Here is a 57106-nt window from a genome sequence, read left to right on the forward strand (position 1 = left end):
TCTCGATGACCCACATCTCCGGCCCCGGGTGCACCGGCGCCCAGGACTTCCCCGTGATCCCGATCTCCGGCCGGATCGGCCGGTCGCCCGCGACCCACGGCGCCGACTACGTCCAGACGTTCAAGCACGAGAACGAGAAGGCCGCCCCCGGCTTCTACAGCTCGGTCCTGGACACCGGCGTCAAGACCGAGCTGTCGGCGAGCACGCGCGGCGGGGTGGCCCGCTTCGGCTTCCCGGCCGGCAAGCCGGGCACGCTCCTGCTGAACACCAGCGGCTCGGTCAACGGCGTGGACGACGGTGAGACCAGGATCAGCGGCAACACCGTCACCGGCTGGGTGCAGACCGGCGGCTTCTGCGGCCCGCCGATGCGGTACAAGGTGTACTTCCACGCCACGTTCGACCAGCCGATTCTCGGCTACGGCACCTGGAAGGACGGCACCGTCACGCCGGGAGGCGCGGCCGTGCGGAACGCCTCGGAGGCGAAGGTCGCCAACGCCGAAGTGGTCACCCCCGGCGACATCTCGGTGAACGGGCCCGGCTCGGGCGCGTACCTGGAGTTCGATCCCGCCAGGCCGGTCCAGATGCGGGTCGGTCTGTCCTACGTGAGCCTGGCCGGCGCGAAGAACAACCTGGCGGCCGAGATCGGCCAGGACGACGTGAACCAGGTCGCCGCGAAGGCACGGGCCGCCTGGAACACCAGGCTGGGGCAGGTGCGGATCGGCGGCGGCACCGACGAGCAGCGGCGCACCTTCTACAGCAACCTCTACCACGCGCTGCTCCAGCCCTACGTCTTCGAGGACGTGGACGGCACCTACACCGGCATGAACGGCCAGACCTACAAGGTCGCGCCCGGAAAGCACCACTACGCGACGTTCTCCGGCTGGGACATCTACCGCACCGAGGTCCAGCTCCTCGCCCTGCTCGCCCCGGACGTGGCCAGTGACATCGCCCAGTCCATGTACGACAACGCCCAGTCGGTCGGCAACGTCTGGGACCGCTGGTCACACCAGAACGCGATCACCGGCGTCATGGTCGGCGACCCGTTCCACTCGATCCTGTCCAGCGTGTACGCCTTCGGCGCCCGCGCCTTCGACGCCCCGAAGGCCCTGGACGCGATGGCCGCGTCGGCCCGCCGGGTGGGCCCCAAGGACATCGGCCACCCGCAGCTCGGCTACGACCAGCGCCCCGGCAACGCCGACTTCATGGCCAAGGGCTACGTCCCGATGGACCCCTCGACCACACTTGAGTACGGCATCGCCGACTTCGGCATCGCCCAGCTGGCCGCCCGCCTGGGCGACACCGCGCTGGCGGGCGAGTTCATGAAGCGCGCCCAGGCCTGGCAGACCACCTTCAACCCGGCCAACACCTGGATCCAGCCGAAGATGGCCGACGGCGCGTTCCGGTCGCCGTTCGACCCGGCCACGATGAACTCCTACATCGAGGGCAACGGCGCGCAGTACCACTGGCTGGTGCCGCACAACGTCCGCGGCCTGTTCGACTCGATGGGAGGCAACGCGGCGGCGGCCGCCCGCCTGGACGACTTCTTCAAAGTCCTCAACGCGGGCCCGAACCAGCCGTACGCCTACCTCGGCAACGAGCCGTCAGCCGCCACACCGTGGTTGTACGCGTGGGCCGGCCGGCCGTACAAGACCCAGGATCTGGTCCGGCGGATCCAGAAGGAGCTGTTCTCCTCGGCCCCCGACGGCCTGGTCGGCAACGACGACCTCGGCGCGATGGGCTCCTGGTACGTCTGGTCCGCGATCGGCCTGTTCCCGGCGATCCCCGGCCGCGCCGAACTCCTGGTCAACACGCCGCTGTTCGACACGATCACGATCAAGCGCCCGGCCGGCGACCTGGTCGTCAACGCGCCGGGTTCCGCCAACCGCTACGTGAAGACCCTGAAGGTCAACGGCGTGGCCACCACGAAGGCGTGGCTGCCCGAGACGATCGCGCAGCGCGGCGGCAGGCTCGACTTCACCACCTCGACCGTCCCGAACACCACGTTCGGCTCGGCCCCCGCCGACGCGCCGCCCGCCTTCAACGAGGGCGCCAAGCCGGTGCTGCTGGGCCTGAACCCGGGCAGCGGCCCGGTCGAACCCGGCAGGACGTTCGAGACCACGATCACGGCACGCGCGACCGGCCAGACCGGCGCGTCGGTGCGCTGGGAGGCCAAACCCCCGCCGGGCATCTCGGTCACCCCGATCAGCGGCACCCTCACCCCGGCCGCCGGCGCCGCCGCCTCGCGGCGGATCACGGTGACCGTGCCCGCCGGCACCCCGCTCGGCACGATCAGCATCCCGATCATCGGCTCCGGCCAGGTCGGCGCCGGCATCCGGCTGAACGTGGCCAGGCCGGGCACCCCCGCCTGGCACCACAACAACGCCAGCATCGGCGACGACACCAAACCCGGCAGCGCCAACGTGGACGGCGCGAACTTCAGCTACTCCACCCAGGCGCTCGGCGCGGCCGGCCTCACCCCCGGCGCGACGGTCGACTGGAACGGCTTCACGTTCACCTGGCCGAACCGCAGCCCCGGCGAGTGGGACGACATCCTGCCCGGCGTCAAACCCCTGGACGTCACGGCCCCCACCGGCGCCACCAAGATCGCCTTCCTCGGCGCCGGCACCGGCGGCTACCCCGAGGTGGACGCGACCATCACCTACACCGACGGCACCACGACCATCGCCAGCCTGGGCATGAGCGACTGGCTGCTCGACTTCGGCGGCGGCTCCCCCCAGTACGGCAACGAGATCATCGCCTCCAGCCCCTACCGGCTGTACGGCGGCTCGTGGGCCATGCAGCCCATCCCGGCGAACGTGTTCGCGGCCCAGCCGATCACACTGAACCCGGCGAAGAAGCTGAAGAGCATCACATTCGGCCCCTCCGACGACGGAGCCTTGCACATCTTTACGTGGGCGTTCGCGTAACCCGGGGGGACGACCCCCCGAACCCCCCGATGCGAGGGGGCCTTCGCCCCCTCGCGCTCCCCCTGGCCGCGTACGCGTCCCGGCGTCGCTGCGCTCCGGGTCGCTTCGCTCCTTGCGAAGGGCTCCGCCCCTCGCGCTCCCTGGCAAGGCCTCGCTCCGCTCGGATCGAGCTCGCTTCGCTCGGGGGGACTGCGCGCTTCGCCCAGGACCATGTACATCTTTGTGGTTGTTGCTGGTGGAACGGCTCCGGGTCCTCGTAAGCATGTGCGCGTCGCCTACAAGGACCCGGTCGGCGGACCGGGGTTTCTTCATTCCCGGAGGTACACGTTCCGAAGGAACACCCCATCTGGTGATAGGCGGCATCAGGTCCATCCGGCTCCCGCCGGCTGGACGATCCAGCCGATTCAGTCCAGCGGGAGGCCGGTGGTCAGGGTTCCTTCTCCGCGCGTGTGTGGACCTGAACGGTCAGGGAGTGCGAACCGGGTTGATGCCCGCGGGGGTGTCCGCGCCGACAGGTGTGGAAGTAGTCGGGCGGTCGCTGCGGCAGCGCTGCTTCTCCGAGGAGGTCATCGGGCCGGTGCGCTGGTAGATGCGGTCGGACAGTTCGGTGGCCGGGTGGTCGATGACGGTGTAGAGACGCCATTCGTTGTGCGGGTCGGCCGGGGGGGTGGTGACGAACCAGCCCTCCGTGCGCCGCCGGCCGGTTTGGGTCTCGATCCAGGAGACCTCGATGCCGCCAAGAAGATCGTCGGCCGCAAACGCCACATCGCCACCGACACCTTCGGCCTGCTCCTGGCTGTGATCTCGATGGTGAGTGGCGCCTCTCCGCCTACCCGAGTTCACCGAGACGGAGGGCGTCCCTTATCTCGCTGAGCTTCGCGGTTGTCGCCGGGGTCCGTTCCTTCGCCTGTTCGCCGAGACGGAGGGCGTCCTCAATCTCGCTGAGCTTCGCGGAGGACAGGACGCCCGCCCGCTCGATCAGGTCGTCCTGGGACACGGTGGTCAGCCACGTGCAGGGGGTGAAGCCCGGGCGTGGGAACGCGAACCGCAGCACGCCTTCAAAGGGCAGTCCTTCCATGGCACCTACGTGCACTTCGACGCCCAGACCGCTGATGTCGACGCCAGCAGGAGTGACGACCTGCATCGCCCGGATCCTGGACGCGTCGTCTGCCGCCAGCAGTACGACCAGCCGCCGCTCGTCGAACTCCACCCACCAGACTTCGCCACGTTGCACATGTCCTCCTGACTCAGGACGGCAGGCGGAACTGCGCGACCCTGACGCGTTGTGGAGACGGGTGCGGCAACCGTTGATCATCGTGAGTTTGTGTGGACTGACGAAGAGACGGTGGCCGCAGGTCACAGGATAGAACCCGCCCGTTGGCGGGACGCGTTCGAGGCCTGATGGGCCGGATCGCGGGGCGCTTCGCCCGGGTCGAACCCCGGCGCAGGGCGGCGCGGTTGGTGCTCGGTCTATTGGCCGACCTGCCGCGCAAGAACTGCTGGACCATCGCCGAGTGGGCTGGCGAGACCACTCCGGACGGCATGCAGCACCTGTTGGGCAGGGCCAAGTGGAATGCCGATCAGGTCCGCGACGACGTGTGCGGCTACGTGGTGGAGCACCTGCACGATGACCGGGCGGTGCTGGTCGTCGACGAGACCGGCGATGTGAGAAGGGCACTGGCACGGTCGGCGTCCAACGCCAATACACCGCGGTACAGCCGGCCGGATCGAGAGCTCCCAAGTCGCCGTCTACCTGGTTTACGCAGGCAAGCCCGGCCACGCCGCAGTGGACCGGGAACTCCACGTTCCGCGCTCCTGGACCTCCGACCCCGACCGCTGCCGCGCCGCGGGCCTTGCCGAGGAAACCACCTTCGCCACCAAGCCGGAGCTGGCCACTCGTATGGTCGCCCGGTTCCTGGACGCCGGCCACCAGGCCGCATGGGTCACCGGAGCATCCCGGCCCGACGCGATCAGATCGCTCGCCGCCTGCCGGGCTGCGGACTCGTCCGGGAAGCCTCCATGGCGGACCCTACGGCGGTGCCCGGACACATCCGTCACCTGAATCGCGAACGTGGTCTGGTTCGGCGAGCCGCCCACATCGCCCGCCCAGCCGCTTACCTGTCGCCTTGTCGGCGCACCCACACCGCTTGTACGTCATGCGGCGATCCTCGTTGCGCATCACCATCGCCCCATCTACCCGACGGACGAATGGGGCAAGCGCAGCATCTACGGCCATCAAAGGATCGATGGATTCCGCGAGGCCGGCGAGGAATCCGAAAGGTGGTACCGAGCCGCGAACCGGGCGTGGGTGCGCCAAACCGCACGTCACCTCCGGCGCAGTCCGGGACTTCAGAGCCACTATCAGATCCGGATCGTTTCGCTAGAAGGGGTGCCACACTTCGCGTATGAGCCCCGACGAGTCACACAGCCTGATTCCGGACATGCGGCTGGGTGAGCTGCTGCTGGAACTGCGCGACCGGCTCGAAGCGGTGCTGTCCACCCGCGACCGGGTGCACGCGTTGCTGAACGCCGTCGTCCTGGTCGGCAGCGACCTGGATCTGGAGACCGTGCTGCACCGCATCGTGGAGACCGCCACCACGTTGGTCGACGCGGCCTATGGCGCGCTCGGCGTGGTCGGTGAGGGGGACACACTCATCCAGTTCATCCCCGTCGGACTGAGCCAGTCGGAGATCGCCGCCATCGAGCACTGGCCACACGGCCTGGGCCTGCTCGGCCTGCTGATCAAGCGGCCGCAGACGTTGCGCCTGGCCCGCATCTCCGACCATCCCGAGTCGCACGGTTTCCCGCCGGGCCACCCGCCCATGGGCTCGTTCCTGGGCGTCCCGGTCAAGGTGCGCGAGGAGGTGTTCGGCAACCTCTACCTCACCGAGAAGCGCGGCGGCGCGGAATTCGACGAGGAGGACGAGGCGATCGTCATCGCCCTGGCCACCGCCGCAGGCGTCGCGATCGCCAACGCCCGCCTGTACGAGGAGAGCCGTAGCCGGGAGACCTGGTTGCAGGCCTCCGCCGCGGTGACCACGAGCCTGCTGTCCGGGCGGGACGTCCAGCAGGTCCTCACCGAGGTCGCCCACCGGGCCCGCCAGATGGCCGGCGCCGACATCACCGCCATCCTCCTGCCGGCCCCCGACGGCGACCTCCTCCAGGTGACGATCGCCGACGGCCCTGGCGCGCAACGCCTGGTCGGCACCTTGACGCCGATCGACACGTCGCTGGCGGGCGGCGCCTACCGCAGTGGCGAGCCGTCCATGGTCACCGATCTGGCGGCCGGCGCCCTGCACAAGGTGATGGCCGATCATCTGACCATGGGCCCGGAGGCGGCCGTCCCGCTGGGCGCCCCCGGATCGGTACGGGGCGTGTTGTCGGTGTTCAAGCGCATCGGCCGAACTCCCTTCAGCCGGGCCGAACTGCTCATGCTGCACGCCTTCGCCGGGCAGGCCGCCCTGGCCCTGGAACTGGCTGAGGCCCGCACGGACGCCGAGCGGCTGGGCCTGCTGGAAGACCGCGACCGCATCGCCAAGGACCTGCACGACGTCGTCATCCAACGCCTGTTCGCCGTCGCCATGACGCTGATGAGCGTCCGACCGGCGGTGGACGGCGAGAAGGCCACCGCGCGGCTAGGGCACGCGATCGACGAACTCGACCAGACCATCCGCCAGATCCGTTCCACCATCTTCGGCCTGCAGACCCCGCCCACCGACGCCGACCCCGGCCTGCGCGCACGGGTCACGGCCCTGACACAGGAGGCGCGCGGCCACCTCGGCTTCATGCCCGGCCTGCTGATGGAGGGCCAGCTGGACAACACGGTCCCCGAACCGGTCGCCGAGCAGCTCCTCGCCGTCCTGCGGGAGGCGCTGTCCAACCTTCTGAGGCACGCCCGGGCCTCCGCGGCCGGAGTGCTGGTGGAGGTGCGCGACGGCCAGGTCACGCTCGTCGTCACCGACAACGGCATCGGCATGCCCCGCGACGGCCATCGAAGCGGTCTGCGCAACATGCGCGAACGAGCGGAGCAACGGGGTGGCTCCTTCACCGCGCAGTCCCCTGCCGAGGGCGGGACCCGATTGTCGTGGACGGTCCCGCTCACCTGAGAACTCAGAGCGCCGGGACGGAGGTGCGCCGCCCGGAGAGCCAGTCGGTGGTCATCACGATGAAGTGCCCGATACCGCCGGGCGTCCAGACCTTCAGCGGCAGCCGGCCGAGCCGCGTGATCTCCCTCGGCTCGGCGGCGGCGCGGGCGCGGCCGATCGCCGAGACCGACCAGCCGGTGCTCAGCGCCGCGTCGAAGTCGTCCGCCTCGAAGGCCACCACGTTGTCCCGCGTCGCGGCGGCGAGCCGGGAGCCGGGGGCCGTCCGCATGACGATGTCCTCGCCGTCGAGGCAGAAGGTCACGGGCTGCACCGCCGGCAGCGCCTGATCGGTGAAGACGACCCGCCCGATCGCCGAATGAGCCAGCAGGAACAGGCACTGTTCCCGCGAGAGCACCTGCATCCCCGCCGAATCGAATCGCATACCGCTCAGCCTGGTACTCATGAGATGCCCTTCTCAGAGCCAAAGGTCACCTCTAGTCGGCCGTTCTCCCTGAATGAGCGCCCACATCACCGTCGCGGCCAGCGAGTTCTGGACAGGAGGCGGGGCAGGTCGCACAGCAGGGGGGTGAGCACAGCGGCCGCGACCGCGATGAGCCAGCCGATCGGTGGGAGCGGGGCCAGGACGAGCAGGGCGCCCAGGGCGGGCACCAGGGTCACCAGCGTCTGGAGCGCGGCCGCGCTGATCACCGCGATCAGGACGGCCCGGCCGTGCCACCAGCCGCGTTCGAACGTCCAGCGGCGGGAGCGGGCGACGTAGGCGAGGGTCAGGCGGGCGAAGACCAGGGCCAGCACCGCCTGCGTACGGACCTGCTCCTCGCTCCAGCCGAGACGTCTGGCGATCTCGACGGCTACGAAGACCAGGGCGCCGACGACCAGCGCGCGCCCGGCGATCCGGATCAGGACGGGGCGGGCCAGCAGGCCGTCACGGCGAGGAGGCCGGGCCAGCGGGTCGCCGGCCGGGCGGTCGACGCCGAGGGCGATGGCGGGGATGCCGTCCAGGACCAGGTTGATCCACAGCAGGTGGACGGGGAGCAACGGGATGATCAGGTCGGGCCAGACCAGCAGGCCGACCAGGACCAGGAAGATCTCGGCCAGGTTGCCGGCGAGCAGGTAGCCGATCATCGAGTGGACGTTGTGGCGTAACCGGCGTCCTTCGCGGACGCCGATGACGATGGTGCCGAGTTCGCCGTTGGTGACCACGACGGCGGCGGCTTCGCGGGCCACGTCGGTGCCCTCGTCGCCGGCCATGGCGACGCCGACGTCGGCGTGCCGGAGCGCCGGGGCGTCGTTGACGCCGTCCCCTGTCATCGTGACGATCTCGCCGTGCTCGCGCAGGGCGCGGACCAGGTCCAGCTTGGTGGCGGGGTCCACCCGGGCGATCACGCCCGCCTCGACGAGCCGGGCGGCGCGGTCGGGCCCGGTCAGGGCGGAGCCGGTGACGACGGGGTCGGCGTGGATGCCGACCTGTTCGGCGACGGCGCGAGCGGTGTCGGCGTGGTCGCCGGTGACCATGACCACGCGGATGCCGGCCGCCCGGCAGTCGGCCACGGCCTGCCCGGCCGAGGGGCGGATCTCGTCGCGCAATCCCAGGAGCCCGACCGGGCGCAGGCCGCCCGCGTCCAGATCGGTGGTGCCGTCCTGGGCGACCGCGAGCACGCGCAGGCCGCGTCCGGTGAGATCGGGCACGGCCCGGACCAGCCGTTCCGTGTCGGGACCGGGGGCGCAGCGGGCGAGCACCACTTCAGGGGCGCCCTTCACGGTCAGCAGCGGCCCGTCGGTGACGACGGCCATGGAGCGGGTCTCGGCGTCGAACGGCCTGGTCGCCAGCCGGGTCTCGGCGGGCGGCAACCGTACACCGCGCTCGTTCGCGGCGGTCGCCAGGGCGACGTCGACTCCGTCGCCCAGCCCGTCGCGGGCGTCGTTGCAACGCAGGACGGCCGCCCACAGACCGTCCTCGTCCACGCTGACGTGGTCGACGACGGTGAGCCTGCCGGTGGTGAGCGTCCCGGTCTTGTCGGTGGCGATCACGGTCGTGGCGCCGAGCGCCTCGATCGCCGACAACCGGCGGACGATGAGGCCCAGGGCCGCCATGCGTTGGGACCCCAGCGCCAGGGCGGTGGTGACCGCGGCGGCCAGGCTCTCCGGCACTGCCGCGATGGCCAGCGCGACGCCGGCCAGGATGATGTCGAGCAGGGCGGCCTCGCCGCGGACGACCCGGGTCAGGCCGAGGGCGACCATCACCACTCCGGCGATGATCGCCACGAGGCCGATGCGGCGCGAGACCTGGGCGAGTTCGATCTCCAGCGGGCCTTTGGTCCGGCCCTCCAGCGCCGAGGCGATACGGCCCATCTCGGTCTGGGCCCCGGTCCGTTCGACCCGTGCGGTGCCCGAGCCGCGGACGACCAGAGTGCCGGAGAACAGGTCGCCGGTGCGGTCGCCGAGATGGACGTCGCCTCCGTGGGCGCCGTCGCGGGACTTGGCGGCCGATCGGGACTCGCCGGTGAGCGTCGCCTCGTCCACCCCGAGGGAGGCCGAGTCGATCACGGCGGCGTCGGCGGGCACCCGGTCGCCGGCGGCGACTTCGATCAGGTCGCCGGGCACGACCTGGGTGGCCGGGACGCGCTGGGTGACGCCCGCCCGGTGGACCTTGGCCATGGGCGCGGTGAGCGTGCGCAGTGCGCGGACGGCCTGGTCGGCTTTGGCCTCCTGGCTGACTCCGATGATCACGTTGACCAGCAGAATGGCCACGATCGCGGCGCCCTCGGGGATCTCCCTCAGGACGAGCAGGGTGACCAGCCCCGCGAGCAGCAGCATGATCGAGAAGGGGTCGGCCAGTTGCCGTAACGCGCGGCCGAGCAGCGTCGGCGGACGGGGTTGGGGAAGCTCGTTGGGCCCGTGCTCGGCCAGGGCCCGTGCGGCCTGCTCGTCGGTGAGGCCGGATGGTGCGTCCACGAGGGTCATCAGCGCGCCCAGGTCCAGTCGCGGATCTCGGGGTCGTCCTCGCCGTACCGGCGGGTGTGGGCGCGGGCGCGCAGCCGGGCGTCCTGCATCCGCAGACGCAGGTGCGCCTGCTGGAGGCCCAGGCCGGGGACGCGGTCGATGACGTCCATGACCAGGTGGTAGCGGTCGATGTCGTTGAGCATGGTCATGTCGAAGGGCGTGGTGGTGGTGCCCTCCTCCTTGTAGCCGCGTACGTGCAGGTGGGCGTGGCCGTTGCGGCGGTAGGTGAGGCGGTGGATCAGCGACGGATAGCCGTGGAAGTTGAAGATCACCGGCTTGTCAGCGGTGAACAGGGCGTCGTATCCGGCGTCGTCCAGGCCATGCGGGTGCTCGGCGGCCGGCTGCAGGCGCATCAGGTCGACGACGTTCACGACGCGGACCCTCAGGTCGGGCAGCTCCTCGCGCAGGATCGCGGCGGCGGCCAGCACCTCAAGGGTCGGCACGTCGCCCGCGCATGCCAGGACCACGTCGGGCTCGGCGCCTTCGTCGTTGCTCGCCCAGGGCAGGATGCCGACTCCGCGGGTGCAGTGGACGACGGCCTCCTCCATGGTGAACAGGTCCAGAACGGGTTGCTTGCCGGCGACGATGACGTTGACGTAGTCGCGGGAGCGAAGGCAGTGGTCGGCGACCGACAGCAGCGTGTTGGCGTCCGGGGGGAGGTAGACGCGGACGATCTCGGGCTTCTTGTTGAGCACCACGTCCAGGAAGCCCGGGTCCTGGTGGCTGAAGCCGTTGTTGTCCTGTCGCCACACGTGGGAGGACAGCAGGTAGTTGAGGGAGGCGATCGGGCGCCGCCACGGGATGTGGCGGGAGGCGTCCAGCCACTTGGCGTGCTGGTTGAACATGGCGTCCACGATGTGGATGAACGCCTCGTAGCAGTTGAAGAGGCCGTGCCGTCCGGTCAGCAGGTAGCCCTCCAGCCAGCCCTGGCACAGGTGCTCGCTCAGCACCTCCATGACCCGTCCACCGGCGGCCAGATGCTCGTCCGTCGGCAGGACGGAGGCGTTCCACGCGCGGCCGGTGACCTCGAAGACGGCGTTCAGCCGGTTGGAGGCGGTCTCGTCGGGCCCCATGAGGCGGAAGTTGTCCGGGTTGGCGGCGATGACGTCGCGCAGGTAGGTCCCCAGGACGCGGGTGGGTTCCGTCCACTGGGCGGCCGGCGCCTCGACGTCCACGGCGTTGTCGCGGAAGTCGGGCAGTACCAGCGGACGCAGGAGTTCGCCTCCGTTGGCGTAGGGGCTGGCGCTCATCCGGTGATCGCCGCGCGGCACGGTCTCCAGGATCTCGGCGACCGGGCGGCCGGCGCCGTCGAAGAGCTCCTCGGGCCGGTAGGAGCGCATCCACTCCTCCAGCATCGCCAGGTGGGCCGGGTTGTCGCGGACCCCGGTGAGCGGTACCTGGTGGGCGCGCCAGGTGCCTTCGACGGGCAGGCCGTCGACCTCGCGGGGCCCGGTCCAGCCCTTGGGCGTGCGCAGGATGAGCATCGGCAGGCGGTCGGCTCCGCCGTTCCGGTAGTCGGCGATCTCGTCGAAGATGGCGTCGAGGGTCTCGGCCATCAGCGCGTGCGTGATCACGGGATCGTCCCCGGCCACAATGTGCGGGCGGTAGCCGTACCCCTCCATGAGCTTCACGAGGTCGTCCTCGGGGATCCTGGCCAGGACGGACGGGTTGGCGATCTTGTAACCGTTCAGGTGCAGGATGGGCAGTACCACGCCGTCGCGGGCGGGATCGAGGAACTTGTTGGAATGCCAGCTCGCGGCCAGCGGGCCGGTCTCGGCCTCGCCGTCGCCGATGACACAGGCCACGACGAGGTCCGGGTTGTCGAAGGCGGCACCGTAGGCGTGCGCCAGGGCGTAGCCGAGTTCGCCGCCCTCGTGCAGGGAGCCCGGCGTCTGCGGAGCCACGTGGCTGGGGATGCCGCCGGGGAAGGAGAACTGGTGGAACAGCCGCTTCATGCCCTGGGCGTCCTGCGACACCTGGGGGTAGGTCGCGGAGTAGGTGCCCTCCAGCCAGGAGTGCGCCACGGCGGCCGGGCCACCGTGACCGGGGCCGGCGACGTAGATCATGGCCTGGTGGCGTTCGGTGATCACCCGGTTGAGGTGGGCGAAGCAGAAGTTCAGCCCCGGCGTCGTCCCCCAGTGCCCGAGCAGCCGGGGCTTGATGTGGCCGGGCTGGAGGGGTTCGGTGAGCAGCGGGTTGTCCATGAGGTAGATCTGGCCCACCGACAGGTAGTTCGCGGCCCGCCAGTAGGCGTCGATCCGCTCAAGAGTGTCCACGCCATCAACAATCCGCGCGTATGCCGTGCGCCGGGTAGGGGCGTAGGTCCCGACCGAAACTTCGGCAACACCATGAGGATCGCCGAGGAAGTGACGTCTGGCCTACGCGGCCGGATTCCGACCGAGGTGATGGAGGTCGGGACGGCTCCCACCACGCTTCCCGACGACATCGACCTTCTTGTCGTCGGCGGACCCACGCATGCCTTCGGAATGTCCCGGGCGAGTACTCGCAAGTCCGCCCTCGACCAGGCCGACAACGGCGTCGTGTCCAAAGGCGAAGGAGTGCGCGAGTGGCTCACCGTCCTGCGGATCCGCAGGCCGATCGCGGCTGCGGCATTCGACACCCGTGTCCGGACTCTTCTGGCCGGTTCCGCGGCCAAGGGCGTCCACAAGGCACTGCGCCGTCATCGGATGGTGCTCATCGCCCCACCGATGGGGTTCTATGTCACCGCCACCAAGGGACCGCTTGACGAGGCCGAAGTCTCTCGGGCGATCGAGTGGGGTCGGTCACTGGCCGAAACGGCCTCGACCGTCTGATCCCGCCGGGAAGGCATGGCCATTGGCGCCGGAGAGGGCGACATGAAGAAGAAAGCGATCATCCTGGGCCTCGCGGGAGCGGCCGTGGCGATGCGGCCCGCGCTGAACCGCTGGTGCCGCAGCTGGGGAGCGGAACCGGCCGAAATCGCGGCACCCATGCCGGGCGACGGACTGATCCCCGGGTCTGGTCCTTCGCCCTGCGGGAGAAGGCCGGTGTGACCCGGCTGATCAGCCGCAACCGCATCACCGTGCCCGGCGCGGGGAAGGCCCTCTACGACGCCGTCATGGTCCCGGCCAGCCTGGTCATGGAGAGCAAGATGCTGCACGGCATCAAGGACCGGGCCGAGCGCCGACTCACACGCAGGTGAGTCCCAGGCTCCGGTTTCTTTCGCCTCCCTCCGCGAGGACCTTCGTCCCTGGGGGACGGCACGTCGCACGGAGTGTCATGGAGGTAACCCCAGGAGGAGCCATGAAAGAAGCCATCGTGGTCGGTGTGGACGGTTCCCCGTCCACCGTCGCCGCCATCGAGTGGGCCGCCGACGACGCGGCCCGGACCGGACTCACATTGCACGTCGTTTTCGCCGTCGACCGGTCCCCGCATGAGATCCCCAAGTTCCCCAACCCCGATCTGGAGGATGCGCTCTCCCGTGGCGCGGCCCGCGTCCTCGACGAAGCCGCCGGGACCGCCGAGGCCAGGCAGCCCGGCATCGCCGTCGTCACCGAGCGGTTCGAGGGCAGGCCGGTGGAGGTTCTGCGCCGCGCCGCCGCCGAGGCGGTGGAGTTGGTGGTCGGCACCCGTGGCATGGGCGGTTTCGCGAGCGCGGTCGTCGGGTCGGTGAGCTCACACCTCGCCGGGCACGTGCCCGGGCCCGTGGTGGTGGTGCGGCATCTTCCGGGGCCGCGTACCGATGAGGTCGTCGTGGGGGTCGACGACTCCCCCGCCGCCGAGCCCGCCCTGGCCTACGCGTTCGAGCAGGCCAGGTCGCGACGCAGCACACTGAGGGCGGTGCGTGCCTGGCGGGAGCCGGTCTACGCGTACACGCCCGGCATCACCTACGACCTGGAGGAGATCCGGACCGCGCAGCATGCCGTGGTCGCCGGCGTTCTCAACCCGTGGCGGGAGCGGTACCCGGAGATCAAGGTCGTTGAGGACGTGCGCTTGGGACACCCCGTCACCGCCCTGGTGGACGCCGCCGAAGGCGCCGATCTCCTCGTCGTGGGCTCGCACGGCCGGGGCGCGGTCGCCTCGGCGGTGCTGGGTTCGGTCAGCAGAGGTGTGCTGCACCACGCCGGGTGCCCGGTCGCGGTCGTCCGGGCCGCCGAGCCGGTGAAGGAGACACAGGGCCATGCCCGTTGAAGTCAAGGATGTGATGGGCCGCGTCGCGATCGCCGTGGAGATGGAGGCGGAGTTCGCCGAGATCGTGGCCGCCATGCAGCGGTTCACGGTCGGCGCGGTCGCCGTCGTCGACGCCGACCGGCGCCCCGTCGGGGTCGTGTCGGAGGACGATCTGCGGTTGCGGGAGATCGTCCCCCGCAGGACGTTCGCCTCTTTCGGTCCGGGTAACCGGCGCAGCGCCGCAAGGAGCGGGCAGCGCGGGCGGCCGAGCTGATGACCTCACCCGCGATCGTCGTGACGCCGGGAACGTCGGTGAAGTCCGCCGCCCGGCTGATGCACGAGCATCGGATCAAGCAACTGCCGGTGATCGACCCGGTCACCGGGAGGGTCTGTGGCACCGTCCACCAGTTCGACCTGCTGCGTGTGTTCGTCCGTCCGGCGGCCGACCTGGAGGCCGACGTCACGGCGGCCATCCACGCGGTCGCCGTGAACCCCTGAGCCATCACCTGCGACGTCGACGGCGGAATGGTCACTGTCGCCGGTGAAATCACGGACTGGGAGCTTCGCAGGCTGCTCAAGGCCCGGCGATCATTCGCCGGGCCGGCCCTTCGCGTTCGTTCATCTGCTTTTCGACATCGGCGGTACAGCACCCGGGACTCCATTCACTTCGTCTCGGTGCGGGTTACGCAGCGAGAGCGAGGAACAGGCCCCACACGGCGACCAGTACCGCGACCGATGCGTTCCACCAGTTCGGTGTCAGCCAAGGGAAAGAGCCGCCGATGAATGCGACCGCGGCGAAGATGCCGACAGCTCGCCCGATGAGTCGGGCGCGTGTCGACCAGCTGAGCGCGACTGCGGCAACGGCGAAACCCAGGAAAGCCAGATGTAGGGCACCGAACGCCGTGCTGACGACCAGGGCCAGAACCTCGGCCGACAGTGGAATCTCAAACACCGGGTACACCAGACGCCCCATCGCGAGCAGTAGGACGACGAGAGCGATGAGGGCGACTGTGAGAGCGGTCACTCCCACGTCTATGTGCACCGACGGTCCAGCCTTGCGCGCCCCGAAGAGGCCGCGGGCACCGGCTCCCCAGCAGATGACCGCGAAGAACAACAGTTCGTCGCTCCACGACAGTAGCGAGTGACCGCGTTCGATCCACGCCGTCATCGCGACCGCCTCGGAAGGCGCACTAGGGAGCAGCGACAACAGCAGAAGGGCGACGGCGGTGAGGAGCGCCCCCACGGCCATCAGCCAGCGGTGCACCCGTAAGTCAATCGCTTGGCGCGGCATTGTGTCTCGTGCCATGGGAACGCCCATCGTTGAGTCCATTCACCAGCCGAAATCCCGGCCGTCACAGACGGCCGGGACTTGTCTGACCTGAGTGTCGCGTTCGACGGCTTCTTCCTGTCAGCGGAGTCTGCGGATGTAGGGCGAGGGCGGACGTCCGGCCGGGGCCAGCCGGATTCGGGCGTCGACGGCGACCGCACCGCCCGGGGTGACGATCACCGGGTTGAGGTCGAGTTCGGCGACCTCGGGGAGGGCGTCCATGAGCCGGCCGACCCGCCTGACCACGTCGGCCAGCGCGTGGGCGTCGGCCGGGGGGCTGCCGCGGTAGCCGTACAGGAGAGGATGCGAGCGCAGTTCGCGGATCATCGCCTCGGCTGTCGCGGCCGAGAAGGGCGGCACCCGGAAGGCGCGGTCGGCGAGCAGGTCGGCGGTGACGCCACCCATGCCGACCATGACCAGCGGGCCGAAAGCCGGATAGTTGACGCCGCCCACGATGATCTCGGTGCCCTGCTCGACCATCGGCTGGACGACGGCGCCGGTCATCTCGGCGCCGATCGACTCCCGCATCGCGACGAACGCGGCCCTGGTCTCCTCCGGGGTGGTCAGGCCGACCCGTACACCGCCGACGTCGCTCTTGTGAACGGGGCCGACGGCCTTCAGCACCACCGGGCCGCCCAGGGTGGCGGCCGCCTCTGCCGCCGCGTCGGCGTCGGACACGCTGATCGTCTGGACGAGCGGGATGCCGAAGTGCCGGAGCAGGCCGTCGAGCGCGTCGGGGGCGAGCCATCCTTCGGGCGCCTCTCCCGACAGCAGTGCCCGCGCGGTGAGGTCGTCGAAGCCGCCCGTCTCCCACTCTTCAGCGGGCGAGTTACGCCACTCGGTGTAGTCGACGACCCGGGCCAGCGCCTGAACGGCCTGTTCGGGGTAGGCGTAACACGGCACCCGGCCGTCGATGAGACCGTCTTCCCCCATGACGCAGGCGATGACCGGTTTGTGCGCGTCGCGGGTGGCTTTGGCCATCGCGTCCTTGGTGGCCGGCGCGCCGGAGCCGAAGGGCGGGGTGTAGACGACCAGGACCACATCCACCTCGGGATCGGCCAGGGCGCTCTCGATCGCCAGCCCGATCTCCTCGGCGGACGCCTCCGCGCCCAGGTCGACCGGGTTGCCGAGCGCGGCGGCCGGGAACCTGCGCCGTAGTTCGGCGCCGGGGGTGACGGTCGGGACGGTCAGACCGGCGCGTTCGCACGTGTCGGCTGTCATGGCCTCCGGGCCGCCCGAGTTGCCGACGATGGCGACCCGCCGCCCGGCGGGCAACGGCTGGGTTTCCAGCAGCCGGGCCGTGTCATACAGGTCACGGATGCTGTCGAGGCGGATCACCCCGGCGGCGCGGACCAGCGCGTCGACGGCGATGTCGGGGGTCGCGGCGGCGGCGGTGTGGGAGCGCACGGCCCGGTCACCGGCCTCCGAGCGGCCGCTCTTGACCAGCAGGACCGGCTTGTGCCGGCCCACGCGGGCGGCGATCCGGGCGAACCTGCGGGGGTTGCCGAACGACTCCAGGTAGAGGGCGATGACGCGGGTCGCCTCGTCGTCCTCCCAGTACTCCAGCAGGTCGTTGCCGCTGACGTCGGCCTTGTTGCCGACCGACACGAACGAGGAGATCGGCAACCGGTCGAGCAGCACCGCGCCGACCGCCCCCGACTGGGACAGCACCGCGACACCGCCCCGTTCCGGTGCGCTCCGCAGGAAGCTGGCGTTCAGGTGAGCGGCGGTGTTGACGATGCCGAGGCAGTTGGGGCCGATCAGGCGCATCCCCGCCGTGCGGCAGATCGTCAGGAGTTCGCGTTCGGCGTCCTTGCCGCCCTGCTCGGCGAACCCCGCAGACAGGACCACCAGGCCGCGCACGCCGGTCGCCGCGCAGTCGCGGGCCACGTCCAGGACTGCCTTGGCGGGGACCGCCACCACGACGACGTCGACATGCTCGGGCAGCAGGGCGAGTGAGGGATAGGCCGGCCAGCCGGCGATCACGTCGGCATGCGGGTTGACGGGATAGATCGTGCCGGGGAATCCACCGTCGATCAGGTTGCGCAGCACCCGGTGCCCGATCGAGGCGGGGTCGCGGCCGGCGCCGACGACGGCCACGGCGCGCGGTTCCAGCACCCGCCGCAGGGAGGCGCGTTCGGCCTCGTGGTCGCGGGCCGCGATGGTTCCGGCCAGCCGGTTTCCGGCGGTGAGCGCCACGATCACCCGGGTGTCGGGACCGCTGCGGGTGATCTCGATCGGCAGGCCCACCTTGGAGAGCATGTCGAGCATGACCTTGTTCTCGGTCAGGACGTCGGCGATGAAGCGGGTCACCCCTTCGGCCGCGGCGGCCAGGGCCAGGTGCTCGATGAGGAGTGTGCCGAGGCCGGTGCCGTGCAGGGCGTCGTCCACCAGGACGCCGATGTCGGCGGTGCCGTTCCCGGCCGGGATGTACTCGGCGACGGCGGCGAGCCGTCCCTCCACCAGGGCGACCAGCACGCGGCCGTCGTGGCCGGGCCGGATGATCCGGTCCATGTACGTGTGCGCGGTCCCCCGTCCACCGGTGAAGAACCGCAGGTAGGCGGAGGTTTCGGAGACGCGTTCGACCAGGTCGTGCAGGTGTGACTCGTCGGCGGGATCAAGGGTGCGGATGTGGGCGATGCCGCCGTCGCGCAGCAGGACGTCGCATTCCTCAGGCATGGTGGATCTCCAGTTCGGTCGCGGGACGGCGGGGCGCGCGGGGTACGGGCGGGCCGTAGCCGAACCTGATGATCATTTGTGGGTGCCCGCGCAGGTCGAGCAGGGCCGCACCGCAACTCACGTGCGGCGACCTGGCACGGGGATCCCCCACCGTCAGCCGGCGTCGTGCCCCGAGGTCGGTGGCCGGAAGAGTGATCATGGCAAAGCCTCCTTGACAGGCCCTGCTGCCAGACTCCCGCCGACGGCCCCCTGTGGTGCAGTGCCGGACGGCTCGCCGACCGGGGACTTTGGTCCATCAACCCCGACTATGCGCCAGATCAGGGCGACGCCCCTCGCGCATCAGAGTCCGCTCGGGCCCGGCGAGTCGGGTCTACGGGCGCTGACGGTGGCACTCGTCCCGGGGTCGCAGTTGGAGGGCCGCTCGACAACGCCGTACCCCCGTCCTCCGGGAGGCGCTGTCGTATGGCACGCGAAGGCGCGAGCCGTCAGTCGTGCCGGTCGGCCTGGATGCGCGCGGCCAGGGCCGCCACCTGGGTGCGGCGCTGCATGCTGAGTTTGGTGAGCAGGGCGGACACGTAATTCTTCACCGTCTTCTCGGCCAGGAACATGTGTTCGCCGATCTGGCGGTTGGTCAGCCCGCCGCCGATGTACTCCAGAATGCGGCGCTCCTGGTCGGTCAGCGCGGCCAGGGGATCCTTGCGCACCGCGTCGTCACGCAGGCGGTGCAGCATCGCCGTAGTGGTCTGCGGGTCCATCAGCGACTGGCCCCCCGCCACCGTGCGCACGGCGCCCACCAGGTCAGACCCGTGGATCTGCTTGAGGACATAACCCGCCGCGCCCGCCATCACGGCCTGGAACAGCGCCTCGTCGTCGGCATAGGAGGTCAGCATGAGGCAGGCCAGACCGGGCACCCGGTTGCGCACCTCCCGGCAGACCTCCACGCCCGAGCCGTCGGGCAGCCGCACGTCGAGCACCGCGACATCGGGGCGCAGCGCGGGAATGCGCGCGATCGCCGACTCCGCGGTACCGGCCTCGCCGATCACCTCGATGTCGTCCTCGCTGTCCAGGAGCGCGGCGACACCACGCCGAACGACCTCGTGATCATCAACAAGAAATACCCGAATCATGCCATCAATTTACTTTTATTGGACAAACCGTGACAGAGGCTAAGGTCCTATGCGCGGAGACCGAGTACACCCCGGTCGTGCCGGCCTACCAGGCGTGGACCTCCCGGGTCTTCCGCCGGCGGCTGACCGCGCCCAAGGACGAAAGTCCCGTGCCGGAGAGGTCTTGAGGACCGCGGCGGAGAGCCTTCCAGCACTGAGTGCGGACCCCGGAAAACGATGTCATTGAAAGTGCGACAACGAGCGAGAGAATCCTCCGAAAGGGGCTCACCATGGCCACCACGCACGGACGCCGCACCTTCAACACCACCCCCCTCGCCACCCCCCAGGCGGCCACCCCCGCCACGCGCCTCGTGGACCAGGTCTGGGCCGTCGCCCGCATCGCCCTCGGCTGGATCTTCCTCTGGGCCTTCGTCGACAAGCTCTTCGGATTCGGCTTCGCCACCCCCGCCGCCAAGTCGTGGATCAACGGCGGCAGCCCGACCACCGGCTTCCTGAAGGGCGCCGCAGACGGCCCGCTGGGCGGCTTCTACAACGCGCTCGCCGGGCACGCCCTGATCGACTGGCTGTTCATGCTCGGTCTCCTGGGCGTCGGCGTCGCGCTGATCGCCGGCATCGGCCTCCGCGCCGCCGCCGTCGCGGGCACGCTGATGATGGTCATGATGTGGGGCGCCAGCCTCCCCCTCGACAACAACCCCTTCATGGACGACCACATCGTCTACGCCATCGTCCTCATCGGCCTGGCCGCCACGGCGGCCGGCGACACCTGGGGCCTGGGCCGCCGGTGGGCCCGCCTCCCCATCGTCCAGAAGTACCCGATCCTCAAGTAACAGCGCACGCATCGCCGACGACGCCACCCGGATCTCCGGAAGGGCGTCGTCGCGTTTCCAACGGCCCTCCCGCTCGGGACCTGGATCCCTGGGAGGGCCGCTGCGTGCGGACGACGATCGAAGCATGGACACGCTGGAGAAAGTCGACTGGACGTGGCCGCAAGAAGGGCCCTTCGTCCCTGACCATCGCCGGACGCGAGTGGTGGAGTGAAGACATGACGAGCCAAACGATCCCACTGCGCTCCGTGGTCCAAGCTGCCGTCTGGGCCCCGTCGGTCCACAACACCCAGCCATGGTCCTTCGTGATCGAGGGAGACGAGATCCGGCTCCGCGCCGACACCGACCGCCGGTTGAGCGTCTCCGACCCCACCGGCCGCGAGATGTTCATCAGCTGCGGCGCCGCCGTGTTCACCCTGCGGACGGCGCTGCGTGCCCTCGGCTGGGAAGCGATCGTCCACGTCCTGCCCGACCCCGACCGGCCCGTTCTGGTCGCCACGGTGAAGCCCGGCGATCCCGTGGATCCCGACGAACACACCCTGCTGCTGCACGCCGAGATCACCCGCCGACGCACACATCGGGCCGGCTTCTCCGGCCTGCCGGTATCGGAGCCACTTTTGGACGCGATGGTCCGGCACGCGGGCGACGAGGGCGCCCGGCTGACCCTCGTCGACGGGCCCGCGGAACGGGTGCTCGCGGCGCTCACCACCGCCGCGCAGTTGACGGCGAGGCGGGACCGCACCCAGAACCTCGAACTCAGACGCTGGGGACGCCCGCCCGGCAGCGGCTACGGAGACGGCGTCCCCGCCGACGCCTACCCGAACGCCCCGCGCCGCACCCACCCCCACTTCGAACAGCGCGACTACGCCGCCGACAACCCCTGGGGCAACTCCGACGAACAGGTCTCGGCCGCCACGACAGGCCAGGTGGCCTTGGTCACCACCTCGGGAGACGCGGTGGCCGACTGGATCACCGCCGGTCAGGCCCTCCAGCACGTGCTCCTCCACGCCTCGGCGTACGGGGTGGGGGCGGCCTTCCACACGCAGGCGCTCGAGTTCCCGCCGCTGCGATCGTTCATCGCCGACTACCTGTGCGCGGGCGAGCGGCCCCAGTTGATCATTCGCCTGGGATACCCGCTGACCGAGACCGCAGGTGTCCGCCGCCGAATCGAGGACGTCCTCGACGAAGACTGACCGCGACAGCGTGGCCGGCGGGTCAGCACGGATCCGTCGCACTCCAGGCCGGCCACCGACAGCAGCCGGACGTCCGCCGGGACGATGTCGCCGAGGCGCAGGTCGACGACGTCTCCGGGGACGAGGCGGGTCACCTCGACCTGCACGGAGCGGCCGTCACGTAACACCAGTGACTGATGGCGGATCTGCGATTGGAGCGCCTCGGCGGCCTTCTCGGCCCGGTACTCGTTGAAGAACTCCAGCCCGGCCGACGCCGCCACGATGACGCCGATGATCACAGCGTCGGAGCGTTCCCCGACGAAGTACGACACCACAGCCGCGATCAGCAGCAACACCAGGAGCGGTGATCGGATCTGGTACCACAACACCGGCAGCAGCCGGGCCCGGTGCGAGGTGACGGCGTTCGGCCCGTATCGGGCCCGGCGGACATCAGCCTGGGCCGGGGCCTGGGAGAGACCGTCCTCGTCGGCGTCCAGCCCTCGCAGCACGTCCGCCCCGGGAAACGAGGCGACCTCGTCCACAGTTGCGGGCTTGTTCAACGTGATCATCTCCTGTGGCCGACCGGCCGCCAGGGCGACGAGAGCGTATACCGGCTGTCCGCCTCCGCTCTGGCCCGATCGAGCTGACCGATCAGGAACCGGAAGTCACCCCAAACCAGGACCAAGGTCACCTCGATCCGACTGTCTTCGACCCCGGCACGAGAGGACCCTGCGGAATGCGACGGAGGAAATGCCGAGGGAGCCCATCGTGGTCGGGTGTGGACCTGATGATCGTGGTGGCGTGGGTCGTCCATCCCGAGCAGCGACCGAGGTCCGCCCCTTTCAGGACCTTCGGCCCAGGCGCCGCACCCCCGCCGCGCGATGCAATGGAGACGGAGCAGGGCCCGCGCCCGCCGTACCCCTCACGGCGATCGTGGCCAAAGGAGGGAACGCCATGACCAGCCTGAACACCCTCACCGCGAGAGACGTCATGACCCGGGTCGTCGTCACCGTCGCCCCAGACGAGTCACCGCTCATGGCCTGGGAGCTGATGCGCCGGGCCGGCGTCCACCACATCCCGATCATCAGCGCGGGTCAGCACCTGCACGGCCTGCTGTCGACACAAGACCTCGCCGACAACTGCACGGGCACTTTGGCCGATCTGTCTCGTCGCCAGGTGGGCGATCTCGTGAAGACGGAGCGCACACCACGGGTCGGGCTGGACCGCTCGCTCGGCACGGTTGCCGAGACGATGCTCGACTCGGCCCGGAACGCCGTTCCCGTAGTGGACGAGCACGGCCGGGTGGTCGGCGTCATCACCGCGGTCGACGTGCTGCGCGCGGTCGCCGGCCGGATCAGCCCCGAGTCGCGTCACGAGCCCAGTGCGGTGCATCCCGCGCTGTTCCGACTGCAGCCCGTGCTCTAGCGTCACAGCGCTGATTTCCCCTGTCCTCCCCGGCTCCAAATCATGCTCCGAGGGGCAGCGAAATGGCACGTATTCCGCTTCGCCCCTGACCAACAGGGCCTCCACAGGTCGCAAAGGCCTTTCTGTCAGCAGAGAAAAGGAGTACACAATGGAGGGCAAACAGAATCTCGACGCCGGCACACTGGAAGTGTTGAGCGAAAAGGAGTGCCTGCGGTTGATCGGCACCGATGGCATCGGCAGAGTGGCCTTCGGAGGTGCACCCGGCCCCACCGTGTTCCCGGTGAATTACCGCTTGCTCAACGGTGAAATCGTCTTCCGGATTCGTCAAGGCGGCACCATGGACGAGAGCCTCCGGTCCGGCATCGATGACATGGACATCAAAATCGCCTTCCAGGCCGACCACATCGACGAGATCAACCACGAGGGCTGGAGCGTCCTGATCCAGGGCCCCGCCCACCACGTGACGGATGGCGACATCGAGGCGGATGTGGATTCCTGGGCGGGAGACGACCGCGACCACTACATCCGTATCGCCCCGCAACGCGTAACCGGCCGACGGATCAACCGGCTCTGATCCTGGCTTCGGCAGGTCGGTGGCTGCCACCGACCTCGCCGGCCAGGGCCGCACAGGAGGGTTCAAATCCCTGACACCCCACCACGTATGACCTGATTTGACCGGTGATTTGCCCGGTTGGGGCGTCGGCGAGGTGAGATCGTCCATGGTTGCTCGGTGGTTGCTCATGGGCACGATGCGGGCGCGCGGCGGCCGGTCCCGGACCCTGCAATGTCCGAATTGTCGCGCTGGCCAACAGGGTCACCGCCGCCGAGATGGGCCTTGGACCATCGCCACGTCATGCCACAGCCAAGGACTCACTACCCCGCCGCAGCCGGGAGCCAAATCCGACTCACCCGAGGCTGAGGGAATCGGGGCATGCAGCTGAGCTACCCACTCGACATGATGCCGCCGATCAGCCAGCCGACGGCCGACCCTCGTTCCCGAATACCAAATATCGGCGCAACGCCTCTCGCCCACCGGGAACGAAAGGCCATCGATCAACGACCTCCCGCACTTCGAGCTCTGTGAGCCAGGCGTGCCAAGCGATCTCGGACGGATCGGGAAGCAATGGCTCAGTGATCACGGCCTCGTGCACCCCGAACCAGACAGGGCTGAACCCATCCCGGCACAGGAACTTGAACATGAAACGCACCGGGGCGCCGGCGCCCAGCTCCTCGGACAGCTCGCGGGCTGCCGCGTCCTCATACGACTCGCCCACGTTCACGGCACCCCCGACCATCACGTCATAGTGGCCGGGAAAGCGAGTGTGCTGCTCCGCTCGCCGCAGCACGAGGATCCGCCGCATCGGATCGCGGCAGATCGTCGTCGCGATCCGATGCATCCATCGCCGACGCTCCGCCTCCGCGCGATCCACGACCCCCAGCACGCGGTCCACTTCATCCACTCGCTCGACCAGCTCGCCCACGCAGGACACGATCTCAGTCACCACCGACAACCTGGTCTACGAGCACCCCAAGCCGGCGACCCGCATCACATGACCTGCCCGGAAACGCAACACGAGCGACGACCCCCAGCCCGACGTCGCGGGGCGGCGGAGCCAGGTGAGCGGCCAGTAAGGCCCGGTCCTCAGGCGCGAACTGCGGAAACGATCCTCAGCCGTTCGCAGCGGTGATCACTCGCCCCAGACCTTCGCATTCCTCTGCCACGTCGTCACAACCACGCACCGCCGGCATCGGTCACGACGACAACGATCAACGAGGTGAGCTCGTCTCGCCATAGCCAGTTATCCACGTCCCGAACCACTTCGGCGAGCCGGTCAAGAGGGATGAGAACGGCTTCGTTGGGATCGGGAGGCGATGCCGGGAGGGTGCGCACCTCCACCAAGCCATGGCGCGCCAGGGACATGAGCGCATCCGCGAGGCGTGGCACTGCTGCGATTCGCTCATCTTGAGTGCCGTCGTGCGTCAAGGTCGCAGCCAGCTCCCACAGCGGGACGTTGTCCGCATCCGCTTCCTCCAACACGAAATGCTCGACATGCGTAAAGCCCACAAAGTCAGTCACGAGCACATTCTGGTTGAGGGGTGGGGATTCGCATCCCTCGTGGGTGCGCCACTCGACGCCCGCAACGTCCGATGAGCCTTCCGGAAGATCCTCAAGGAGGCCGGTCTTCCCGCCGCCGACTGGACTCCACGGGAGATGCGCCACAGCTTCGTCTCGCTGCTCTCCGACTCCGGCGTACACCTGCTCGGAGATACTCGACCGGGCGCCAGCCGCCGTATCGGCTCGCCGAGCCGAGGTCTGCTCGGTAAGCACGAGGAACGACGGGCGCCTTGAGAGCCGGTGGGTCATTTCTCCAGGTGGCCGACCAGCTCGACGCCTTCCTGAGTTACCCCGCTCGACGAACGTTCCCGGGCTCGATCCAGTGAGAGAACATAGCCCCCCGCACACAGCACGTGCCCGCCCTCACCACCCACACCGAACGAGTAGCCGTGCAGGTACCCTCGTCCACTGCTGCCGAAGCCGGCCAGATGGAACATCCCCTCCAAGGCCTCCGGGCTGGATCTCTCCACGATCAGCGGGGGCCCGTACTGCCCCCGCAAGGTCATCGCCGCCACGGCGATGAAGACGAGGTCGAGGGTCTTCTCGTCGCCCTCCGCGAGGCTTTTGAGTATCAGGTGGGCATGGGACGCGCTGAAGGACCAGAGCACGAAGCCTCGCTCGTACACGAGCGGGAGCCGAATCAGCGTTCTCTCGCTTTACTCAAATGGATTCCTCGCCGGCAGATCGTCCAGCTCCCATCCAGTCGCGTTGTCCACGCCGGGTTCGGTCACTTCGCCCCAGATATCCGTACGCCCTGGCCCTGTTCGCCGCCTCGATCTCGAACCAGGTCGTCCACCTAGATCACGACGACCAGGAACGCCGTCAAGCCCAGTGTCGCCGCCACGAAGCCCCATGTGCGCCGGTTGACTCTGGCCTCCTGCCAGGAGCAGCGAACCAGGATGACCGCGATGACCAGAGCGGCGACCAGGTGTACCCACGTGTTGCCGACGAGGGTCATCAGCAGGCCGAGCGCGAACACGACGGGGCCCAAACCGTAGCGGCCGAGCAGCGCCCAGACGACCGCGACGGCCAGGAGCATCGTGGAGACATCCCCGTGGAGCACTCGTGAGAGTAGACCGTCTCTCGCGTTGTAATAGCTCACCATCGAATAGATGGAGCTCAAAGACCCGTCGGGGGCGAAGGCCGGTATGGGCTGCGTCATCGAATAGATCCCGGTGCCCATGAGAACCAGGAAAAGGCACAGAAGCACCTCGCCGGTCAATTGCCGCGCGCGATCCACGGTGGCCCACGTGGTGCTCAGTAATCGAATGGTCATGCGGCGAATGATTTCATGCGAAGTCCAGGTATCAGAACGGCGTCCGCCCGCTCTGTAGGCGCAGAACCACCACACGTTCTACGACGCACGCGCATGAGGTCCACGATCTGATCGGGTGCTGGGCGGGGACACCGCGACCTCGCTGCTCGAACTGACCTGGATCGAGGTCACCGGACTGCCCCGCGTCGCAGCCGTGCTGCGGGAACGTTCCGACCTCTTGACGGAGGCCCGGCGTGCCGGGGAGCAGGTCTACGCGGACACCGTGATGACCGATCCGGAACTGTTGGCCGTGCTCATCGGAGCCCTTGTTGGGGTTACTGCGGGCGGCTACCCTGACGATCAGCTACCGTGCCGCGTAGCCGCCGTCCGACAGCTCGTCTTCCGGGGTGGTAAGGCGTGGCAATCCCGACCGTGGTTCACGAGCGTGCACTCCGGATCGAGGTCCTCGGTCCGTTGCGGGTCTGGCGGGACGGCGTCGAGCTGGATACCGGCCCTCGGCAACAGGCCTTCCTGTTCGCGCTGCTGCTGGCCCACGTCGGCCGACCCGTCAGTACGAGCCAGTTGCTCGACCTCATCTGGGAAAACGACGTGCCGGCCAGCGCGCTCAACATCGTCCACAAATACGTGGGTGCGCTCCGCCGGCTCCTCGAACCATCGCTGCCCGCGCGGGAGAGCGGGTCCTACCTGCAGCGCCGAGGTAACAGCTACCTGTTCGCGGCCGAGTGCGAGGCCCTCGATCTCGTCCTGTTCCGCCGCCGGGTGAGGGAGGCCGGGGCCGCCGTGGCCGAGCAACGGCCGACGGCCGCGCTCGCCTGCTACGTCGACGCCCTCGGGTTGTGGCGCGGGTCCACGACCCAAGATTGGAGTCACGGGACCGCCGCCATGTCGACGTTCGTCGCGCTCGACCACGAGTTCCTCGACGCCTGCACCGCGGCGGCCGAGGTCGCGATCTCGCTGGGCCAGCCGGAGCGTGTACTCCAGCCCCTTCGTCTCGCCGCGTCGTTGGCTCCCCTGCACGAGCCGGTCCAGGCCGCCCTCGTCACGGTCCTGGGGGCTGCCGGACACCAAGCCGAGGCGTTGTCCGCCTACCTGCAGGTCCGCGCGCGGCTGGTTGAGGAACTCGGCATCGACCCCGGTCAGGCGCTGCGGGACGCCCACCAGCGGGTGCTGGGTTCCAGCGTCCAACCCCCGCGGGCCGCCGCCGACCCGATTGACGGCGGGCAGTCACCGCTGGCGGCCGCCGGGCTTGTCGGCCGGGTCAAGGAGCTCGCTGTGGTGTGGCAGGCGGTGGAGTCCGCTCTGGCCGGCCGCACCGGGCTCGTACTGGTGGAGGGCGAGCCGGGAGTCGGCAAGACGCGGCTGGTCGAGGAAGTGACCGGTGCGGCCCACAGGCGAGGCGCACACGTCGTGTGGGGCAACTGCCTGGAGGACGCCGGCGCACCGTCGATGTGGCCGTGGGTGCGAGCCATCGGCACGGTCCTGGACGCCCTGGAGCCGACGTCGCGCGAGAAGTGGCTGGCCAGCGAGCTCGGCAACCTCGTCGAGTCGGACGACCGGGTGCCGGTCGAGCCGGAGCAAGCCGACGCCGGGGGCCAATTCCGCCTGTTCGAACGTGTCCTCGCGCTGCTCCGCGAGGTCTCCGCCGCGCGGCCGGTCGTCCTCGTCATCGACGATCTCCAGTGGGCCGACGTCGCTTCCCTGCAGCTGTTCGGTCACTTGGCCGTCCGGCTGCCGAGCGGCGTCGCGATCATCGGCACGTTTCGCGACCGCGCCCCCATACCGGGGACGAGGTTGTCCCGGCTGCTCGCGGCGACCAGCCGGGTGTCCGGTCATCGCCGCATACGCGTCGGCCCACTGGGACCGGCCGGGGTCGCCGAACTCATCCGCCGCGAAACCGGCCGCGACCTCGGGGACGGCGTCGTGGACAGCATCCACGCGCGCACGGCCGGCAACCCGTTCTTCGTCCGAGAGCTGTCCCGGCTGCTCGCCGCGGGGGGCGACATCAGCAGGGACGGGGCCGTGCCGTCGACCGTGCGGGACGTCGTGCGCGACCGCGTCTCGCACCTCGACGACGAGGCGCACGACCTGCTCCAAGCCGCGGCCCTCATCGGCCGCGACGTCGACCTCGGCCTGCTCGCCCGCGTCACCGGGCTCGACACCCAGACCTGTCTCGACCGACTGGAGCCCGTCGATCACCTCGGCCTGCTCGGGCCGACTCCCGGGAACCCGTTCTCGCTGCGTTTCACCCACGACCTGGTCCGCGAGTCGGTCGCCACGGCCACGTCACCGCACCGGGTGATCCGGCTGCATCTCCGCGTGGCGGACGCGCTGGAAGCCACCGAAAGCAGCGTCGAGTCCGTCGCCGAGCGCGTCGCCCACCATCTCTGGGCCGCCGGCCCCCTGGCCAACCCGTCCCGGACCGCGAGTGCGCTCATCGGCGCCGGTCGCCGGGCGGTCGCCAAATCCGCTCTCGAAGCGGCCCAGCAGCATCTCCGGTCGGCGACACAGGTGGCCCGCTCGGCGGGCCTGGCCGAGCTCGAACTGTCCGCGCTGTCACAACTCACCGCTGTCATCGGCAGGGGGCCCGGATACGCGGTCGACCTCCTTGAACGCGCCGAGCATCTGGCCCGCGATCTCGGCCGCGAGGAGGAGGCCCTCAACTTCCGGCTGTCCCGCCACGCGGCCACCTTCGAGGCTCTACAACTCGACCGCGCCAAACAGTTGGCCCGGCAGTTTCTCGACCAGACCGGTGCGTCGGCCGATCCCGTCCTACGCGCCTACGGCCTGCAAACGTGGGCCATCTACCAGTGGGCCATCGGCGAGATCGGCAGCGCGTTCGAATACCAGAACCGGTCGGACCGCACGCTGCTCGAAGACATCGCCGGCTACAACGAGTTTCCCCTGCGACGCGATCTCCATCTGATCTCGGCCGGCCTGCACGCGGAGATCTCCGCGCTGCACGGAGACCTCGACGCCGCCCGGCCGGTGCTCGACATGCTGGAAGCCGCCGGCGACGACCCCTACGCGATCACGCTCTGGGCCGCGTTCGCCTCCACGATCGCGGCGCTCGCCGGCGACCCCGCCTGGGCACTGCGCACGGCCGAACGAGGCCTCGCCGAAGACCCCGGCTTCTCCTTCGCCTTCTTCGGCGCCCATCTGCGGATGAACCGCTGCTGGGCGCGAGCCGTGACGGGCCACGACCCGGCCGGGGCCGCAGCCGAGGCCGAAGCCGTCCTGACGGCGAAACTGCTCGACCCGCCGCTCACCGGCCTGGCCACCTGGTACGGCCTGATCGCCGACATGTGGCTCGCCGCCAGCCGGCCGGACACCGCCGCCGCCACGCTCGACCGGGCCGATCAGGTCGTCGAGACCTACGGCGAGCGTTATGCCGAGGGATTGCTGTTACTGCTGCGGGCCCGGCTGCTGATGGCCGAAGGCGCCCGCGTCGAACTGGCCCGGGCGGCGGCCGAGCGGGCCCGCGCGCTGTCCGCCGAGCGGGGAGCTCACCTCTTCGCCCACCGGGCTGAGCAACTGATCCGAGAGCTTGGCTGACGCCGCGCGTCACGCATCGAAATCGGCGCAGGCCGTGAGCTTGTTCCGTTCCGCCGGCCGAACGGCGGATGCCCAGATCGGCCAGGAAGCGCTGTGGTGCGCGAACTGGTGTTTTTGATGATGCGGGCGGCGAGTGAGGTGAACACCTCGTCGAAGACCGCGGTGAACTTGGCGTCGTGGTCGCGAATGAGGAACTGACTCCAGCACGGTCCGGTGCGACGTGGAGCCGGACTGAGCCTGGCTCTTTTGAGGATGTCGCATACATGCGGGACACGACAATCTATTCGGGACGGACGGGTGAGATCGGGCCGCCGGCGAAAGTCAGCTCTTCGAGGAGCCGGGGAGTCATGGTGATGCCGGTGAGGTCCTCGGCCCACATGAAGACCGGGCCGACGTTGATCTCGGGCATTCCCGGGAACCGGGCGTCGGAGCGGGCCAGGATCGGGGCGAACGTCGCCGGCATCTGGTCGGGCATGACCATCTGTTCGTCGATGACGAAGCCGTCCTCGCCGTAGAAGCCGACCTCGGTCCGCCCGTCTTCGACCCAATGGAAGTAGTAGATCCCGGTGATGTCCTGCAGATAATGGGCGACGACCCGGGTGCCCGCCGACAGCGACTCGACCATTCCGTCGTAGAAACCGACCATGTTGTTGTCGACGATCAACGTCCACTCACCAAGAGAGGCGACGGCGGCCAGCGTGACGCCCTCACTGCCCCAGGATTGGGTCCGCGCGACCTTCTCGACGGACATGGGGGCGAAGGTGGCGATGTCCCCGCCGAAACAGGCGACGACGTCGGCGGGAGACACGCCCCTGACGTAGGTCAGGGTGACGTGATCGAGTGAGTTGGCCAGGTCGCGGTACATGCGCGGCATGATCTCAGGACGTACCGACAAATCAGGCTTGTGGGGTCACGAGGTGGTACAGGGAGGCGAGTCGAGCTCGCTTCGCTCGGTCACTGGCCTGAAGCCCAGTCCTGGGGGGCGGCTTGTTGGGCTGGATCCCGCGAGGACTTTGCATTTACCGAAGATCCCACCAGCACCCTGCACTGGCCCACACTCATCAGGCGACGCCGTCAGCCTGTGGAGAGGCTCGGAGGGTCCCCGACATTGTCCAGTTGCAGATCTTGGGGGGTTGATCCGTCGGTCCGTCTACCCAGGGTCGGCGCAGAGTTGGGAGGTCAAGGCGGTGCGGGCCCATGCTTCCCACGTGTCCGGTGACCAGTCGCGGTCGCGGACGAAGATCAGGTAGAGCTGCGGGCTGAGCAGGCCGAACAGCAGGTCCGCCGCCATCTCGACGGAGAGGCCGGGACGGGTGCCGGGCTTGCCGACCAGCGCTTCGGCCGCTGCGTACTGCACGGTGTAACGCGGGTCGGGGCCCTCCGGCCACTGTGCGGCGATCTCAGGGTCGGTGGCCGCGGCAGCCGCGATCAACGGCATGATCGGGGCGACCCGGCCCAGGATCTCGCGGGTGCCGTGGACGTGCGCGCGCAGTTGCCCGGCTGCGGTGGGCTCGGCGCACGCGGCGCGAAACCACTCACGATCCATGGTGGCGACGGGCTCGGTGTCTCCGGCGATGGACGTGTCGACGACGTCCTTGAACAGCGTGCGCTTGTTGCGGAAGACGAAGTAGACCGTCTGGACGGCCACGCCTGCCCGGTCCGCGACCTCCTGCAGGCTCGTCGCCCCGTAACCCTGCGCGACGAACAGTTCGCGAGCCGCCCCGATGACCTTTTCACGGGTGAGGCGTGAGCGCTCGGCTCGCTTGTCCGGCCGCTTGACGTGGTCCATGTTGCGAGTATATCTCTAGAGTTCATCACTAGAGTTCAACTCTAGATTCTTGGAGGAGACAATGGACCAGCCCCTCACCACCCAGAAGTCAGGCCCGGACCTGACCTCACCGCAGCGAGACCAGGAGGAGGAGTCCGTCCACCGCGCACTGGAGGGCTATTACCGCGCCGGCAAGCCGCCGTGGGACACCGGCGTGACACCGCCCGAGCTGGTCACCCTGGTCGAGGGGCCCGGCGCGCTGCCGCCCGGCCGCGCTCTCGAACTCGGCTGCGGCACGGGGACCAACGCCATCTACCTCGCACAGCACGGCTGGGAGGTGGCGGCCGTCGACCTGTTCGACCACGCCGTCGACCAGGCCAGGGAAAAGGCCGAGGCGGCGGGAGCGGCGGTACGGCTGCTGCACGGAGACGCCACCCGCCTCGACGAACTGGACGCGCCCGGTCCCTTCGACCTGTTCTTCGACCTGAGCTGCTACTGCGGGATCCCACTGCACCGCCGCGACGCCTACGCCACCGGGCTCACCCACCGCGCCGCTCCCGGAGCACGGCTGCTGATGTTCGGGTACGGCCCCGAACCGCTCGGCAATCCGATCCCCGAGGTCACGTCGTGGGCGGCGGGCGTCACAGCCGACGAACTCCGCGCCAGGTTCGCCGGCTGGGAACTACTCGACGTCACACCGGGCACCAACTCGGTGCCGACCTTCTGGTTCACGCTGCGCCGCGACGCCTAGAGAGTCGGTGATGTGGCTGAACGGGCCCCTGCTTCCCACCCACTCCCCGCAGAACAGGCACGTGCAGAGCTGGGCACCGACATTTCCGTGCGACTGAAGGGAGACATCCGCGAAAGGGTCCAAGGTCGGGCGAAGCGCTCAAAGTGTCCGCGTCTCGAAGGACCGTCAGCACATCGTGGTGTTCGTACAGCAAGACCTGCGGCGCAGTGAACTCCAGCTTCGCCCCACGTTCGAGGCGCGCCGACGTCGGAACCCAAGATCAGCCCATGGACCGGATCCTAGCTCCGCAGTGAACGCGAAGCCTTCAGGGCTGATAGGGCGGTGCCACTCCCCACCCCCAGTGGGGAACCGGAGCCTGCGTCGGCGGGGTGGCGCCGGGCTGCGAGTTCTCCACCGCCAGCCGGGTTCCCCACTCGACGTAGCTGGCGAAGGCGGCCCGGAACTCGGGATCGGCAGGAAGGTTCACCTCGTCGGCCGCGTCCATGAGCAGGTTCACCCAGCGCCGGCGCTGGGGCTCGGTAACGCCCTTGCCGAGATGGTGAGCGAGCATGTGCGGGTAGCCGCCGCGTTCACGCGTATAGGAGTCCGGCCCACCGAAGACTTCGGCGAGCCACATGGCCACGTAGCGTGGATGGCCCGCGTCCATGTGCGCGAACAGCGGCCCGATCAGGTCGTCCTTGCGGACCAGGCCGTAGAAGACGTCCGTGAGTCGCTCGAACGCCTCCGAACCGCCTGCCCACTCATACAGAGTCGGAGGTTCGTTTTCAGTCATGTAAGCATGTAATCACACACTTTTCGGTCATGTTTGCGACCGGGCTTATGTTCATGATCACGTAACTATGATCGCGGCAATCCCGGGATGGGGTGACAGGGGGTTCAGAGCCCTCAACAGCGCGGCAACCGGACGCTGTATCGCCCCACTCACTGAACGAGGCCACATCGGGTCTCCGCCAGATAACGATTTCCGGCCCGGTTTGCCCGGCTCGTCGTCGCCGGCCCATTCTGCAGGCCGTGAGCTTGCGGCGACGACTGTGGGCGTGGTGGCGCTCGATCGCGCAGACCGAGGCATCGTCGGGTGCGTTAGCCGGATTGGCCCTGCCCCATGGGAACGTTTCCCGGACCCCTCTTGTGATGGAGGCGGTACGCGCCCTCGCCGTGCAGACCCTTTATGACCGCTACGGCGCCGCCCTGTACACCCAAGCCGCCGACGATCCCGCGCTCAGCGCCGCGATCACCGAGTACGCCGCGAGCCTGCGAACGATGATGAGGGAGGTCGAGGATGGCGGGCCTACCTGATGAGCCACGCCCAAGAACTTTCTGATCCGGCTGCTGGACGACGCGGTCCAGGCAGGGCTGACCGGCAAGTCAGGCACGGTCGACGGACCCCAGGTACTGACCGAGCTCGGCGCGCTGTTCCAACTCGGCTTCAATTAAGGACTGATCCGGATCACGGCCTCAAACGACACCTCCCAGTGAATCTGGTCACCTGGGGTGGCGAACGCCAGACCTCAAGGCCTAAGTGGTCCAGCTCGGACCGGAAGTTTCCGGCTTTTCCTCCCATATAGATAGGTAGCCATGTGTGGGGCGGCCACCTAGTGGGCGTGGAAACTTCGTCTAGTGGTGTGCGTCGCCGGTGTGACCAGGGGATCGGGACATGAGTGAGTTGGTGCTGGCCCTGGTCGCCGGGTTCATGGTGGCGGCGCTGGGGACACCAGTAGGAGTTTCCGGCGCGGTGTTCCTGCTCCCCCCGCAATCCAGCCTCCTCGGTGTGACCGGACCGGCCATCACCTTGTTTCAACGCCATATCCACCCCGTTGGCCCTGATTAGGGCATCCTCCTCAAAGACCCCCGCGTCGCGCGCGAGGTCGTCCGGCCTGCTGACGGTCATCGCGGCGTGTGTGCCCGCAGGAGTGATCGGCGCTTACGGAAGAGTGACTCTGCTGGCCGGCCCGGCGCGCTTTCGTGTCCTGGTGCTTGTCGTGCTGGCCCCGCTGGGAGTTCACCTCCTCATCCGAGCTGCCCGGAAATCACCCCAACGGCCGGCGGAGGCACAACACGAGCCGCCTCCACTGAGGACATCGCTTCTGGTTCCGCTGGCCCTGGTGACCGGTGCGGTCGGCGGCGCGATGGGGATCGGCGGCGGGTCCTTGCCGGCTCCGTTGCTGGTGGTCCTGGCGCGTCAGCCCGTCCAGCGCAGCGCGCCATTGGCGCTCACCTCGACTCTGGCGACGTCGATCACCGGTCTCGTCGCCTACAGCCTGTTCGACGCGTTCGGCATCGGCACTCCTCCGGCGGCACCGGTGTGGCACATCGGAATCGCGACGGGTATCGGAGGGATCGCGGGCGCCCTGGTAGGAGCGGCAATGGCACAACGGGCCGGGGAACGCGTGCTGACGCTGCTGCTGGGGGCGATTGCCACCGCAACGGCGGTGAGCTACCTGCTGCGGTGATGGTTACCGAATCCGGTGAGGCGTGTCCGGGGGCTGGGAGGCCCCCGGCTGTCCTCCAGGCCGTGACTTGGTTGGACGTGGCCTGGCCGGGACGGTCAATCTTGGTGAACGGTGGCGCGCGGCCGTAGCTCGACGCCTTTGCCGGGGGACTGTTCTCACGTGCCGAACAGCCCGTAGGAGCCGTGCACGACGTTCGAGTTCTTCGTCATACGCGGGTAGCCGGGACCTTCGAAGATGATTTTCGTGTAGACCTCGTCGCCGGTGTCGTACGGGGCCAGATTGTCCTCATCGAGGTACTTCGCACAGAACAAGGTGTAGTCGGAGACGATGAACAGCCCGCCCCCGTTCGTGTCCGACACCGCGCTCAGGGTCGCGTTCCGCCCTTTGTACATGCGGTTGTCGTAGGCCACGTCCTCGCCCCAGATCTCGACCCGGGCTGTGGCACCGTTGTCGATCAGGTACTGGGCCTGGGCGTTGGTCATTCCGATCTTGCCGACGGTGAAGACCCGGCAGTCATTGCCGGTCTTGAGTTCGGTGACGGTCAGGCGTGCGGTGAGCTTGCCGGGCTCGTCGGCGGCGTGAGCGGGCGCGGCGAGGGTCAGGGCGGCGGCGGTGGTGATGCCGAGCGCGAGGGCCGCGCGACGGAACTTCTTGAGCGTGGACGTGCCGAGTTCCTTCGATGCTGCGTTGTGGGGTGTCCTGACGGTGGCGGCGGTGACGATGGATCAGCGCCACGGGGACAGGCTCGGCTTAGGGCTCGCCGAAGCCGAAGTTGCGGTGGATCGTGTTCGACCGCTTGGACATGCTGGAATAGCCGGGGCCGGAGAAGTAGATCTTGGAGTAGATCTCGTCGCCGTAGTCGAACGGAGGCTTGTCGTCCTCGTCGAAGAGGGAGACGCAGTTCAGCGTGAGGCTCGACACGATGAACACGCCGCCGCCGTTCTTGTCCGACACCGCGCTCAAGGTCGCGGGACCCTTGTAGAGGCGGTTGTCGTAGATGGGGTCGTCCGCCCAGATCTCCACGCGGGCGGTGGCGCCGTTGTCGATCTGGTACTGCGCCTGCGCGTTGGTCATGCCGACCTTGCCGACGATCAGCACCGGGCATCTGCTGCTGGTCCCGGTGATGGTCAGCTGGGCGGTGAGCTTGCCCTGCTCGTCGGCGGCGTGAGCGGGGGCGGTGAAGGTGAGGGCCGCGGTAGTGGCGATACCGAGCAGGGCGGCCGTGCGGGCGATCTTCTTGAGTGTGGACATGCCGGTTCCCTTGAATCTGCTGTGCGGGCGGTCCCCTGACTATGGGTCGGCCCGCTTGCCGGGCCCTTGAGCGCCGAGACCCGATTTCTTGATGACCGATGATGTGGCGGTTGCAGAGTGGTCTGCCGGTCACCGGCCCGAAGCACAGGACTCGTGACCGCCCCTGAGACGACATGGCCCATCTAGCTGGACTTTCAGTGCGGCGAGTACCGGTTCCGCTACCGCGTCGGAGATCCCAACCCGGCCGCCCTCGAAGTGGTCCGGCCTTCGGCCGAGGGCTTGCAAGCTGTACCCGATACAGACCGACCGTCGGAACACGCCCCCGCACGAGCGCCCCAAACCGGCGCTCCCGCTTGGCGCGGTGCTTCTTGAGGAGTTTCAACGTCTCGGCATCGGCGGCGACGATGCGGGTCCCTGGCGTCGGTTTTCGGTTTGCCCTGGACGGGCTGCCAGCCGAGTTGGGTGATCTGCCAATGCACGCCGATCGTGCCGCCGGCGAAGTTGACGTCCTGCCAGCGCAGGTCCACCGCCTCGCCCGGCAGGCGGTGACGCTGGGCACGAGCCAGGAAGGCCGAGGTTGGGCGGGCGTCCACACCATGACTGGTGAGAGTCGCGAGGTGGAGATGTAGCAGCCGATCACGTCCACTCTGGCCCGTGCCCGGCGGGCGAGGTCGGTGCGAGCGGTGTGGTCCGTCCGCCAGCGGACCGCCCGTTCCTCACCCCCGCCGTCTTGAGCGCATCCAACTGAACATCCGGGGACTGGCGCACCGTCGAGGCGCGCGAACCAGTTGGGCCGGCCCGGATACGGCGGCAGTGTGCCGATCAGCACGGCGTGGCGGCGAGCGGTTGTTCCCGTTGCCGAGTTGACCCCGTTCGTTGTAACTCAGCCGTACAAGGGACTGCCCTTGCCCGGGATCGTGCTGGCCATGACGGGAGAGGGGACATGGCCAGCACGATCAACAGCAGGGCGACCGTCACTTCAGGAAGGACCTCACGGGCACGGTCCGGCGGGAGGAACGGCCACGGTGATGTCGACCTCGGAGTCGATCGCGGCAGACGAATGGGCTGACGGGCTCTGGCCCACTACCTGGCCGAGCTTGGTGCAGTAACGGTCCACCCAGATGTTCCTGACGCCCAGGCGCAAGCGCACGGCGGTCAGCCTGGCGGGCACGCTGTCCTCGGGAAGACCGATCACGTCGGGGACCGACATCCACCTCGGCGGCGGGTTCGGCAGCAGGTTCGACGTGGCCAGCCCCGTTGAGCGGCCGACCGAGATCGAGTTGGATGGCATGTCCGCCCACACCTCGCGGGCGATCGGGTCGAAGGCGTTCGCCGTGTTTCGGCCCAATGCGTTGCCGGTGTTGTCGCCCCAGGTCATGACGTAGAAGCCGGTTGTCAGGGCGGCGGCCGTGCCGCCCATGCCCGGGTCCACCTGCTGCACATCGATGATCGGGGTGGCCACGGGGGTGCGGCGGGTCGTGGTCGTGCCGTCGCCGAGGCGTCCGCTGGTGTTGTCGCCCCAGGCGTACACCTGGCCGGCCTGCGTGACCACGAGGTTGTGCCGGTATCCGGCCGAAACGGTGCGGACGCCGGTCAGGCCGGTGACCTGGCGGGGCACCGCCCTGCTGGTCGTGGTGCCGTCACCGAGCTGGCGGAAGGTGTTGTCGCCCCACGCCCAGACGGTGCCGTCGGTGGCACGGGCGAGCACGTGTCTGTCGCCGAGGCTGATGGACTCGACCGGGGGAGGCCGTTCACCCGGACAGGGGATGGGCTGTTCACCACTCCGGGCAGGCTGCCCCACAGGAAGACCGAGCCGGTGGAGTCGACGCCGCCGCTGAAGGTGCTCCCGGTGACGATCTGCCGGATCACTCCCTCGCCATCCGGATCGCCGGGCAGGCCGCCCACCAGCAAGGGAAAGCGCCGGTCCACCGTGCCGCCGTCACCGATCTGGCCCTCGGCGTTGAGGCCCCAGCCCCAGAACTCGACCGCCGTCACCTGCGCGTCGACCCCGCCGGACGCCAAGGCCGTTCCCGCCATCGCGGCGGTCAGCGCGAGCGTCACCGCGACGGCCACCAGTCGTAATCTCATCGTCGTCTCCATCCAGGTTTCTCTCCTGTACGGCGTTCACCACCGGTCCCACTGAGGGAACGGAATGTCACGCAGCCGGCAGCCCGATGAAATTCAACCCTCATCGACCAGCAGGCCATCCATGAAGGCGGCGAAACGACAGAACCCGCCCGATGAGGCTGCACATCCAGGAGCCCGGCCGACCTGCCGCCCCGATGCGAAGTGAGCGCGGCCCGCTTCGCAATCCCGCGCGACCGCTCATCCGGCCACGGACCGCATCCGGCGCGGGTGAACAGCGATGACAGGAGCGCTCAAAGCTCCGACACGGCAACCGTGGTCGGGGGTCCGTATAAAGCAAACCCGGCGCACGTATGAGGTGCGCCGGATTTGCCGTGATCTCGCATTAAGGAGAATGCCACAGACCGATGTCTTTGAAACCACCGGCGTCTACAAGGACGCCGGTGGTTTCAAAGGCGTGTCAGAGAACAGGCTGGAACTTGCGGACGCCAAGGGGTTCGAAATCATAAAGCGTGTTGTTGAACAGGAGGCCGTCGACAGCCCCGAAGAAGGGGCCGTCCTGGCTGCCCTTGTTAAATGCCACACTGTAGGAAATCGCCGCGTTAGGCAGTTGGGCCTTCAACTCGGCGAAGCTGCAGGGCACCGCCTGGGTGCAGCCAATGACGCCGGGGACCGGCCTGGTCAGGAACCACTTGCTGTTGGTGGCACTCGCGTCGTATTGCTGCCAGCGTCCCGGGACTTTCGTCACAGGGGCTGACGGGCTCGTCGACTCGTTGGGCAGATAGACGAGACTCGTGTAGTCCACCATCCCCTGGTTGGGATTGACCTCCAGGTTCAGGGTGGGCATCTTGATCGTCGGGAACACGTCGGCATCGGCCCCGGTGAAGATCCAGTAGCGAAGGATGTGGATGTCCGCGAGTCGCGTCCCGGCGAAATCCACCTCGTTCCCGAACTGGATGTGGTCGGGGTCGCCTCCCGCGATGAACCCAAGACTGCCCACTCCGAAGGGCGGAGCCTGGGTGGCCACCGGGTCAGTCGGGATGATCCGGCCCCAGGGCCCCAGCCGGAGGAAGGCGCTCGCATTGCCCGCGGAATTGCGGCTGATGATGCCCCACTTCTCCGGCGAGTACGGATCCGCGGGTTTGGCATGAGCGGGGACGACCATGCCCACGGCGGCCAGACCGGCCAGGGTGATCGCGCAAGCGAATCGGTGGAAACGCATGATGGAGACTCCTGAAAGGACGGGAAACTTCGTTTCCTCGAGAGGCTTGGTCAGACGGCGGGAAGCGCGGCCCAGGGGGTACACGGCAGAGGGCCGCTCGTCGGGAGCGGCGCGTTGAGGTTCGCCAGGTTCCCCAGCCGGCAGACGGTGAAGAAGATCCCGTCCCGTGTTTGTACGGTGACCCTCAAAGCGCTCGTCGTGGTGGGGTCGGGGTAGTAATTCAGGCGCGAATCCTGCGCAACGGTGATGTGGGTGACAAGACCGCCCTGGCTACCCGGTGCCCGGCGAAGGTTCTGCCAGCCGGGTAGGGTACGGGGATCGTTCAGGTAGGGAATGCCCTTCCGCGCCGTCACGGTGAAGACGAGCGGATTCGCCAGAGAGTCAATGCTGATGGCGGCGGAATCGAGTGACCGGTCGGGCTTGGGACGCGGGGGCCTGGGGTGCTTGGGCTTGGAGTGCTCGGGACGGATTTCCTTGGACGAGGCGTCGGTGGCGGCGACGTCCGTTCGCGCGGGCGGTGGCTGCGGCGTGTCGGCGTTCGCGGGCGCGGCGACGACGAGGACGCTGAATGCGGAGACGCCTACGGTCGTGAGGCCGTTTCTCATGAATGCCTTCGCGAGGCTGTGGAGTGCGCGCAATGTGTTCACCTCTGCAGAAAAGCCCGCCGAAGCGGGTGGACACAACAATTCCGCGCGTTCCCATTTCCGGGACGTCCGGAAACAAACGGTTGGCGATTATTCTTTTCTTGAGATTGACGAACTCATTGTCCCGGTACGCCATTGATATACCGACACCAAGTGATATGTCCGGCATTATCTATTAGCTATCGATCCGTGTAGTCGGCAGTGCCGGAACGCCGTTATCGTCGTCCTCGTTGATTGCGGAGCCAGTTTCGGCGACGCAAACACGCCGGCTCCTCCGTGGTCGGCTGGGACTCCCCCGAGGCTCCATGACAGTTGGGGTCGTGCACACGTGGAGGCACGCAGCTGGGTTTGGCCCGGGCTACCCACGGGCGGGGCGCCGGTGCAGTCGGGTGCGGTCGCGGCGTGTGGGGTGCGAAAACTCGGACATGGCCTCTGATCTGCGGTTATTCACTCCGTCTATGCGGCCCGCCGGTACTGGTTGATCAGGCCGTCGAGTACCTGTCGGCGTTGCAAGCGGACGTGATCGATATCGCTTGGCGGAGCCGGGGCATGTGGTGGTTGAGGTGGCCGGCGGTCTCGTCCGCGATGGGGACGGTGCCGGTTGTAATGCCGTTCGTATGTCCGCAGGATTCGGTGGAGATGGCCTTCACCGTAGATCAGCAGCCGGTCGGTGCATTCCCTTCGAACGGTGCCGACCCAGCGCTCGACCATCGCGTTGGCCCGCGGGGCGCGAACTGGCGTCTTGATGATGCGGGCGCCGAATGAGGTGAACACCTCGTCGAAGACCGCGGTGAACTTGGCGTCCCGATCACGAATGAGGAATCTGACGCCCTCAGCCCGATCTCCCAGATTCATGACCAGATTGCGGGCCTGTTGAGCGACCCAGGCGCCGGTCGGATGCGCCGTGACGCCCGCGACGTGAACGACGCGAGTGGCGTGCTCGATGAAGAACAGAACGTAGAGCCGCTTGAGAAAGACGGTGTCGATGTGGAACAGATCGCACGCCCAGATGCCCTCGGCCTGCGCCTTGAGGAATCGGCTCCAACTCGGTCCTGTACGACGCGGCGCCGGACCGAGCCCGGCTCTTTTGAGCATGTCGCGCACGGTGCTGGGCGGGACCCGAAGGCCGACGCCGGCCAATTCGCCGCTGATGCGCTGATACCCCCATGAGGGATTCTCCCAGGCCAGGCGCAGAACAGCTTCTCGGACGTCGGCGCGGGTAGAGGACGACCCGGGCGTTGGTAGGTCCACCGGAGCATCGCCAGGGTACGGTGCCGGCGCAGCAACGTCGCGGGGGTGACGAAGAAGACATCCCACGACGAGCGGGGAAGCAGCCGCGAGCACGACCCGATCCCCAGATTGAAGATCGGGACGGTTCACCTGACGGCGCAACACGGCGACCTGATGACGAAGCACCACGATCTCAGCCGTCTTGGCCCGATCACCGCGACCAGCAAGACCAGAAGCTGAAAGACACGCCCGAGGACGAGGTAGAGCAAGGACCACGACACCGTCAGCAGGATGCCCGAGACCTCCTCATGCTCAAGCCACGAACTCCCAGGTCAACCTCGGCAGCTGAGTTTCCGCACCCCACACGGCGGGCGAAGGTCACGACGGCCGGTCTGGAACGCCTCGTGAGCCCTAACCCCGCCGAAGCCCTAGCCCTCTTCGACGCCGTCCAGCCATCCTGACTTCGCGGCGGCGAAGGCGGCCCTGGCCGATGAGTTCATCTCAGGCCTGCCTGATATTGCTTTCGTCGCTGGGGTTGGGTGAGGTGGGCTGGTCAGTGGAGTCGCTGCCTAGGGCGGTCACTGCGGTGGTAACCGATAGGTGGCGCGCGAGATGGCGGCTACCATCGTTCAGGACATGAGCGCAACAATCATCGTGAAGGATCTCGCGGCCGGGCACGGGGAGCGGGTCCTGTTCTCGGGGCTCGACCTCGTGGTCGCCCCTGGCGACGTCATCGGGCTCGTCGGGGTCAACGGCGCGGGCAAGTCGACGCTGCTGCGCCTGCTCGCCGGCCTCGACGCGCCGGAGCAGGGCGGCATCAGCCTCACCCCGGCCACGGCGGTCGTCGGCCACCTGCCCCAGGAGCCGGAGCGCAGGCCAGGCGAGAGCGTCCGCCTGTTCCTGGCCCGACGTACCGGCGTCGCCCAGGCACAGTGCGACCTCGACGCCGCCACGCAGGCACTGGTGGAGGGTCTGCCGGGCGCCGAGGACGCCTACAGCACGGGCCTGGAACGCTGGCTCTCGCTGGGTGGCGCGGACCTCGACGAGCGCGCCGCCCAGGTGGCCGCCGACCTGGGCCTCACGATCGGTCTCGACCAGCCGATGACCTCGCTGTCCGGAGGCCAGGCGGCCCGTGCGGGGCTTGCCTCGTTGCTTCTGAGCCGCTATGACCTCTTCCTGCTCGACGAGCCGACCAACGATCTCGACCTCGACGGGCTCGACCGGCTGGAGAAGTTCGTGACCGGCCTGCGCCCGGGCACGGTCCTGGTCAGCCACGACCGCGAGTTCCTCGCCAGGACCGTCACCAGCGTGCTCGAGCTCGACCTGGCCCAACAGCGGGTTCGGCTGTACGGCGGCGGCTACCAGGCCTACCTGGACGAGCGCGAGGTCGCGCGGACGCACGCCAGACAGCAATACGAACAGTACGCCGAGACCCGCGCCCAGCTTGAGGTCCGCGCCCGTACCCAGCGTGCATGGATGGAAAAGGGCGTCAAGAACGCGCGCCGCAAGATGAGCGACAACGACAAGATCGGGCGGAACGCCCGGGCCGAGACGACCGAGAAGCAGGCCGCCAAGGCCCGGCAGACGGAAAGGCTGATCGAGCGACTCGATGTGGCGGAGGAACCGCGCAAGGAGTGGGAGCTGCGGATGGAGATCACCGCCGCGCCCCGCGCCGGAGCGGTCGTCGCCACCCTGCGCGGGGCGGTGGCCCGCCGCGGCTCCTTCAGACTCGGTCCTGTCGATCTGGAGATCGGCTGGGCCGAGCGGGTGGCCATCACCGGGGCCAACGGCACAGGTAAGTCCACGTTGCTGGCCGCGTTGCTCGGCCGGCTCCCGCTTGAGGAAGGGCAGTCCTCGCTCGGCCCCGGCGTGGTGGTCGGAGAGGTGGACCAGGCACGGGGACTCTTCCTGGGAGGCGAGCCGTTGCTGGACGCCTTCGGGGCGCTGGTCTCGCCGATGCCGCCCGCCGAGGTGCGTACGCTGCTGGCCAAGTTCGGGTTGAAGGCCGCACACGTGATGCGCCCGGCTGCGACTCTGTCACCTGGCGAGCGGACCCGGGCAGCTCTGGCGTTGCTGCAGGCCCGGGGCGTCAACCTACTCGTGCTCGATGAGCCGACCAACCATCTCGACCTGCCCGCGATCGAGCAGCTGGAGTCGGCGCTCGCGCACTATCCAGGCACGCTGCTGCTGGTCACGCACGATCGGCGCATGCTCGAGGCGGTGCAGGTGAGCCGTCGCCTGCGGGTCAGTGCAGGGCGGGTCACGGAGATCTGAGTACGACACGTGCCGGAAGACTTCCTGCTTGCAAAACGGGAGCCGGTCACGACCGTAGAGATTGCTCTGGGTGACGTCGCGGATCCCGTTAGTGACCGGCGTTTTTCAGCGCTTCGCGGCGGCGGAAATCCTCGGCCACCTCTGTGCCTGCCGAAAATTCCATCCGTGCGGTTCAAGCGGCATGTGAGTACTCGTGGAGGATTCCGCCGAGCCGGTCTCGTCGGCGGATGGTCAAGCTCGTGATCCGTTCTGGATCGGTGATCGGATCCGGGACGGGACGCAGCGGTGCGGCCTGGGCAAGGGCTTGATGGGCGCGGTGCCGGTTGTAGAACTGTTCGTACTCGCGCAGGGCGTGCCGCAAGTGGTGTTCGTTCCACAGCAGGCAGCGGTCGAGTAGGTCGCGGCAGCACGACTGCACCCACCGTTCCATGATCGCGTTCATCCGCGGCATCCGGATACCAGTGAGCACGGTCTGAATGCCGGCCTGAGCCAGGATTTCGTCTATGAGCGCGGGGACTTGGACCCTGGAACGTCTGAGTCCTGCACTGAGACCGTGTCCCCGCTGGTGACCGGGAGGGCTTGACCGTTGATGGGGTGTCGTGCCCTCTGGATCCTTGTGATGGGTTCGGGGCGAGCACTGATCCATTAGGGCGCGCGCTGTTCTCCCTTGGCTGCCCTGACCAGCGGTGATGGAACATGAGGGAGAAGGTGCGCGTTGCTGTTCATCGGCGATGATTGGGCCGAGGATCACCACGATGTGGAACTTCAGGACGAGACCGGGCGAGTGCTGGTAGTCAGGCAACTGCCGGAGGGGATCGCCGGGATCACCAAACTGCACGCCCTGGTGGCTGAGCACGCCAGGGACCAAGCCGGCGAGGACGTTGATACTGGTCAGGTCGTGGTCGGCATCGAGACCGACCGAGGCCCGTGGGTCGAGGCGCTGATCGCGGCCGGCTATCAGGTGTATGCGATCAACCCGTTGCAGGCCAGCCGGTTTAAGGAGCGGTATGGAACCTCGCGGGCCAAGAGCGACAAGGGCGACGCGCACGCGCTGGCAGACATGGTCCGTATCGATAGGGCCCAGTTGCGGCCGGTCGCCGGCGACACCGAACCCGCCCAGGCCATCAAGGTAGTGGCCCGCGCGCACCAGACGATGGTGGGGGAGCGCACTCGCACCATGTTGCGGCTGCGTGCGGCGCTGCGCGAGTATTTCCCAGCAGCGCTGATCGCCTACGACGAGCTGGGCTTGGCCGGCGCAGACACCCTGGAATTGCTGCAGTTGGCGCCTGCCCCGGACATGGCTGCCGCGCTGGAGATGCCGGTGATCGCCGCGGCGTTGAAGCGAGCCCGCCGCCGCAGTGTCGCCGCCAAGGCCGAGGGCATCGCTGCTGCACTGCGAACCGAGCAACTGGGCCGCTCCAGGACGGTGACGGCTGCCTATGCGGCGATCGTTACGTCTCTGGCTGCGGTGATCACTATCTTCAACGCCCAGATCAAGCATCTGGAACGGCAGGTGGAGTCCCATTTTCGGGAGCACCCGGCTGCTGAGATCTACCTCTCCCAGCCCGGTATCGGGGTGATCACTGGCGCCCGGGTACTCGCCGAGTTCGGAGACGATCCCGAGCGTTACGCCTCCGCGAAAGCCCGGAAGAACTACGCCGCCACCAGTCCGATCACCCGTGCCTCAGGCAAGAGCAGGGTGGTGATCGCCAGGTTCGTGCACAACGACCGGCTGGTGGACGCCCTGCGCGCTCAGGCGTTCTCGGCCATCAACGGCTCACCAGGAGCCCGCGCCTACTACGACAAGCAGCGGGCCCGCGAAGCCGACCACGGCGCCGCGCTCCGCCAAGTCGCCAACCGGCTGGTCGGCATCCTGCATGGCTGTCTGAAAACCGGCACCATCTATAACGAGCACACCGCCTGGTCCCACCATCTCAACATCGCAGCTGCTTGACGCCGAACGGCATGGGGTGTCTCGGTGGGCGGGAGGCCGTCCCCGCCTGCTCAGTGATGACGAGGAAGAGCTCGTCATCCAGATGGCCACCACCCGCCCGGCCAAGCTCGGGCAGCCCTTCACCCGCTGGTCGATCCGCAAACTGGCCGCCCATCTGCAACGCCTTCCCGGCCGACCGCTCCTCATCGGCCGCGAGGCGTTACGCAATCTGCTCGCCCGCCGGGGGATCACCTTTCAGCGCACCAAGACCTGGAAGGAGTCTCCCGATCTGGATTTCGAGGCCAAGCTGGATCGGATCGAGTACGCCCTGACCCAGCGCCCGGAACGGACTTTCGCCTTCGACGAGTTCGGACCTTTGGGCATCCGCCCCACCGCCGGATCCGGGTGGACGCGACAGGGCCGGCCGGACCGGTTGCCGGCCACCTACCACCGCACCCACGGAATCACCTACTTCCACGGCTGCTACTCCGTCGGCGACGACACCTTGTGGGGCGTCAACCGGCGCCGCAAGGGCATCGACCACACCTGGGTCGCGTTGAGGTCGATCCGCGCGGCCCGCCCGGACGGCGCCCCCATCTACGTGATCCTGGACAATCTGTCCGCGCACAAGAACTGGCGCATCCGGGCCTGGGCCAGGCGCAACAAGGTCGAGTTGTGCTTCACCCCGACCTACGCCTCGTGGGCCAACCCGATCGAGGCGCACTTCGGGCCGCTACGCCAGTTCACCATCGCAGGCTCCGACCATCCCAACCACACCGTCCAGACGCGGGCTCTGCACGCCTATCTGCGCTGGCGCAACCGCAACGCCCGCCATCCCGACGTCCTGGCAGCCCAACGCCGTGAACGCGCCCGCGTCCGCAGCGAGAAACGCGTCCGCTGGGGCGGCCGACCACTGTCAGCCGCGGCCTGACCACCCAACCCGGCCAACGTTTCCGGTCACAGCACTAGGCCGTGAACCAGGCGAATTCTTCGCCGGCAGGGACGGACGAAGCGATGTCCGGACCGTTCACGTTAGGTCCGATTCTCGGGAACGTCATTTCGAGTGCCTGGCCGCCCATCCGCTCTCGTCGAAGCTCGCGCGAGCGCATGTGCGGGCGTCGTTGATCGCAGCGGGACGTGAAGATCTGGCCGGAGCTGCCGAACTGGTGGTTGCCGAACTGGTGGCGAACGCAATCACGGCAACTCGGGAGGCCGCATCTGCGGGTGCGGTGGGCACTGGTCCGGGAACCGTGGGAATAGGGGTGTACCTGGCCGGCGGGGGCGCGGTTGTGGAGGTCTGGGATTGCAGCCGGACCCCTCCTCAGGTGGTCGATCCCGCAGACGATGACGAAGGTGGGCGGGGGCTGCTGCTGGTCGGCGCGTTGTCGTCGGACTGGGGTTACCGGCGTCCGGTCTCCGGCGGGAAGGTCGTGTACGCGACCATCGGGGCGGCGTTATGAGCGGCTCGGGAGAGATCACGCGGGTAGACGCGGCGGGCGACGATGCGGTGGATCTGCGGTCGCTGGAACGGCTGTTGGGGTCGATGGAGATTCCTACGGTCTTCGTCGCTGAGATGCGTGAGGCGACTGCCACGCGGGCGGCTGCTCCGGGGCTGGTTGTGCTCACCAGGGAGCGGCTGGAAGTCGCGCGGGTTCACATCGCGCCGCGTGGCCGGTCGTTCATGGTCGCGTTCTTGATGGGGCCGGGTGCCGATGTGCCGCGTCTGATGACGGCGCGGACTGCCGAACAGGCGGCTTCGACGATCGCGGCCTATCGGGGGTCGGGGCCTATCGGGGGTCGGGGCCTATCGGGGGTCGGGGCCTCTGGCCAGTAGCTCGGCGGAACGCGGGGCTAGCGATGTCGCTGAGTAGGGCGCTGCGGGGGCCTCTTCGCCTGTCGAGTAGGGCGCTGTGGGGGGCGGCCCTTCGCGCGTCGGATCACGTCGTCCGGGAGCGGGAGCCGACAGACGGTGAGGCGGCGAGAGAAGGGATCGAAGACCTGGCGGTCTTGCTGGCAGAGCGCGGGATCTATGTCCTGTGCGACGGCGGCGCTCCGGGGGTGATGTATATTCGCCGGTCTTCGGACGGGGAGCTTGGCGCGTGGGCGATGTACGGCGTTCGGGGCGGGCTGTACTTCGTGGGGGCGTTCTCTGGCTCGGTCGGGGTGGCCTCGGATGTGTTCGAGGCGGCGGAACTGGTGCCGGGGTATGGGCCGACGTCGTTGACGGCGCTGCGCTGGTCGGAGGACTGGTCGGACTTCCAAGCAGAGCTTGCGTACTGGCGAGAGCGGTTGTACGGCGGTGAGGAATGAGGGTGCTCGGGGCTGGTTGAGACGGCCGCCGGGCCGGTGGGCTTCCCTCCCGGGTACTTGCAGCGGGACCCGAAGAGGTGGGCTGCCGCGTGTGTCCCCCGCGCACGCGGCCGGTCCGGCGGTACGAGGGCGGGGTGGGTTGTAGCGCGTCCGGCGCTCCCTGCCCCGCCTTTTTCATGGGGATTTCCAGGGTGATCACGAGATGAGGAGGTGAGGCGCGTGGTGGTTCCGTACGTGCTCGCGCGGTCTAAGGAACTGATCAAGGATCCGATCAAGTTCGTCTATTCGGGCGGGGTGTACGAGCTGGTCTATGCCCCGGCTGGCCGGCGGTCCGATGTGGTGATGGGCGTGTTGCGGGCGCGGGTGAAGACCTCCCGCGGGGTGACCCGATGTGGCGGCTGGTTAACACCCTTCGGCAGTGGCGCTGCATGACCAAGAAGCTGTGCCAGGTGTGCGGGGAACCGGCGGGCCGGGACCAAGGTGGTATCCCGTGGATCCTGACGCAGAGTGCTTTCCACAAGATGTCGTACTCGCCGGTGGACTGCGGGGACACCAACTCTCCGCCCACGTGCCGGGGGCGGCTTGTTGGCCGGAGTCGTTGAGGCGATGCTGTCGTCGGTTCCTGAAAACTGGGATCTGGGATCTGGGATCTGGCCCACATTTCGTGATGAATACCGGTCCGTAGCCTCGGGCTGGCTGGCCAGGATGCGTCGAGTGCGATGATCGTTGCCTGGGTGCCCTGCTCCCGCACCTGTCGGCCGTCGAGATCGAGAGCGTTGTCCAGTCCGAGACGGCTGTGAGGGTGGTCGCGCGCACAAGCGTGGTGCCGCTGCCATGCCCGGCTTGCGGGACGGTGTCGATCAGGCAGCACTCCCGATACCGGCGGCGGCTGGCCGACACGGCGCTGGGTGAGCGCCGGATGGAGATCTTCCTTTCCGTGAGACGGTTGACCTGCGTGAATGAGACCTGCGACAAGAAGACCTTCGCTGAGCAGGTCGATGGGCTGACCGCTCGGTACGGTCGCCGGACGCCACTGCTGCGCACGGTGCTGGAGAAGGTCGCTGTCGCTCTGGCCGGTCGGGCCGGGGCGAGGTTGGCGCGATCGTTGGGTACCAGGGTGTCCCAGTCGACGTTACTGCGGCTGCTCATGGCCATCCCGGACCCCGCGTTCGCGACGCCGAAGGTGCTCGGCGTGGACGATTTCGCGTTCCGGCGTGGCCAGGTCCACAGCACGATCTTGATCGATTGCGAGACCGGTGCCCCGATCGAGGTCTTGGCCACCCGCGACGCCGAGCCGCTGGCCGGCTGGCTGGCCGACCATCCCGGCGTTGAGGTGATCTGCCGGGACCGGTCCGGCGCCTACGCCGATGCCGCACGTACCGGCGCGCCGGACGCGATCCAGGTCGCCGACCGATTCCATCTGTGGCAGAACATCGGCAAAGCCGTCGAACGCAGCGTTGCCGCGCACCGTTCCTGCCTACGCGCTGCCGGGGAGGCCAGCCTCGAAGAGGGTGTCGATGTCGAGCCGACCGGCGGTCAGCTTCACTCCGAGGAGGACCCGACAGGGAAGTTCGCCGAGCGCGCCCAACATCACCATGCCATGGTTCACGACTTGATCGCCGAGGGCCACGGGATTCGGGGAATCGCTCGCCGGCTCGGCTGGGGTCGCCACACCGTCCAGCGCTACGCCAGGGCGGGGACCTGGCAGGAACTCGTGGACGGCAAGTGGAAAGGCGCGCGGCGCAGCAAGCTCGACCCGTTCAAGCCCTTCCTCCACCAGCGCTGGGAGGCCGGCTGCACGAACGCCCGCAAGCTCTATGCGGACATCACCGAGCAGGGGTTCACGGGCAGCTACGCCATCGTCAGCCAGTATCTGGAGCAGTACCGCACCGACCCCGGGCCCATCCCGCCGCCCCCGCCGACGGTCCGGCAGGTCACCGGCTGGCTTACCCGCCATCCCGACAACCTGACCGAGGACGACCGGTTCGGCCTGAAGGCTGTTCTGAAACACTGCCCCGAACTACAGGCCGTCCGCGAGCATGTCGGCGAGTTCGGGCGCATGCTCACTGAGCTCAAAGGCCAGGACCTGCCCGCGTGGATCGCCGCCGTCAGCGCCTCGGCGCTCCCGGGTCTGTCCTCCTTCGCCAGGGGCCTGGAAGCCGACCTGGAGGCGGTTCTTGCCGGGCTGACGATGCGCTGGAACTCCGGCCCCGTCGAAGGACGCGTCAACCACATCAAAATGGTCAAGCGTCAGATGTTCGGCCGCGCCAGCCTCGCCCTCCTGCGCAAACGCATCCTGCTCACCGCGGCCACCGCCAGGTGACGACCACGGGCGGGGCTGACACCACCACGAAATGTGGGCCAGATCCCAGAAGTCGCCCCTAAAACCAGTGGGCACGACGGAGTTCCGCGTCGGGTACGTCACCGCGTGATCCCTGCGGCCCTGGGCAATCGAACACGATCGTCATCGAGATGGCTCGCCGTCGAGAACCAGGACAGTTAGCCCGTTCAGCTGCACCTCGACGCGGCGGTCGGGTGCGCCCGCTCGTTCACCGCTGGCGCTGGCTGCTGTCTCACCCTTGCCGCTCGGGCGGACATCCGGCACAGCGAACGATCCATCGAGGATGTCTCGGAAGGCGGTCAGGGTGTTCTCGGCCCTGAGCCTGGACAATTCGTCGTTGTAGGACGAGCTTCCGGCTTTGTCGGCGTATCCGGTGATGGACATGGTGCTGCTGGGCGAGGTGAGGAACGGCCTCCACAGTGCCGATACGATCCTGACTCGCTGACGGGCCGCCGGAGTTAGCAACGCGCTGTCGAAGCAGAAGTGCACGTCGCGGAAGCCGCCCCCTCGAACGGCAAAGAGCGGGTCTTGGTCGGGCCGCGTAAGATCCAGAACGTCCAGCCGTTTGGTTGCCGACGTCCAGCCAATCATGAGGTCGAGCCCGATACTTCCGCCCACTCCCTTCAGAGTCCACTTGCGGGGGTTGATTCGTTCGTTCGTCTCGAATTCGATGATGGTGGACAGCTCTGGACCCGCCGATAGGACGGTCAATGGCGGAAGCAGCCCGGAGCCGTAGATGAGGAGGAACCCGGCGCTCAGCTGCGCTGAGACGATCCCGGCCATGGCGCCGACGCCAGCCTTGCCCTGCTCGATCCGACCGACGAAGTCGCCGCGCGCCCAGGGAAGCAAAGATGTGGCCTGCCCTCGGAAGTGGTCGATCCCGAACTTCACGGAGCCTCCGAAGCTGGCGAACCATACCCTGAGCGTGATCGGGTTCGGCCATGCCGTCGGCTCGACCTGTCGAACCGACATCTCCCCGAGACCTCCTCCTAAGAGCGCGGCCGCCCCCCCGAGTTCAAGATTGACGTCGTAGACGTACGTATCAGCCTTGCCCCGCGACGGCTTGACGCCAAGGACTGAGTCTCCGCCGATCGGGCGCTCGGCGGCCTGGGCGAGCATTTGGATCCAATCGAGGCAGCTCTGGCGACGGTTGCCGTTGCTGAAGCCGGTCTGCGAGAGCATCCGCTGGACGATCGTGCGCGCCAGCAAGATGTCGCTCTGATGCACGCCGTTGGCCGGATCGTTGACCGTCTTGTCGACGAACCGCTCGAGCTTCTCGATCAGATCGTCGCGAGCCGAGTCGCCGACCGACCGGTATCCGGTGGCCTCGGCGGCCCGGCGGACCAGCTCGATGAATTCGGTAGAGCAAAATTGCCGGTGTAGGAAGGCGGCCTGGTCCTGTGACAGGGGCAGGTGCTCGTGCCGGTACAGGTATGGCCCCATGTGCACGCTGGACAGGGATTCCTTGGTGAGTTCGACCGGGCTGTCGAGCGCACGGCTGATGCTCTGGACCGTCGTGGGGAACACGGTCGAGCGAGATTCCACTCGGTGCGCCACGACGAACTGTCCGCCGGAACTCTCGGCGAACTCCAGGCCGGCGTCGCGGATCCGGAGGAGGTATCGTCGCTCGACGTGCGCCCTGTCTACCACGAAGAAGTCGCCCTGAGCATCGAGGTCGCCCGCAAAGAAACTCACGGTCCGATCGGTTGCCGGGGCGAAGGGGCTGGCGAAGGGTGACAGGCTGAACTCGACATGCCGACCTGCTTGATTGAGCATGAGCGCGCCCAATGCCTGAGTGTGTCCGGGACTTGTGTACTCATACCGGCCTGTGAGGTCGTCCGGGGCGTTTTCGGGCTCGGGTGCTGCTGTCTTGTTCTCACCGCGGCCGACGCATACGACGGGCCCATCCTGTTCCGGTGGCTTTGACGGCGCTCCGACTTTCGCCGTCACCTCCGCCTGTAGCCACCTCCAGTCGTCGGCGAATCGGTGGCCTTGGGGGATGGGGCAGTATCCGCGTTCTTGGGCAAAGGCGGCAAAATAGGCGAAATCTGTGAGCAGATCCACGTCTCGGACGCCGAGATCGATCGCCCGCTGTACTCGTTGGAGTGCTGGCAGATAGGACAGGGTCGCCTGTGTGTCGAGCTCGACCCTGGCCTGAGGCGACAGCTTGTCGAGCCGTTTGTCCCATAGGGCCTTGCAGTGGGGGGTGACGGCTTCTGCGAGGACGTCACTGGGACGGGCAGGGGATGTGGGGCGTAGGAGTGCCTGACCGGGCGGCATCCGGCCGGCAGGGTCGAGGATCCTTCTGGCGAACCGGTCGGTGCGGGAATGCGGGATGGCGCCGTTCTCGATCACGATGGCGTACAGGCCGGGTCCACACCGTTCCGATCGGATGTGGGCCGAGCCGAGGGCGGTATGCGGCACGAGGCGTGGGTCGGCGATCACTGCGACATGTCCGAGACCGGGCTCGCCCAGGGCGACCCGCACCAGAAGGTCCCCGGCCTCGATCGCCAGACCCGGCGCCTCGCCGGGGCGCGCGAGGATGTCGAAGGAGGCGTTGATCCAGGTTGAGTGGCGTCCACCGCGCATAAGACCCCGATACAGCATCTCGGGACTCAAGGAATTCGGGAAGGCGGCGTCGAGCTTGGGATTCATGGTCGTCTCCGTTCGAGCAAGGTCGGACAGCGCCTCCACCGCACTGGCGGTGTCCAGGTAGCCGCTACCCGACCTTCCTGCGGCGTCGTCGGCCATCGGCTGCGCGGTGCGCATGAGCAGGGCGCGGATCTCGACGGCTGCCAGCGGGTACGAGGCACCCTGCAGGCACAGGGCGGCCGTCCCGGTGGCGTGCGGCGCGGCCATGCTCGTCCCGGACTTGCAGGTCAGCAGCTCAGGGCTGCCGGTGCCGTCAGGCGGAGCCGAGCGTGCTGCGATAACACGCACGCCGGGAGCGACCAGGTCGGGTTTGGCTCTGCCGTCCCGTGTCGGTCCGGCACTGCTGAACGCGGCCAGCTCCCGCGTGGCGGAGTGGGCGTCGTAGGCGCCGACGACGAGCGGAAGGTGGCCGTTGGCGATCGTCCCGGTCGTGCAGGTGCGGTCGGCGTCCGCCTCGTCGAAGCGAGTCTGGCAATGAACGCACGATTGATCGCGTTCCAGCCATGCGTGGAAGGTCCCGTGGCGGACGTTCACCGCCCGGAGCTTGATACTCCACGCACCCGCTTGCGCCCACGGATAGAGGAAGACCTCAATGTGGTGGGAGTGGTTGTTGGGGTCAAGGTAGCGGTGGTAGATGCGGCCGACGACGCGATCGTCCTCGGTGACGTCCACTTGTTCGCGCAGCCGGACCCGGCGTGTGTGCTGCCCGGTCGGAGAGGCGACCTGGACATCGAACTCGTCCTCTCCGCTATACCAGATCTCCAGTTCGTTGGGTGTGACATCGTCTTCCTGGGTGATCATGGTCAGGGTGCGGATCTGTTGCGTTTCCAGGCGCCCGCTGGCGTGCGCGCGGGCGTCGAAGTAGTTGCCCGCGCTCTGGACGACGAATCGGCCGGGAGCTGCCCGGAGCAGGTGGTCGAGCGCTTGTTCCCCGATCGTCTTACCGTCGTGCGGGCCTCCCTGAGTCCCTACGCTGACGTTGATCACCCACGGCTGCGGGCCTGCGGTACGGGCGATGAAATCGATCGCCTCGAGGATCCTTACCGAGTCCCCGAGGTTGGCCAGTCCGGACGTGCCACGATCGGCGAGGTGCACGAAGACGAGATCGGCCTCCGGGGCGACGCCGACGGGGCCGCCGCCAAGCCCATTACCTGCGGCGATGTCCATTACATGGGTGCCGTGTTCGGCGTCGGCCGGGCGATATCCCAATGCGTCGTAGGGATCCATGGCGTGAAGTGCATCGTCGATCTGCTGCCGTGTGTGCAGGACTCCGTACCCGTACGGATGGGGCGCGTCGGGCGAGGCGGGCCCGCGCTGGTCCCACAGGGCCAGGATCCGGGTCGATCCGTCGCGGTTCTTGAAGTTCGGGTGGTCGAAGTCGCAGCCCCAGTCGACGATTCCGATGACGACGCCCGCCCCGGTCAGCGCCAAGCCTGGCGGTCGGCGCACGTCCGCGCGGGTGAGGCTCCTGACGAGCTCGGGCCCGTACGGCTCCGCCTCGGGGCCGAGCGATCGTGCTGCCTTGAGGCTCACCACGTTCCGGTCCTGGCGTGTGCTCAGAATGGAGCCGACGGGCAGGCGGCACGTCGCGATGTCGCCGAAGCGCGAGACGATACGGACATCTCTGACGGCCTGGTCCGGCCAGCGGAGACGGATGAGGGCTTCGACCTCGCGGTCGTCACAGTCGATGTCGGAGCGGAGCAGCTCCCACAGCGCCGGGTCCAGGTCATGGAGCGTTGATTGCATCGGAGGGGATCTGCCTCATTGGACCTCAATCGGCATGCGGCGCAAGACGCCGTCGGACCTCGCCGTAATCAGGGCTGTCCCCGCGCTCACGCCTGTGACCTTCCCGGTTGCCTTGTCCACCTTCGCGATCGTGGTGTCACTCGACTCCCAGGTGAAGACGGCACTGTCGATGCGCCTTCCTCTGTTGTCGAGAGCGTCCGCGATGAGCTTCACCACGCTCTTCGCGGCGATCTTCGACACCCCCGAGACGACGATCTCCCGGATATCGGGCGCGATCGTCGGTAGGGCCTCGACCGGAGGTGTGACCGGGATCTCGGCAGCTGCCTCGACCTGCACCGGCCAGCGATGCATGACGCCGTCGGTGCTTGCCGTGATGAAGGCCGCACCGGCGCTCACGCCGATGACCTCGGTCTTGGGGCCGGTTGCCGGCTCGACCGTTGCGACCGTGGTGTCGCTTGACTCCCAAGCGAAGACGGCACGGTCGACGCGCCTGCCCCTGTCGTCGAGGGCGTCCGCGATGAACATCCTCGGCTTTCCCTTTACGACGATTGGGTATCCGTGGACGGCGACCTCTCGGACAGCCGACTCGACCTCGATCTGAATCTGGTGCTGCACGCCGGCAGAGGTCACCGTGATGACGGCCGTACCCGCGCTCACGCCGGTGACCTCGATGGTCTGACCGCCCGTCGGCTTCACCCTCGCGACCGCGTCGTTGCTCGACCCCCAGGTGAAGACCGTGCCGTCGATGCGCTTGCCGTTCTCGTCCTGCGCGTCCGCTGTCAAGAGCGCCTGGCGACCCGTGACGATCCTCGGGACGTTGGGGGCCACGATCTGCCGGACCTGCTTCGGCCGCAGGCGATCCCCCGCAATCGCCAGTCCTGCGGTGAGGACGGCACCGATCACCCGCGGATCGCCTGCGATTGCCGCAGCGCCGTTTCCCTGTTTGGCCGGCGACAGGAAAAGTAGCGGAGCGAAGGAGAGCGCCGCCCTGGCGTAGGGATTGTCACCGACGATCTTCGGGAACGACTGCTGAAACTGGCTCAGGGCAACGCTGGAAAGCGCCGCGTACTCCGATCGCGTGATGCGCTTGCTCTGCGCCTGTAGGGCGCTCTTCATGGCATCGGCCTGCACCTTACTGTCCAGATTCAGGTCGCGTACGGCAATCTGGGTCTGCCGCACGGCATTGTGCGCAGTGGGTGCAGGGCCACTCGGTGCCCTGGCCCGCCTGTTCCTCACCCTCGCCAGAGCCGCCAGCCTCTGGCGCCGTACGGCCTGCTGGCGCGCCTTAACCCGCCTCCTGCGGACGGCCGGTGACACCGCTTCGTCGTCGTAGCTCTCGGCGTCGTCGTCCACGTCGTCCAGGTAGTCCTCCGCGCTCTCCCCACCTCCGAACAGGTCCAGGGCTTCGAAGTCGCCGTGGTCGAGCCAGCTGTCAGACATCGCCATTCTCCTTCTGATGCTTCGAAATGGTCTTCACGGCCGGATACACGTACGTCGTGAACAGCTGCTGATCGGGAAGGACCCACCCGGGCGTCCCGGCCCCTTCGCAGAGAGGACACGTGCCCTCCTGTCCCCAGCAGTCACAGGCGCCGACGGCGGCCGCGAACGTGCTGTTCCTGCCTATCAGCATCTCGTGCTCCACTGGCCCGCCTGCGGCGACCATGCGGGCGAGGCGGCCGCCCAGCGCCATCGCCACCAGCGACTCGGGGGGTGTGTCGCTGTCGGCGAAGACACCGTCGCGCGCCAGCTGGTCGAGAATCTGCTGCAGGATCGTCTCGACGAACCCCATGGGGTTGGCCATCACACGCTGGACCAGGACGCCGAGGCCTATGGTCTGTTGCACCGTCATAGCAGGTGCCTCGCTTCCGCCAGAGACTCGTTCTCGGCATCGAGCAGCGCCCCATACAACGCCCGGGCACGATCGGCGGGGACCGCTGGATCCACACCGAGGTAATCTTCTGCGTCGCGCAGGTACGCGGGCATCTCCTGGCCGCCCCGCAGGAGTTCGTCGGCGTCGGCAGCGGCCTGGCTGGCGAGCGTGCTGAGCAGGTTCGCAAACGCGCCAACTGGATGTCCGCCGATGGATTTGCGTCCCTCGATCCCCATCGCAAGGGCGAGCAGGCTCTTGAGCATGCTGCGGTTCTCGAGGAGCACGACCAGCATCCTGGCGGCTTCGGAGCCCTCAGCGACCGAACCCTTCGCAGGCTGGGGCCGGCCGGACTTCGCCTTTGTCGGCAGGGAGTTAGCCACCACCTTGCCGAGCCCCTGGCCGGCCACCGTACCTCCTGGACCTCCGATGGCAGTGCCGAGCGCTCCGCCCGCGATCGGCAGGGAGGTCTTGGCCAGCTGCCCGAAAGCGGGAATGGCCAGCGTCTGCGCGGCGCCCTTCTCGATCCTGCTCAGTGCACTGCCCAGGCTCAGCGCCTCCGCTGCCGTCATCGAGTCGAAGATGTTGAGTAGTGCCTCGTCCATCTCCTCCGGGCTCGCATTGTCGTAATCGTCGACAAGCGACTCGCGGAGTACCTCCCCCAGGTCTACGAAGTCCACGTCGTCGAGATACTCCTCCAGCAGGTCCAGGTCGTCCTGGTCGTCACTCTCATACATCTCACTCGCTCCGAGGTTGTGGACTGAGCCCGTTGCGGGAAACGTAGGCAGGGTCCGTCACCATGGCGTCACCCCCCGACACCGTCGAGGTGACGCAACGGTGACGCGGCCCGGACAGGCTGCGATCCGGGGCGGAATCGGCGCGAGGAACGAGGGCCACGACAT

54 protein-coding genes and 3 pseudogenes (2 of these 57 cut by a window edge) are annotated in these 57106 nt (G+C 68.2%); 28 read left to right on the forward strand and 29 right to left on the reverse strand.

Annotated features, from left to right (window positions below; genetic code table 11):
- Positions 1-2927 carry the 3' portion of a GH92 family glycosyl hydrolase gene (locus AW272_RS26055; RefSeq protein ID WP_245657728.1) on the forward strand. It extends 283 nt beyond the left edge of the window, so only the last 2927 of its 3210 coding nucleotides appear in the window; the start codon falls outside the window, past its left edge; its stop codon occupies positions 2925-2927.
- 465 nt (positions 2928-3392) lie between these two features.
- Here the strand turns inward: AW272_RS26055 and AW272_RS43515 are convergent, their stop codons facing one another.
- On the reverse strand, positions 3393-3692 hold the full coding sequence (locus AW272_RS43515) for a hypothetical protein (RefSeq protein ID WP_066370243.1): 300 nt from the start codon (positions 3690-3692) through the stop codon (positions 3393-3395).
- On the opposite strand from AW272_RS43515, the pseudogene AW272_RS46325 reads away from it, so the two are divergent.
- Positions 3657-3752, forward strand: a pseudogene (locus AW272_RS46325) (IS5/IS1182 family transposase); the annotation flags it as partial. The gene AW272_RS43515 and the pseudogene AW272_RS46325 sit on opposite strands and share 36 nt — an antisense overlap.
- A gap of 4 nt (positions 3753-3756) precedes the next feature.
- Here the strand turns inward: AW272_RS46325 and AW272_RS26065 are convergent.
- On the reverse strand, positions 3757-4161 hold the full coding sequence (locus tag AW272_RS26065) for a putative type II toxin-antitoxin system PemK/MazF family toxin (RefSeq protein WP_066370247.1): 405 nt from the start codon (positions 4159-4161) through the stop codon (positions 3757-3759).
- Between the two features lie 111 nt (positions 4162-4272).
- Between AW272_RS26065 and AW272_RS41020 the strand changes: the two are divergent.
- Positions 4273-4878 (forward strand): annotated as a pseudogene (locus AW272_RS41020) (IS701 family transposase); the annotation flags it as partial.
- A 454-nt stretch (positions 4879-5332) separates the two neighbouring features.
- A complete protein-coding gene (locus AW272_RS26070) occupies positions 5333-7033 on the forward strand; it encodes a sensor histidine kinase (RefSeq protein ID WP_066370249.1) in 1701 nt (566 codons plus the stop codon).
- A gap of 4 nt (positions 7034-7037) precedes the next feature.
- On the opposite strand, the gene AW272_RS26075 is transcribed toward AW272_RS26070, so the two are convergent.
- The 3 genes from AW272_RS26075 to AW272_RS26085 form a co-directional block, all read right to left on the reverse strand.
- Positions 7038-7454 carry a pyridoxamine 5'-phosphate oxidase family protein gene (locus AW272_RS26075; protein ID WP_157518771.1) on the reverse strand — a complete coding sequence of 139 codons (417 nt, stop codon included), beginning with the start codon at positions 7452-7454 and terminating at the stop codon, positions 7038-7040.
- Between the two features lie 86 nt (positions 7455-7540).
- The gene (locus tag AW272_RS26080; protein ID WP_245657729.1) at positions 7541-9985 is read right to left on the reverse strand and encodes a cation-translocating P-type ATPase; all 2445 of its coding nucleotides are present in this window, start codon (positions 9983-9985) and stop codon (positions 7541-7543) included.
- 8 nt (positions 9986-9993) lie between these two features.
- Positions 9994-12309, reverse strand: a complete 2316-nt coding sequence (locus tag AW272_RS26085) for a phosphoketolase family protein (protein ID WP_066370256.1) — start codon at positions 12307-12309, stop codon at positions 9994-9996.
- A 90-nt stretch (positions 12310-12399) separates the two neighbouring features.
- On the opposite strand from AW272_RS26085, the gene AW272_RS26090 reads away from it, so the two are divergent.
- The 5 genes from AW272_RS26090 (at position 12400) to AW272_RS26105 (ending at position 14680) form a co-directional block, all read left to right on the forward strand.
- Entirely contained in the window at positions 12400-12846 is a 447-nt protein-coding gene (locus AW272_RS26090) for a flavodoxin (RefSeq protein WP_245657730.1), read from the forward strand.
- Positions 12847-12959: 113 nt separating this feature from the next.
- A complete protein-coding gene (locus tag AW272_RS44445; protein ID WP_157518772.1) occupies positions 12960-13214 on the forward strand; it encodes a hypothetical protein in 255 nt (84 codons plus the stop codon).
- 101 nt (positions 13215-13315) lie between these two features.
- Positions 13316-14203 (forward strand): universal stress protein, encoded by an 888-nt coding sequence (locus AW272_RS26095; RefSeq protein ID WP_066370258.1) that lies wholly within the window; start codon positions 13316-13318, stop codon positions 14201-14203.
- Positions 14193-14456 (forward strand): CBS domain-containing protein, encoded by a 264-nt coding sequence (locus tag AW272_RS26100; protein ID WP_066370259.1) that lies wholly within the window; start codon positions 14193-14195, stop codon positions 14454-14456. The genes AW272_RS26095 and AW272_RS26100 overlap by 11 nt, the downstream gene beginning before the upstream one ends.
- Positions 14456-14680 carry a CBS domain-containing protein gene (locus AW272_RS26105; RefSeq protein ID WP_066370262.1) on the forward strand — a complete coding sequence of 75 codons (225 nt, stop codon included), beginning with the start codon at positions 14456-14458 and terminating at the stop codon, positions 14678-14680. The genes AW272_RS26100 and AW272_RS26105 overlap by 1 nt, the downstream gene beginning before the upstream one ends.
- A 184-nt stretch (positions 14681-14864) precedes the next feature.
- On the opposite strand, the gene AW272_RS26110 is transcribed toward AW272_RS26105, so the two are convergent.
- The 4 genes from AW272_RS26110 to AW272_RS26120 all read right to left on the reverse strand — a co-directional run bounded on the left by AW272_RS26110 (position 14865) and on the right by AW272_RS26120 (position 19315).
- A complete protein-coding gene (locus AW272_RS26110) occupies positions 14865-15446 on the reverse strand; it encodes a hypothetical protein (RefSeq protein WP_157518773.1) in 582 nt (193 codons plus the stop codon).
- A 144-nt stretch (positions 15447-15590) separates the two neighbouring features.
- Complete coding sequence (locus tag AW272_RS26115) at positions 15591-18188, reverse strand: bifunctional acetate--CoA ligase family protein/GNAT family N-acetyltransferase (RefSeq protein WP_066370267.1); 2598 nt, start codon at positions 18186-18188, stop codon at positions 15591-15593.
- Complete coding sequence (locus tag AW272_RS41025; protein WP_083958673.1) at positions 18181-18387, reverse strand: hypothetical protein; 207 nt, start codon at positions 18385-18387, stop codon at positions 18181-18183. The genes AW272_RS26115 and AW272_RS41025 overlap by 8 nt, the downstream gene beginning before the upstream one ends.
- A 286-nt stretch (positions 18388-18673) precedes the next feature.
- Entirely contained in the window at positions 18674-19315 is a 642-nt protein-coding gene (locus AW272_RS26120; RefSeq protein ID WP_066370268.1) for a response regulator transcription factor, read from the reverse strand.
- A 29-nt stretch (positions 19316-19344) separates the two neighbouring features.
- Here AW272_RS26120 and AW272_RS42385 point away from each other — a divergent pair, with 29 nt between their 5' ends.
- From AW272_RS42385 to AW272_RS26130, 3 genes are all read left to right on the forward strand, one after another.
- Positions 19345-19482 (forward strand): hypothetical protein, encoded by a 138-nt coding sequence (locus AW272_RS42385; RefSeq protein ID WP_157518774.1) that lies wholly within the window; start codon positions 19345-19347, stop codon positions 19480-19482.
- A 102-nt stretch (positions 19483-19584) separates the two neighbouring features.
- A complete protein-coding gene (locus AW272_RS26125) occupies positions 19585-20142 on the forward strand; it encodes a DoxX family protein (protein ID WP_066370269.1) in 558 nt (185 codons plus the stop codon).
- A 215-nt stretch (positions 20143-20357) separates the two neighbouring features.
- Positions 20358-21332, forward strand: coding sequence for an Acg family FMN-binding oxidoreductase (locus AW272_RS26130; RefSeq protein ID WP_066370271.1), 975 nt, complete (start codon positions 20358-20360; stop codon positions 21330-21332).
- Here the strand turns inward: AW272_RS26130 and AW272_RS26135 are convergent.
- Positions 21224-21880, reverse strand: coding sequence for a cation-transporting P-type ATPase (locus AW272_RS26135; RefSeq protein ID WP_083958674.1), 657 nt, complete (start codon positions 21878-21880; stop codon positions 21224-21226). The genes AW272_RS26130 and AW272_RS26135 overlap by 109 nt on opposite strands.
- 385 nt (positions 21881-22265) lie before the next feature.
- On the opposite strand from AW272_RS26135, the gene AW272_RS26140 reads away from it, so the two are divergent.
- Positions 22266-22736, forward strand: a complete 471-nt coding sequence (locus AW272_RS26140) for a CBS domain-containing protein (protein ID WP_066370279.1) — start codon at positions 22266-22268, stop codon at positions 22734-22736.
- 148 nt (positions 22737-22884) lie between these two features.
- Complete coding sequence (locus tag AW272_RS26145; RefSeq protein ID WP_066370282.1) at positions 22885-23310, forward strand: pyridoxamine 5'-phosphate oxidase family protein; 426 nt, start codon at positions 22885-22887, stop codon at positions 23308-23310.
- A 394-nt stretch (positions 23311-23704) separates the two neighbouring features.
- Here the strand turns inward: AW272_RS26145 and AW272_RS26150 are convergent, their stop codons facing one another.
- The 4 genes from AW272_RS26150 to AW272_RS26165 form a co-directional block, all read right to left on the reverse strand.
- The gene (locus tag AW272_RS26150) at positions 23705-24238 is read right to left on the reverse strand and encodes an NUDIX hydrolase (RefSeq protein WP_218011061.1); all 534 of its coding nucleotides are present in this window, start codon (positions 24236-24238) and stop codon (positions 23705-23707) included.
- Between the two features lie 224 nt (positions 24239-24462).
- Positions 24463-24813: a hypothetical protein gene (locus AW272_RS41030; RefSeq protein ID WP_157518776.1), complete on the reverse strand. Its 351-nt coding sequence runs from the start codon at positions 24811-24813 to the stop codon at positions 24463-24465.
- Between the two features lie 284 nt (positions 24814-25097).
- Positions 25098-25478, reverse strand: coding sequence for a hypothetical protein (locus AW272_RS26160; protein WP_066370287.1), 381 nt, complete (start codon positions 25476-25478; stop codon positions 25098-25100).
- A gap of 170 nt (positions 25479-25648) precedes the next feature.
- Positions 25649-26128, reverse strand: coding sequence for a hypothetical protein (locus tag AW272_RS26165; RefSeq protein WP_066370290.1), 480 nt, complete (start codon positions 26126-26128; stop codon positions 25649-25651).
- Between the two features lie 396 nt (positions 26129-26524).
- Between AW272_RS26165 and AW272_RS26170 the strand changes: the two genes are divergently transcribed.
- Positions 26525-29680: an ATP-binding protein gene (locus AW272_RS26170; RefSeq protein ID WP_218011062.1), complete on the forward strand. Its 3156-nt coding sequence runs from the start codon at positions 26525-26527 to the stop codon at positions 29678-29680.
- A gap of 280 nt (positions 29681-29960) precedes the next feature.
- Here AW272_RS26170 and AW272_RS26175 read toward each other — a convergent pair whose 3' ends face one another.
- Positions 29961-30545, reverse strand: coding sequence for a DUF6461 domain-containing protein (locus tag AW272_RS26175; RefSeq protein ID WP_066370291.1), 585 nt, complete (start codon positions 30543-30545; stop codon positions 29961-29963).
- A 285-nt stretch (positions 30546-30830) separates the two neighbouring features.
- A complete protein-coding gene (locus tag AW272_RS26180; protein ID WP_066370295.1) occupies positions 30831-31469 on the reverse strand; it encodes a TetR/AcrR family transcriptional regulator in 639 nt (212 codons plus the stop codon).
- 61 nt (positions 31470-31530) lie between these two features.
- Between AW272_RS26180 and AW272_RS26185 the strand changes: the two genes are divergently transcribed.
- Complete coding sequence (locus AW272_RS26185; RefSeq protein ID WP_066370298.1) at positions 31531-32199, forward strand: class I SAM-dependent methyltransferase; 669 nt, start codon at positions 31531-31533, stop codon at positions 32197-32199.
- Between the two features lie 304 nt (positions 32200-32503).
- On the opposite strand, the gene AW272_RS26190 is transcribed toward AW272_RS26185, so the two are convergent.
- Complete coding sequence (locus AW272_RS26190; protein WP_066370306.1) at positions 32504-32971, reverse strand: group II truncated hemoglobin; 468 nt, start codon at positions 32969-32971, stop codon at positions 32504-32506.
- A gap of 239 nt (positions 32972-33210) precedes the next feature.
- Between AW272_RS26190 and AW272_RS42390 the strand changes: the two genes are divergently transcribed.
- From AW272_RS42390 to AW272_RS26195, 3 genes are all read left to right on the forward strand, one after another.
- Positions 33211-33495 carry a hypothetical protein gene (locus AW272_RS42390; protein ID WP_157518777.1) on the forward strand — a complete coding sequence of 95 codons (285 nt, stop codon included), beginning with the start codon at positions 33211-33213 and terminating at the stop codon, positions 33493-33495.
- 358 nt (positions 33496-33853) lie between these two features.
- Positions 33854-34027 carry a hypothetical protein gene (locus AW272_RS42395; RefSeq protein ID WP_157518778.1) on the forward strand — a complete coding sequence of 58 codons (174 nt, stop codon included), beginning with the start codon at positions 33854-33856 and terminating at the stop codon, positions 34025-34027.
- Complete coding sequence (locus tag AW272_RS26195) at positions 34014-34649, forward strand: TSUP family transporter (protein WP_275527318.1); 636 nt, start codon at positions 34014-34016, stop codon at positions 34647-34649. The genes AW272_RS42395 and AW272_RS26195 overlap by 14 nt, the downstream gene beginning before the upstream one ends.
- A 155-nt stretch (positions 34650-34804) precedes the next feature.
- Here AW272_RS26195 and AW272_RS26200 read toward each other — a convergent pair whose 3' ends face one another.
- The 7 genes from AW272_RS26200 to AW272_RS26230 all read right to left on the reverse strand — a co-directional run bounded on the left by AW272_RS26200 (position 34805) and on the right by AW272_RS26230 (position 40946).
- Positions 34805-35131 carry a hypothetical protein gene (locus AW272_RS26200; protein WP_066370313.1) on the reverse strand — a complete coding sequence of 109 codons (327 nt, stop codon included), beginning with the start codon at positions 35129-35131 and terminating at the stop codon, positions 34805-34807.
- 268 nt (positions 35132-35399) lie between these two features.
- On the reverse strand, positions 35400-35900 hold the full coding sequence (locus AW272_RS26205; protein ID WP_066370314.1) for a hypothetical protein: 501 nt from the start codon (positions 35898-35900) through the stop codon (positions 35400-35402).
- 991 nt (positions 35901-36891) lie between these two features.
- Positions 36892-37608 (reverse strand): RCC1-like domain-containing protein, encoded by a 717-nt coding sequence (locus AW272_RS26210; protein WP_066370320.1) that lies wholly within the window; start codon positions 37606-37608, stop codon positions 36892-36894.
- A complete protein-coding gene (locus AW272_RS43530; protein ID WP_169807628.1) occupies positions 37494-37988 on the reverse strand; it encodes an RCC1 domain-containing protein in 495 nt (164 codons plus the stop codon). Before AW272_RS43530 ends, AW272_RS26210 begins: the two co-directional genes overlap by 115 nt.
- Positions 37989-38445: 457 nt before the next feature.
- A complete protein-coding gene (locus AW272_RS26220; protein ID WP_157518779.1) occupies positions 38446-39207 on the reverse strand; it encodes a hypothetical protein in 762 nt (253 codons plus the stop codon).
- 50 nt (positions 39208-39257) lie between these two features.
- Complete coding sequence (locus tag AW272_RS26225) at positions 39258-39854, reverse strand: hypothetical protein (RefSeq protein WP_157518780.1); 597 nt, start codon at positions 39852-39854, stop codon at positions 39258-39260.
- A gap of 453 nt (positions 39855-40307) precedes the next feature.
- Positions 40308-40946 (reverse strand): integrase core domain-containing protein, encoded by a 639-nt coding sequence (locus AW272_RS26230; RefSeq protein ID WP_218011063.1) that lies wholly within the window; start codon positions 40944-40946, stop codon positions 40308-40310.
- Positions 40947-41147: 201 nt separating this feature from the next.
- Between AW272_RS26230 and AW272_RS44450 the strand changes: the two genes are divergently transcribed.
- Both AW272_RS44450 and AW272_RS26235 read left to right on the forward strand, forming a co-directional pair.
- On the forward strand, positions 41148-41321 hold the full coding sequence (locus tag AW272_RS44450) for a hypothetical protein (RefSeq protein WP_218011064.1): 174 nt from the start codon (positions 41148-41150) through the stop codon (positions 41319-41321).
- Positions 41322-41717: 396 nt separating this feature from the next.
- Complete coding sequence (locus AW272_RS26235; RefSeq protein ID WP_066370483.1) at positions 41718-43355, forward strand: ABC-F family ATP-binding cassette domain-containing protein; 1638 nt, start codon at positions 41718-41720, stop codon at positions 43353-43355.
- 172 nt (positions 43356-43527) lie between these two features.
- Here AW272_RS26235 and AW272_RS45715 read toward each other — a convergent pair whose 3' ends face one another.
- Positions 43528-44001 carry an integrase core domain-containing protein gene (locus AW272_RS45715; RefSeq protein WP_083958678.1) on the reverse strand — a complete coding sequence of 158 codons (474 nt, stop codon included), beginning with the start codon at positions 43999-44001 and terminating at the stop codon, positions 43528-43530.
- Positions 44002-44070: 69 nt separating this feature from the next.
- Here AW272_RS45715 and AW272_RS26245 point away from each other — a divergent pair, with 69 nt between their 5' ends.
- The 6 genes and pseudogenes from AW272_RS26245 to AW272_RS26275 all read left to right on the forward strand — a co-directional run bounded on the left by AW272_RS26245 (position 44071) and on the right by AW272_RS26275 (position 49921).
- Entirely contained in the window at positions 44071-45309 is a 1239-nt protein-coding gene (locus AW272_RS26245) for an IS110 family RNA-guided transposase (RefSeq protein WP_066370329.1), read from the forward strand.
- A 22-nt stretch (positions 45310-45331) separates the two neighbouring features.
- A pseudogene (locus AW272_RS26250) lies at positions 45332-46219 on the forward strand (IS630 family transposase); the annotation flags it as partial.
- Between the two features lie 178 nt (positions 46220-46397).
- Positions 46398-46748 (forward strand): ATP-binding protein, encoded by a 351-nt coding sequence (locus AW272_RS46365; RefSeq protein ID WP_245657731.1) that lies wholly within the window; start codon positions 46398-46400, stop codon positions 46746-46748.
- A 547-nt stretch (positions 46749-47295) separates the two neighbouring features.
- On the forward strand, positions 47296-47598 hold the full coding sequence (locus AW272_RS26265; protein WP_157518784.1) for a hypothetical protein: 303 nt from the start codon (positions 47296-47298) through the stop codon (positions 47596-47598).
- A 219-nt stretch (positions 47599-47817) separates the two neighbouring features.
- Positions 47818-48030: a hypothetical protein gene (locus AW272_RS26270; RefSeq protein ID WP_157518785.1), complete on the forward strand. Its 213-nt coding sequence runs from the start codon at positions 47818-47820 to the stop codon at positions 48028-48030.
- Positions 48031-48400: 370 nt separating this feature from the next.
- Positions 48401-49921, forward strand: coding sequence for an ISL3 family transposase (locus tag AW272_RS26275; RefSeq protein ID WP_218011066.1), 1521 nt, complete (start codon positions 48401-48403; stop codon positions 49919-49921).
- A gap of 141 nt (positions 49922-50062) precedes the next feature.
- On the opposite strand, the gene AW272_RS26280 is transcribed toward AW272_RS26275, so the two are convergent.
- From AW272_RS26280 to AW272_RS26295, 4 genes are read right to left on the reverse strand one after another with little or no spacing between them, the layout of a single operon-like run.
- Complete coding sequence (locus tag AW272_RS26280; RefSeq protein ID WP_066370340.1) at positions 50063-54337, reverse strand: S8 family serine peptidase; 4275 nt, start codon at positions 54335-54337, stop codon at positions 50063-50065.
- Between the two features lie 15 nt (positions 54338-54352).
- A complete protein-coding gene (locus AW272_RS26285) occupies positions 54353-55777 on the reverse strand; it encodes an Ig-like domain-containing protein (protein ID WP_169807631.1) in 1425 nt (474 codons plus the stop codon).
- Positions 55770-56180 (reverse strand): hypothetical protein, encoded by a 411-nt coding sequence (locus AW272_RS26290; protein WP_157518786.1) that lies wholly within the window; start codon positions 56178-56180, stop codon positions 55770-55772. The genes AW272_RS26285 and AW272_RS26290 overlap by 8 nt, the downstream gene beginning before the upstream one ends.
- Before the next feature lie 2 nt (positions 56181-56182).
- On the reverse strand, positions 56183-56941 hold the full coding sequence (locus AW272_RS26295) for a hypothetical protein (protein ID WP_066370352.1): 759 nt from the start codon (positions 56939-56941) through the stop codon (positions 56183-56185).
- A 163-nt stretch (positions 56942-57104) separates the two neighbouring features.
- Here AW272_RS26295 and AW272_RS26300 point away from each other — a divergent pair, with 163 nt between their 5' ends.
- Positions 57105-57106, forward strand: partial view of an AfsR/SARP family transcriptional regulator gene (locus AW272_RS26300; RefSeq protein WP_066370355.1) — a 2-nt sliver only. It continues 718 nt past the right edge of the window; only 2 of the gene's 720 nt are visible here; the start codon is cut by the window's right edge — 2 of its three bases fall inside, at positions 57105-57106; its stop codon lies off the right edge, out of view.

It is taken from the genome of Herbidospora mongoliensis, from assembly GCF_001570545.1.
In the GTDB taxonomy this organism is placed as follows: Bacteria; Actinomycetota; Actinomycetes; order Streptosporangiales; family Streptosporangiaceae; genus Herbidospora; species Herbidospora mongoliensis.

Excerpts from the sequence above, each read along its gene's own strand:
- AW272_RS26120 (WP_066370268.1), bottom strand. The coding sequence starts at position 19,315 with ATGATTCGGGTATTTCTTGTTGATGATCACGAGGTCGTTCGGCGTGGT.
- AW272_RS26295 (WP_066370352.1), bottom strand. The coding sequence starts at position 56,941 with ATGTATGAGAGTGACGACCAGGACGACCTGGACCTGCTGGAGGAGTAT.
- AW272_RS26125 (WP_066370269.1), top strand. The coding sequence starts at position 19,585 with ATGGCCACCACGCACGGACGCCGCACCTTCAACACCACCCCCCTCGCC.
- AW272_RS26190 (WP_066370306.1), bottom strand. The coding sequence starts at position 32,971 with ATGACTGAAAACGAACCTCCGACTCTGTATGAGTGGGCAGGCGGTTCG.
- AW272_RS45715 (WP_083958678.1), bottom strand. The coding sequence starts at position 44,001 with ATGGATCAGTGCTCGCCCCGAACCCATCACAAGGATCCAGAGGGCACG.
- AW272_RS26180 (WP_066370295.1), bottom strand. The coding sequence starts at position 31,469 with ATGGACCACGTCAAGCGGCCGGACAAGCGAGCCGAGCGCTCACGCCTC.
- AW272_RS26115 (WP_066370267.1), bottom strand. The coding sequence starts at position 18,188 with ATGCCTGAGGAATGCGACGTCCTGCTGCGCGACGGCGGCATCGCCCAC.
- AW272_RS41025 (WP_083958673.1), bottom strand. The coding sequence starts at position 18,387 with ATGATCACTCTTCCGGCCACCGACCTCGGGGCACGACGCCGGCTGACG.
- AW272_RS26280 (WP_066370340.1), bottom strand. The coding sequence starts at position 54,337 with ATGCAATCAACGCTCCATGACCTGGACCCGGCGCTGTGGGAGCTGCTC.
- AW272_RS43530 (WP_169807628.1), bottom strand. The coding sequence starts at position 37,988 with ATGAGATTACGACTGGTGGCCGTCGCGGTGACGCTCGCGCTGACCGCC.
- AW272_RS26175 (WP_066370291.1), bottom strand. The coding sequence starts at position 30,545 with ATGTACCGCGACCTGGCCAACTCACTCGATCACGTCACCCTGACCTAC.
- AW272_RS26135 (WP_083958674.1), bottom strand. The coding sequence starts at position 21,880 with ATGATCACGTTGAACAAGCCCGCAACTGTGGACGAGGTCGCCTCGTTT.
- AW272_RS26130 (WP_066370271.1), top strand. The coding sequence starts at position 20,358 with ATGACGAGCCAAACGATCCCACTGCGCTCCGTGGTCCAAGCTGCCGTC.
- AW272_RS26285 (WP_169807631.1), bottom strand. The coding sequence starts at position 55,777 with ATGTCTGACAGCTGGCTCGACCACGGCGACTTCGAAGCCCTGGACCTG.
- AW272_RS26140 (WP_066370279.1), top strand. The coding sequence starts at position 22,266 with ATGACCAGCCTGAACACCCTCACCGCGAGAGACGTCATGACCCGGGTC.
- AW272_RS26075 (WP_157518771.1), bottom strand. The coding sequence starts at position 7,454 with ATGCGATTCGATTCGGCGGGGATGCAGGTGCTCTCGCGGGAACAGTGC.
- AW272_RS26100 (WP_066370259.1), top strand. The coding sequence starts at position 14,193 with ATGCCCGTTGAAGTCAAGGATGTGATGGGCCGCGTCGCGATCGCCGTG.
- AW272_RS26205 (WP_066370314.1), bottom strand. The coding sequence starts at position 35,900 with ATGTCCACACTCAAGAAGATCGCCCGCACGGCCGCCCTGCTCGGTATC.
- AW272_RS26070 (WP_066370249.1), top strand. The coding sequence starts at position 5,333 with ATGAGCCCCGACGAGTCACACAGCCTGATTCCGGACATGCGGCTGGGT.
- AW272_RS26105 (WP_066370262.1), top strand. The coding sequence starts at position 14,456 with ATGACCTCACCCGCGATCGTCGTGACGCCGGGAACGTCGGTGAAGTCC.
- AW272_RS26165 (WP_066370290.1), bottom strand. The coding sequence starts at position 26,128 with ATGACCATTCGATTACTGAGCACCACGTGGGCCACCGTGGATCGCGCG.
- AW272_RS42395 (WP_157518778.1), top strand. The coding sequence starts at position 33,854 with ATGAGTGAGTTGGTGCTGGCCCTGGTCGCCGGGTTCATGGTGGCGGCG.
- AW272_RS26145 (WP_066370282.1), top strand. The coding sequence starts at position 22,885 with ATGGAGGGCAAACAGAATCTCGACGCCGGCACACTGGAAGTGTTGAGC.
- AW272_RS26095 (WP_066370258.1), top strand. The coding sequence starts at position 13,316 with ATGAAAGAAGCCATCGTGGTCGGTGTGGACGGTTCCCCGTCCACCGTC.
- AW272_RS26220 (WP_157518779.1), bottom strand. The coding sequence starts at position 39,207 with ATGCGTTTCCACCGATTCGCTTGCGCGATCACCCTGGCCGGTCTGGCC.
- AW272_RS26200 (WP_066370313.1), bottom strand. The coding sequence starts at position 35,131 with ATGACCAACGCCCAGGCCCAGTACCTGATCGACAACGGTGCCACAGCC.
- AW272_RS26235 (WP_066370483.1), top strand. The coding sequence starts at position 41,718 with ATGAGCGCAACAATCATCGTGAAGGATCTCGCGGCCGGGCACGGGGAG.
- AW272_RS26230 (WP_218011063.1), bottom strand. The coding sequence starts at position 40,946 with ATGCTCAAAAGAGCCGGGCTCGGTCCGGCGCCGCGTCGTACAGGACCG.
- AW272_RS26185 (WP_066370298.1), top strand. The coding sequence starts at position 31,531 with ATGGACCAGCCCCTCACCACCCAGAAGTCAGGCCCGGACCTGACCTCA.